43 protein-coding genes and 1 tRNA gene (2 of these 44 cut by a window edge) are annotated in these 57,671 nt (G+C 58.7%); 30 read left to right on the top strand and 14 right to left on the bottom strand.

What is annotated here, in order from left to right; all coding sequences use genetic code 11:
- Together bamA and N655_RS0104300 are read left to right on the top strand one after the other, a co-directional pair.
- On the top strand, positions 1-306 hold the end of the coding sequence (bamA, locus tag N655_RS0104295; RefSeq protein WP_349509465.1) for an outer membrane protein assembly factor BamA. It extends 2,568 nt beyond the left edge of the window; the window shows 306 of its 2,874 coding nt (coding positions 2,569-2,874); its start codon lies beyond the left edge, outside the window; the stop codon is at positions 304-306.
- Between the two features lie 351 nt (positions 307-657).
- A complete protein-coding gene (locus tag N655_RS0104300) occupies positions 658-1,320 on the top strand; it encodes an OmpH/Skp family outer membrane protein (RefSeq protein WP_026442002.1) in 663 nt (220 codons plus the stop codon).
- A gap of 361 nt (positions 1,321-1,681) precedes the next feature.
- On the opposite strand, the gene lepA is transcribed toward N655_RS0104300, so the two are convergent.
- Together lepA and N655_RS0104320 are read right to left on the bottom strand one after the other, a co-directional pair.
- Positions 1,682-3,490, bottom strand: a complete 1,809-nt coding sequence (gene lepA / locus N655_RS0104315) for a translation elongation factor 4 (protein WP_026442004.1) — start codon at positions 3,488-3,490, stop codon at positions 1,682-1,684.
- A gap of 135 nt (positions 3,491-3,625) precedes the next feature.
- On the bottom strand, positions 3,626-5,743 hold the full coding sequence (locus N655_RS0104320; protein ID WP_026442005.1) for a molybdopterin-containing oxidoreductase family protein: 2,118 nt from the start codon (positions 5,741-5,743) through the stop codon (positions 3,626-3,628).
- Between the two features lie 83 nt (positions 5,744-5,826).
- Here N655_RS0104320 and N655_RS0104325 point away from each other — a divergent pair, with 83 nt between their 5' ends.
- Positions 5,827-6,690 (top strand): hypothetical protein, encoded by an 864-nt coding sequence (locus N655_RS0104325; protein ID WP_026442006.1) that lies wholly within the window; start codon positions 5,827-5,829, stop codon positions 6,688-6,690.
- 19 nt (positions 6,691-6,709) lie between these two features.
- Here N655_RS0104325 and N655_RS0104330 read toward each other — a convergent pair whose 3' ends face one another.
- Both N655_RS0104330 and N655_RS0104335 read right to left on the bottom strand, forming a co-directional pair.
- Complete coding sequence (locus N655_RS0104330) at positions 6,710-7,168, bottom strand: hypothetical protein (RefSeq protein WP_026442007.1); 459 nt, start codon at positions 7,166-7,168, stop codon at positions 6,710-6,712.
- 135 nt (positions 7,169-7,303) lie between these two features.
- Positions 7,304-7,918, bottom strand: a complete 615-nt coding sequence (locus tag N655_RS0104335) for a hypothetical protein (RefSeq protein ID WP_026442008.1) — start codon at positions 7,916-7,918, stop codon at positions 7,304-7,306.
- Positions 7,919-8,044: 126 nt separating this feature from the next.
- On the opposite strand from N655_RS0104335, the gene N655_RS0104340 reads away from it, so the two are divergent.
- From N655_RS0104340 to mutL, 5 genes are all read left to right on the top strand, one after another.
- A complete protein-coding gene (locus N655_RS0104340; RefSeq protein ID WP_026442009.1) occupies positions 8,045-10,453 on the top strand; it encodes an ABC transporter permease in 2,409 nt (802 codons plus the stop codon).
- Positions 10,454-10,501: 48 nt separating this feature from the next.
- Positions 10,502-10,981, top strand: a complete 480-nt coding sequence (locus N655_RS17240; protein ID WP_049961243.1) for a thioredoxin family protein — start codon at positions 10,502-10,504, stop codon at positions 10,979-10,981.
- Positions 10,982-11,051: 70 nt separating this feature from the next.
- Positions 11,052-11,933: a YihY/virulence factor BrkB family protein gene (locus tag N655_RS17245; RefSeq protein WP_049961244.1), complete on the top strand. Its 882-nt coding sequence runs from the start codon at positions 11,052-11,054 to the stop codon at positions 11,931-11,933.
- 90 nt (positions 11,934-12,023) lie between these two features.
- Positions 12,024-13,583 carry a pyruvate kinase gene (pyk, locus tag N655_RS0104355; protein ID WP_026442010.1) on the top strand — a complete coding sequence of 520 codons (1,560 nt, stop codon included), beginning with the start codon at positions 12,024-12,026 and terminating at the stop codon, positions 13,581-13,583.
- Between the two features lie 123 nt (positions 13,584-13,706).
- On the top strand, positions 13,707-15,629 hold the full coding sequence (gene mutL / locus N655_RS0104360; RefSeq protein ID WP_026442011.1) for a DNA mismatch repair endonuclease MutL: 1,923 nt from the start codon (positions 13,707-13,709) through the stop codon (positions 15,627-15,629).
- A gap of 1 nt (position 15,630) precedes the next feature.
- On the opposite strand, the gene N655_RS0104365 is transcribed toward mutL, so the two are convergent.
- Positions 15,631-16,554, bottom strand: coding sequence for a VOC family protein (locus tag N655_RS0104365; RefSeq protein ID WP_026442012.1), 924 nt, complete (start codon positions 16,552-16,554; stop codon positions 15,631-15,633).
- A 117-nt stretch (positions 16,555-16,671) separates the two neighbouring features.
- On the opposite strand from N655_RS0104365, the gene N655_RS0104370 reads away from it, so the two are divergent.
- Entirely contained in the window at positions 16,672-17,247 is a 576-nt protein-coding gene (locus tag N655_RS0104370; protein WP_026442013.1) for a CDP-alcohol phosphatidyltransferase family protein, read from the top strand.
- A 28-nt stretch (positions 17,248-17,275) separates the two neighbouring features.
- Here N655_RS0104370 and N655_RS20735 read toward each other — a convergent pair whose 3' ends face one another.
- Positions 17,276-17,428: a hypothetical protein gene (locus tag N655_RS20735; protein ID WP_202900313.1), complete on the bottom strand. Its 153-nt coding sequence runs from the start codon at positions 17,426-17,428 to the stop codon at positions 17,276-17,278.
- Positions 17,429-17,709: 281 nt separating this feature from the next.
- Between N655_RS20735 and N655_RS0104380 the strand changes: the two genes are divergently transcribed.
- The 9 genes from N655_RS0104380 (at position 17,710) to iscX (ending at position 24,254) form a co-directional block, all read left to right on the top strand.
- Positions 17,710-18,186, top strand: coding sequence for an RrF2 family transcriptional regulator (locus N655_RS0104380; RefSeq protein WP_026442014.1), 477 nt, complete (start codon positions 17,710-17,712; stop codon positions 18,184-18,186).
- Between the two features lie 15 nt (positions 18,187-18,201).
- Positions 18,202-19,458: an IscS subfamily cysteine desulfurase gene (locus N655_RS0104385; protein WP_026442015.1), complete on the top strand. Its 1,257-nt coding sequence runs from the start codon at positions 18,202-18,204 to the stop codon at positions 19,456-19,458.
- Between the two features lie 108 nt (positions 19,459-19,566).
- Positions 19,567-19,986 (top strand): Fe-S cluster assembly scaffold IscU, encoded by a 420-nt coding sequence (gene iscU, locus N655_RS0104390; RefSeq protein ID WP_026442016.1) that lies wholly within the window; start codon positions 19,567-19,569, stop codon positions 19,984-19,986.
- A gap of 14 nt (positions 19,987-20,000) precedes the next feature.
- The gene (locus tag N655_RS0104395) at positions 20,001-20,372 is read left to right on the top strand and encodes a HesB/IscA family protein (RefSeq protein WP_026442017.1); all 372 of its coding nucleotides are present in this window, start codon (positions 20,001-20,003) and stop codon (positions 20,370-20,372) included.
- Positions 20,373-20,406: 34 nt separating this feature from the next.
- The gene (gene hscB, locus N655_RS0104400) at positions 20,407-21,117 is read left to right on the top strand and encodes a Fe-S protein assembly co-chaperone HscB (protein WP_081823560.1); all 711 of its coding nucleotides are present in this window, start codon (positions 20,407-20,409) and stop codon (positions 21,115-21,117) included.
- A gap of 132 nt (positions 21,118-21,249) precedes the next feature.
- Positions 21,250-21,657, top strand: a complete 408-nt coding sequence (locus tag N655_RS0104405) for a tautomerase family protein (protein WP_026442019.1) — start codon at positions 21,250-21,252, stop codon at positions 21,655-21,657.
- Positions 21,654-23,597, top strand: a complete 1,944-nt coding sequence (gene hscA, locus N655_RS0104410) for a Fe-S protein assembly chaperone HscA (RefSeq protein WP_026442020.1) — start codon at positions 21,654-21,656, stop codon at positions 23,595-23,597. The genes N655_RS0104405 and hscA overlap by 4 nt, the downstream gene beginning before the upstream one ends.
- Before the next feature lies 1 nt (position 23,598).
- Positions 23,599-24,036: a 2Fe-2S iron-sulfur cluster-binding protein gene (locus tag N655_RS0104415; RefSeq protein WP_026442021.1), complete on the top strand. Its 438-nt coding sequence runs from the start codon at positions 23,599-23,601 to the stop codon at positions 24,034-24,036.
- The gene (gene iscX / locus N655_RS0104420) at positions 24,036-24,254 is read left to right on the top strand and encodes a Fe-S cluster assembly protein IscX (protein WP_026442022.1); all 219 of its coding nucleotides are present in this window, start codon (positions 24,036-24,038) and stop codon (positions 24,252-24,254) included. The genes N655_RS0104415 and iscX overlap by 1 nt, the downstream gene beginning before the upstream one ends.
- Positions 24,255-24,263: 9 nt before the next feature.
- Here the strand turns inward: iscX and N655_RS0104425 are convergent, their stop codons facing one another.
- The 3 genes from N655_RS0104425 to N655_RS17255 are packed head-to-tail and all read right to left on the bottom strand — an operon-like array spanning position 24,264 to position 31,798.
- Positions 24,264-27,404: a multidrug efflux RND transporter permease subunit gene (locus N655_RS0104425; RefSeq protein WP_026442023.1), complete on the bottom strand. Its 3,141-nt coding sequence runs from the start codon at positions 27,402-27,404 to the stop codon at positions 24,264-24,266.
- An 11-nt stretch (positions 27,405-27,415) separates the two neighbouring features.
- Positions 27,416-30,529: an MdtB/MuxB family multidrug efflux RND transporter permease subunit gene (locus N655_RS17250; protein ID WP_044933958.1), complete on the bottom strand. Its 3,114-nt coding sequence runs from the start codon at positions 30,527-30,529 to the stop codon at positions 27,416-27,418.
- Positions 30,530-30,535: 6 nt separating this feature from the next.
- Complete coding sequence (locus N655_RS17255) at positions 30,536-31,798, bottom strand: efflux RND transporter periplasmic adaptor subunit (RefSeq protein ID WP_049961245.1); 1,263 nt, start codon at positions 31,796-31,798, stop codon at positions 30,536-30,538.
- Between the two features lie 253 nt (positions 31,799-32,051).
- On the opposite strand from N655_RS17255, the gene murC reads away from it, so the two are divergent.
- Together murC and hpnI are read left to right on the top strand one after the other, a co-directional pair.
- Positions 32,052-33,410: a UDP-N-acetylmuramate--L-alanine ligase gene (gene murC, locus N655_RS0104440; protein WP_026442024.1), complete on the top strand. Its 1,359-nt coding sequence runs from the start codon at positions 32,052-32,054 to the stop codon at positions 33,408-33,410.
- A gap of 172 nt (positions 33,411-33,582) precedes the next feature.
- Entirely contained in the window at positions 33,583-34,794 is a 1,212-nt protein-coding gene (gene hpnI, locus N655_RS17260) for a bacteriohopanetetrol glucosamine biosynthesis glycosyltransferase HpnI (RefSeq protein ID WP_238324485.1), read from the top strand.
- Positions 34,795-34,820: 26 nt separating this feature from the next.
- Here hpnI and N655_RS0104450 read toward each other — a convergent pair whose 3' ends face one another.
- Positions 34,821-36,782 (bottom strand): ArnT family glycosyltransferase, encoded by a 1,962-nt coding sequence (locus tag N655_RS0104450; RefSeq protein ID WP_026442025.1) that lies wholly within the window; start codon positions 36,780-36,782, stop codon positions 34,821-34,823.
- 110 nt (positions 36,783-36,892) lie between these two features.
- On the opposite strand from N655_RS0104450, the gene N655_RS0104455 reads away from it, so the two are divergent.
- Complete coding sequence (locus tag N655_RS0104455; protein WP_026442026.1) at positions 36,893-37,774, top strand: CHAD domain-containing protein; 882 nt, start codon at positions 36,893-36,895, stop codon at positions 37,772-37,774.
- Here the strand turns inward: N655_RS0104455 and N655_RS0104460 are convergent.
- On the bottom strand, positions 37,771-39,600 hold the full coding sequence (locus N655_RS0104460) for a hypothetical protein (RefSeq protein WP_026442027.1): 1,830 nt from the start codon (positions 39,598-39,600) through the stop codon (positions 37,771-37,773). The genes N655_RS0104455 and N655_RS0104460 overlap by 4 nt on opposite strands.
- 295 nt (positions 39,601-39,895) lie before the next feature.
- Between N655_RS0104460 and N655_RS0104465 the strand changes: the two genes are divergently transcribed.
- From N655_RS0104465 to N655_RS0104505, 9 genes are all read left to right on the top strand, one after another.
- Positions 39,896-41,719, top strand: coding sequence for an ABC transporter ATP-binding protein (locus tag N655_RS0104465; protein ID WP_044933960.1), 1,824 nt, complete (start codon positions 39,896-39,898; stop codon positions 41,717-41,719).
- A gap of 95 nt (positions 41,720-41,814) precedes the next feature.
- Positions 41,815-46,287 (top strand): glucoamylase family protein, encoded by a 4,473-nt coding sequence (locus N655_RS17265; RefSeq protein ID WP_049961246.1) that lies wholly within the window; start codon positions 41,815-41,817, stop codon positions 46,285-46,287.
- 81 nt (positions 46,288-46,368) lie between these two features.
- Entirely contained in the window at positions 46,369-47,592 is a 1,224-nt protein-coding gene (locus N655_RS0104475; RefSeq protein WP_049961247.1) for an MFS transporter, read from the top strand.
- A 59-nt stretch (positions 47,593-47,651) separates the two neighbouring features.
- Complete coding sequence (locus tag N655_RS0104480) at positions 47,652-48,641, top strand: ROK family protein (RefSeq protein WP_049961248.1); 990 nt, start codon at positions 47,652-47,654, stop codon at positions 48,639-48,641.
- 184 nt (positions 48,642-48,825) lie between these two features.
- Positions 48,826-49,905, top strand: coding sequence for a recombinase RecA (gene recA, locus N655_RS0104485; RefSeq protein WP_044935210.1), 1,080 nt, complete (start codon positions 48,826-48,828; stop codon positions 49,903-49,905).
- Positions 49,906-50,039: 134 nt separating this feature from the next.
- Positions 50,040-51,758, top strand: coding sequence for an acyl-CoA carboxylase subunit beta (locus N655_RS0104490; RefSeq protein ID WP_026442032.1), 1,719 nt, complete (start codon positions 50,040-50,042; stop codon positions 51,756-51,758).
- Positions 51,759-51,873: 115 nt separating this feature from the next.
- A tRNA-Leu gene (locus N655_RS0104495) sits at positions 51,874-51,958 on the top strand.
- 35 nt (positions 51,959-51,993) lie between these two features.
- Positions 51,994-52,287, top strand: coding sequence for a preprotein translocase subunit SecG (secG, locus tag N655_RS0104500; protein WP_026442033.1), 294 nt, complete (start codon positions 51,994-51,996; stop codon positions 52,285-52,287).
- 268 nt (positions 52,288-52,555) lie between these two features.
- Complete coding sequence (locus tag N655_RS0104505) at positions 52,556-55,021, top strand: 2-oxoglutarate dehydrogenase E1 component (RefSeq protein WP_349509466.1); 2,466 nt, start codon at positions 52,556-52,558, stop codon at positions 55,019-55,021.
- Between the two features lie 7 nt (positions 55,022-55,028).
- Here N655_RS0104505 and N655_RS17270 read toward each other — a convergent pair whose 3' ends face one another.
- The 3 genes in view from N655_RS17270 to N655_RS0104520 are tightly spaced (each overlapping or abutting the next) and all read right to left on the bottom strand, a layout consistent with a single transcriptional unit that may run on beyond the window.
- Positions 55,029-56,177: a glycosyltransferase gene (locus tag N655_RS17270; protein WP_044933964.1), complete on the bottom strand. Its 1,149-nt coding sequence runs from the start codon at positions 56,175-56,177 to the stop codon at positions 55,029-55,031.
- Positions 56,178-57,305, bottom strand: coding sequence for an acyltransferase family protein (locus N655_RS0104515; RefSeq protein WP_026442035.1), 1,128 nt, complete (start codon positions 57,303-57,305; stop codon positions 56,178-56,180). It lies immediately after the preceding gene.
- Positions 57,302-57,671, bottom strand: partial view of an O-antigen ligase family protein gene (locus N655_RS0104520; protein ID WP_026442036.1) — the 3' end only. The gene runs 935 nt beyond the window's last position; 370 of the gene's 1,305 nt are visible here — the last part of the coding sequence; its start codon lies off the right edge, out of view; the stop codon is at positions 57,302-57,304. Before N655_RS0104520 ends, N655_RS0104515 begins: the two co-directional genes overlap by 4 nt.

The following is a 57,671-nucleotide window of genomic DNA, read 5'->3' on the forward strand; positions in this document are numbered from 1 at the left end:
CAGATCCAGTTTGACCGCTACATCCGTCCAATCCCGGGCACAAATTATGTCCCGCGTGATTCCATCGGGGCGCAGATCTCCGTCATGGTGCCCATCATCAACGCACCCTTCCGCATTTACTACGCCTACAACCCGCTGCGCCTGCACACGCAGTTCAATGGGGAAAACCTGATTACCCGCAGTATGTTCCCCGCTGGCGGCGCCGGCGACTACAGCTACGCCCAGGCCACCCAGCTGTACGGATCAACCTATCAGCTGCGGGAACCGACGAAGACCTTCCGCTTGACCGTAAGTACTACGTTCTAATGCGGTTCAACCCAGGCCCCGTCCCTCGGCGGATGGGGCCTTTTTCATTTGTCTGCAGCATCATCCAGTTCCCTTGTCTCGGCGTGCAACGCCGAGACCCGCGAACTGCAATTATTTTCATGGGATTTCTTCCGGAATTTGACCGTTGCTCCCCGGATTTCTATATAATTCGCTTGAGTTCCTGAAAATGTCCGCTGTCCGTGTTTCTGTCTGTGCCGGCCTTTCGGAGACGAAAGGAAGTGGCACCCTGTATGAAACGCCTCAGCCCGGAAATGCAGGGAGCGAAAAACCATGCTTCCGCACAGAAATGCGGACGAAAACACCCAAGAACCAAAGGAGTTTCTGATTTCCATGAAGCGTTCGTTAGCCCTCGTTTGCATGCTTGCGTCCGGCCTCGGCTTTTCTGCACTGGCCCAGGCAGGCGCTACTGACCCCGCGCCCAGCGCCCCGGCTGCTGTTGCGCCTACAGGCGGCACAAAAATCGCCATCATCGCATTTCAGCCCGCCGTCATGCAGACGAATGAGGGTCAGCGCAATTTTGCGGACCTGCAGAAAAAGTATGAACCGAAGCGCGAGCAACTGAAACAGATGAGCGATGAGATTGATAACCTCAAAAAGCAGCTACAGGCCGCCGGGAACAACCTGAGCGATACTGAGCGCCAGAACCGCCTGCGCACCATTGATGAAAAGGAAAAGGCCTATCAGCGCCTCGGCGAAGATACGCAGAACGACTTCCAGCAGGACCTGCAGAACACCTATCAGCAGATTGCTGAAAAGTTTTACAACGTCCTCCAGGGATATGCGCAACAGAATGGCTATTCGGTGGTAATTGATTCCAGCTCGCAGGCCAGCCCGGTTCTCTGGGCCAGCGAAGCGACCAACATCACCAATGCAGTCATTCAGGCCTATAACCAGAAGTCTGGCGTTCCCGCACCGGCGGCAGGCAGCGCGGCAGCCCCCGCGGCTCCGACACCGCACACCACCCGTCCGGCCGGAGCGGCCCCGAAGAACTAGTAACTTTTCACTCCATTTTTCAAAGCCCCGGTTACTTTCGGGGCTTTTCTGTTTTCCTTTTCCGCACTCCTATCCTGTGGAAAAAATTGTGGAATATCTAGCTGCCTCTTCAAAGCAAATCTTCTGCCCGCTTCTCCGCATTGCTCGGTGGTACAGGATTTCGCCCTAAATGCTTTCTTTTCAATCAAGAAGCAATGAATGCCTGGACTGTTTTCTTGAAGAAGATACAGAAGTGCTTCTCAGGACAAGTCTCCTGCTTTCCACAGGCCAGGTTAAAAGAGTATGAAACCTTCGGAACTGCCCATGGTACCGTGGCCGACGTCGACCGGAGAAAAGTCCGGCCCATTCCGGCGGTCCGGGCCTAGCGGCTCTCTTCCCCTACCTTCAGCACGGCCAGGAAGGCTTCCTGCGGGATGTCCACCTTGCCGATACGCTTCATGCGCTTTTTGCCTTCTTTTTGTTTTTCAAGCAGCTTGCGCTTGCGGGAGATGTCGCCGCCATAGCATTTGGCCAGTACGTTCTTGCGTAGGGCAGAGACGGTTTCACGGGCAATGATCTTTGCCCCGATGGCCGCCTGAATGGCCACCTCGAACTGCTGCCTCGGAATGAGCTCGCGCATTTTGGAGACCAGGGCCCGTCCGCGCTCATAGGCGTGGTCGCGGTGGACGATGATCGAAAGCGCATCCACAGGCTCACCAGAAACCAGGATGTCCATCTTGACCATGGGCGATTCCCAGGTCCCGGAAAGGTGGTAGTCCAGAGAGGCGTATCCGCGAGAAACGGACTTCAACCGATCGTAGAAGTCGAGGACGATTTCGTTCAGCGGCAGCTCGTAGGTGAGCATGACGCGCGTTGGCGAAACGTATTCGAAGTTCTTCTGCCGCCCACGCTTCTCTTCCACCAGCTTCAGGATCCCGCCGACATACTCCTCATTGGTCAGAATGGTTGCGGTAATAATCGGCTCTTCCACCTTCTCGATTTCACTTGGATCGGGCCAGCGCGAAGGGTTGTCCACTTCCAGCAGCGTACCGTCGGTCATCGTGACTTTATAGCGCACGCTCGGGGCCGTGGTGATGAGGTCCAGACTGAACTCCCGCTCCAGCCGCTCCTGAATAATCTCCATGTGCAGCAGACCGAGGAAGCCGCAGCGGAAGCCGAAGCCGAGGGCGGCCGAGCTTTCCGGCTCAAAAAAGAACGACGAGTCATTCAGCCGCAGCTTCTCCAGAGCATCACGCAGCAGCGTGTGCTCGTGCGAATCGACTGTATACAGGCCGGCAAAGACCATCGGCTTGATGTCTTCAAACCCTGGCAGCGGAGAGTCGGCGGGACGGTCCTCTTCCGTGACCGTGTCGCCAATTTTTGTGTCACTGACGTTTTTGATCGTGGCCACAAAAAAGCCGACCTCGCCCGCAGAAAGCTCGTCAATCTCCACCGGCTTTGGCGTCAGTACGCCGAGTGACTCCACGGTAAAGACTTTGTTGTTGGACATCAGGCGGATCTTAGCGCCCTTGCGCAGCGTGCCGTTGACGACCCGGGCCAGCACAATCACACCGCGATACGCGTCAAACCAGGAATCAAAAATCAGGGCCTGAAGCGGTGCCTCGGGGCTGCCCTTGGGCGGAGGCAGGCGGTGCACAATCGCCTCCAGAATCTCGGGCACGCCCTCTCCGGTTTTGGCGCTGACAGGGATCGCATCGTTGCCATCAAGACCAACCGCCTGCTCAATCATTTCCTTTGTGCGCGGAATGTCGGCGCTGGGCAGGTCAATTTTGTTGATGACCGGAATGATCTCCAGTCCATGATTGATGGCCAGATAGGCATTGGCCAGCGTCTGCGCCTCCACACCCTGCGAGGCATCCACCACCAGCAGTGCGCCTTCACAGGAAGCGAGCGAGCGCGAAACCTCATAGGAAAAATCCACGTGTCCAGGCGTATCAATCAGGTTCAGTTGATAGGTCTGTCCGTCTCGGGCCGGATACATCATGCGCACGGCATGGGCCTTGATGGTGATGCCCCGCTCGCGTTCCAGGTCCATGGCGTCGAGCACCTGGGCCTGCATCTCGCGCGCAGAAAGCGCGCCGGTCAGCTCCAGCAGACGGTCTGAGAGCGTGCTCTTGCCATGATCAATGTGCGCAATGATCGCGAAATTGCGGATAAGCTTGCTGTCCATGGGAAAACTAGTAAGGCGGAAGGGCAGGCAGCACACTCGACCACATTCTGCAGAGTGGACATCCTGCTTCTTTCAAAAGACTTTCCAAACCTGTGTCTTTATTATCGCAGAGAAACCAGCCCACCTCTGCCGTAACTATGCTTTCCTTACTTCCACAAGTGTGGAGTAAAACGTGGGTCCACCGCCCAGGTCGGTGAGACGCTGCGAGGTGAGCAGGTTCACATTGTTGCCCTCCGGCGAAAGCTTGTTCCAGTTCAGCCGCCCGGCCACCACACCGCGGGGTACGCTGCTGCTGACGCGGGCCCGCATATGCAATCGTCCGCGCCCATTGAAGATCTCCACCATGTCTCCGTCCCGGATGCCCCGCGTGGCTGCATCTTCCGCATGCATTTCGAGGAAGTTGGTGTAGGCGGCCTCCATCTTTTGGTGTCCGGCAAGGTTGGCAAAGGTCGAGTTCATATAGTTGTCCGCCTTGCGGGGCAGAAACTCCAGCGGGTACTCGGGCCCGGCAGAATGGCGCGATTCCACTGGAGGATGGAAGGTGGGTAGAGGATCGAGTCCTTTCGCCGCCAGCGTTTCAGAGAAGAACTCGATTTTGCCGCTTGGAGTTGGGAAGGGCCCACTGGCAAAAGGAAGAAATGGGCTGGAAAACTTTAACCGCTGGTGGCCGCCGGCCGCATTCAGGGTTTCAGCAGTCATTCCTGCCATCCACGGGTCCTGTTTTTCCGGCTGGTTTACGCGGAGCGCCTGGGCAATCAGGTCCTCGGCCGTGTCGCGGAAGCAGGGTTCGGGAAAGCCCATGCGCTGGGCAAGCTGAGAAAAAAGCCAGACATTCGAACGCGCCTCGCCCAGCGGCTCTATGGCCTGGTTGGAGATCTGCACGTAGTAGTGACCGTAGGCGCCTTGTACGTCCTGGTGTTCCAGAAAAGTGGTCGCAGGCAGCAGGACGTCCGCATAGTCGGCAGTGTCCGTAAAGAACTGCTCATGGACCACAGTAAACAGGTCTTCGCGTTTCATGCCGCGGAGCACCTGCGCCTGGTCTGGAGCAATTGCCGCAGGATTGGAGTTGTAGACGAAAAGGGCCTTGACCGGTGGCGCTTCCAGCTCCGTCAAAGCGTGACCGAGCTGCGTCATGTTGATGACGCGCGCCGGGCGCTGCAGCGGACTGGCCAGCATCAGGTCCGGCCGTTCCAGCGCGGTCCTGTCCCAGGTAAAGGCCCCGCTGGTGGAGAGCTGGAAGCCCCCACCGGGATGCTTCCAGGCACCGGTCAGCGCCGGAAGCATGGCAATCGCACGGGCCGCCGCCCCGCCGTTCTCATTCCGCTGCACGCCGTAGTTCATGCGGATGACCGCGGGAGGCGTGGTTGCGTATTCAATAGCCAGCCGTTCGATGTCCTCGGAGGAAAGGCCAGTCCAGGCGGCGACGCGCCCGGGGGTATAGCTGGCGACATGCTGCTTGAGCGCATCGAACCCATGAGTATTTTCAGCAATGTAAGCGCGGTCTTCGAGTCCTTCCCGCAGAATGACATGCATCATGCCCAGGGCCAGGGCCGTATCGGTCCCAGGATTCACGGCAACGTGCCAGTCCGCCAATCGGGCCGTCCTGGTTTTATAAGGATCAATGACCACCAGTTTTGCGCCCTTACGGCGTGCCTCCTCAATCATGGGCCAAAGATGAATGTTGTTACCGTGAACATTTCCGCCCCACACCAGAATGTAGCGCGCCAGCGAAAACAGCTCCGGGTCGGTGCCCAGCTTGCGTCCGTAAACAGAGACCAGAGCGTCACCACCGGCCGTGGAACAGATCGTGCGGTCCAGTTGCGAGGCCCCCAGGCGATGAAAAAAACGGCGGTCCATCGACCCGTATCCGAGCACGCCGATGGTCCCGGCATAGGAATAGGGCAGCACAGCCTCCGGCCCATACTCTGCGCTGATCTGCCGCAGCTTCTCCGTAATCTGGTCCAGTGCCTCGTCCCAACGGATGCGTTCAAATGCCTCTTTTTCCCGACCAAAAGGCAACGGTCCCTTGGGTACCCCGTTACGGCGGCGCATCGGATAGAGCAACCTGTCCGGCGAATAGACCCGGTCGAGATACCGGGCCACCTTGCCACAAAGAAAACCTCGCGTTACCGGGTGGTCCGGATCCCCCTGGATGCGCACTGCCCGGCCGGCCTCATCAACGGATACGAGGACGCCGCAGGAATCCGGACAGTCATGCGAGCAAACCGCGTGGACAGTCTTTGCAACGGACATAATTCAATTGTAGGACGGTTTTCAGCACGCTTCGAGCAAACCTGCCCTGCAGAAAGGCGCAACATAAAGCTAGGATTGCAACCATGAAGGTTTTTCTTCTGACGCTGGTCCCCCTTTTGCCTGTCCTGGTACTGGCACAATCCGCGCAGGCGCCCATGCCCGACGTTCCCACTCTGCTCAGGGAAGTCGAAGAGCACCAGCATGCGCTCGACCAGGTGCGGGAAAACTACACGTACCATGAGACGACCATCACCCATGAACTGGACAAGAATGGAAAAATAAAGAAGTCCTCCAGCGAAGAGGCCGAAGTCTTCTTTGTAAATACGCATGAAATCAGGCGGAAAATCAAAAAAGACGGAAAGCCGCTCAGCTCCGATGAGCAGCAGAAGGAACAGCAGCGGGTACAGAAAGCAGTCGAGAAGGCCATCCAGGACCCGCCCGGCCAGTCGGCAAATAAAAATCAGGTGTCTGTCAGCCGCCTTTTGCAATTAATGAAAGTGTCCGCCCCTCGCCGGGAACAAATGGATGGACGCAGCGTCCTTGTGTTTGATTTCACTGGTGATCCACACGCCAAGACACACGGCGCTGAAGAGGCCGCGCTCAAAAAGATCTCCGGGACCGTATGGGTGGACGAGCAAGACCGGCAGGTGCGCCGCATGACGGCGACCTTTGATGACAACTTTCATCTGGGCTTTGGATTGTTCTCCGTCGGCAAGGGAAGCAGATTTACCTTTGATCAGAAACTGATCAACAACGAACTATGGCTGCCTACCGGAGCACAGATCCATCTCGTGGCCCACGCGCTTGGCGTTTTGGGCTGGCGTGGCGACGTTCAGATTACAGATGATGACTACCAGAAATTCCACGTCGATGCGTCGCAGCAGTCGGGGGCCACTGTTGTGCACGAAAGCGGCAGAAGGCCGCCGGAAAGGCGGCCTTCAGAATAGATTGATAGATTGGCTGCCGTTATTGCTGGGGCTGTGCCTGGGGCGGGGAGTCCGGCTGCGCCGCTCCGTTCTGCATGCCCTGACGGCGCTGCTGCATCCTCTGTTGCATGGCTTCATACTTCTGCTTCTGCTGGTCGTTCAGCACAGCTTCAATTTTTCCCTTCGTGTCTTCATGGATGCTCTGGACCTTAGACATCTTGTCCTGACGGGAAAGCGTGCTGTCCTGACGCACCTGCTGGATCTGCTGCTGCTGGCTTTCCAGCAGCGGCTTGATCTGTGTCTGCTGGTCTGACGTAAGGCCGAGAGCTTTGGTCAGATGCGCAAGCTGTGCATCCGGATTGCCCATCTGATGGCGCGGGCCATGCATCGGTGGAGCTTCCGTAGGGGCCTGCTGGGAAGCAGCGTCCTGCGCGAACGCAGCGGTCATGCCAAACCCCAACAGACCGGAGAGGGCTAACGTACAAACAAGTTTTCGCATTGTGGATGGTTCCTCCAACACTTAATCAGAACACTGTCTGCCGTGCCGGGTTGCGTGGGCGGCAGTCATTTTCCATTGCAGACAGACGCGCAGCAGCGCAGGAAAGATGACTACGGATGAGGATTTTTCCTTTTCTTAATGTTTCTCGGCCGGCAGGGGCGGCATGACGACAGGCCCGGAGCGCAGACCGCAGGCAAGCAGTCCGGCCGCATGTTCCTGCGGGTGAGGCACATAGGCATAAGCAAAGACGGCGCGGTATTCATGCTCGCCGGGCCATTTGCACAGGGCACACCCAGGGCGATAGGCAAGGGCAGGATATTCCTTCATACTTTCTGCCCATTCATAGGAGGAGTGCGGCCCCACGGTCAGATATTCCGGATGCTGGGGTGGACGCGTCGGCTGATAGGCAAAGACTTCGCCGCGTTCATTGTTCGCATCCACCAGGCTGCCTCCGGAACCGCTGGATGCGCGCCATAGCCACTTCTGCCCCACATGGGCATACCAGTGCGCACTGGTCGGTACAGGCTGGGCCAGGCGAATTTCTGCATTTGTATCGTTTTTGATTACAAATAAAAATCCCGGACCTTTTCCAGGCCCCGCCTCGGCTAGGTAGCTGGCGCTCAGAGTTACATGGGAGCAGAGCGGAACGGCGGTTCCCGGATGGTGCGTGACTGCATTCCCGGCCGAAAGTGCTACGACCACCGGAAGGAAAAGCGATACGCAACGGAAAAACAGTGTGGGCTTCAGCATCTACCTGTTTCCAGACTAACTTGCCAGAGAGGTTTTGAGGAAACCGGTGTCCGCTTCGCATGGTTTGGAACAGATTCCACTACGCCTGCGTAATACACTTTCATTGCCCGACAACAGGCGGCCTCTATGGAAAACTTACTGCAGGACCTTCGCTACGCAGCGCGGCGGCTATGGAAACGTCCGGTGTTTACGGTGACAGCAGTCCTGACGCTCGCCCTGGGGATTGGCGCCAACACCGCCATCTTTACCGTTGTCCATTCTGTCTTGCTGGCCCCTTTGCCCTATCGCGATGCCGGCCGGATCATGGCGCTGGACACATCCTTCACAAACACCGGGAGGATTCACAGCCGTGTGACGGGGCCTGATGCAGTGGATGTAGGCAGGCAGGCACGCAGCCTGGAGGCCGTCAGTCTCTACAATGAAGGCTTGCTGGGCGTGCAGTTGCACGACCATGCCGTGTTTACTCCAGTCACCATCATTGATGCAGACTTTGCGCGCGTCTTCGGACTCGTTCCTGTTGCCGGACGCACTTTCACCGAGCAGGAGATCGGTCGCGCTGCTTTTGTAAGCGCACGGTTTGCCCGCGACCAGTTTGGCAGTGCTCAGGCCGCATTGGGACAAACCGTGCATTTCCAGAACCAGCCCTTGCAGATTACCGGGGTCCTGCCCGCGTCTTTTGATTTTCCCGCCAAGACACAGGTCTGGGTGACTTTCCCCTCCCATCCCGAAACGGAGGACCGCACGGCCTACAATTACAAGGCCGTCGCCAAGCTGCGCGCCGGCGTTTCTGTAGAAGCAGCGCGAGCGGACTTGAAGGCGATTTCGCAACATCTGGCTGCTGCTTATCCAGGCGCAAACAAAAACAAGCAGATGACGGTCGTGCCGCTGCGCGAACAGCTTACAGGTGAGGTCCGTCCTATGCTCGTGCTGCTGCTGGCCGCAGTTGGCATGGTCCTGCTCATCGCCTGCGCCAATGTAACGCATCTGATGCTGGCCCGCTCGATGGACCGCCAGCGCGAGCTTGCAGTTCGCACCGCACTTGGATCTTCGCAATGGAAGATGGGCCAGCTTGTTCTTGCCGAGGGCTTCCTTGTTTCGCTCGCTGGCGCTTTGCTGGGTGTCTTGCTTGCTGTTCCGGTCCTGCACGTCTTGCTTGCCATGGCGCCTGCAGACCTCCCTCGCGCAGCGGAAATCCATCTAAACGGATGGGTGCTGGCCTTCACGCTTGCGCTTTCCGCTCTCGCCACCGTATTGTCCTCTCTGTTCCCAGCGCGCAAGGCCGCAAAAATTGACCCTGCTGAGGCGCTCAAAGCTGACAGCTCGCGCGGGGCCTCTGCAAAAAGTGCGTCGGCCCTTCGCCATGGCCTGGTCGTGGCCGAAGTAGCGGCGACGTTTCTTCTGGCGGTCGGCGCGGCCCTGCTGCTGCGCACCATGATGACGCTCATGGAGCGCGACCTCGGCTATCAGCCGGGCAACCTGCTTGTGGTGAATGCTGAAGCTCCTGGCTTTGACCTGAAGGCGGGCCAGGAAATAGCGCGTCAATACGATGAGATCTTTGCACAGCTGCGGGCTCTGCCAGGGGTCGAAAATGTGGCGGGCATCGATGGGCTTCCCACAGCAAACAGCGGCTCGAATGGCAGCTACAGTGTGAAAGGTGTTCCAACAGACAACGACCACATGCCGTGGGCATTTTTTAACGTTGTCACTCCCGGCTACTTTTCAACCATGAAGATTCCTCTGCTGCGGGGCCGCGACGTCAGCGCTGAGGACACCTTGGGAAGCCAGAGGGTCGCAGTCATCAGCGAATCTGTGGCGAAGCAGAGCTTTGGCAATACTGACCCTGTCGGCAAGCAGATTCAACTGGGTCTTGATCTCGAAAGCCTGCACCAATGGATCACCATTGTCGGCGTTGTGGCCGATGTGCGTCAGGATTCGCCTGCACAACAGCCCGGCCCGGCCATCTATATGCCAATGGCGCAGCATCCATCGCGTGCGCCGGAAATCAATCTCGTTCTGCGGACCAAAGTCCCGCCGCTCACGCTGATGGACCCGGTGCGGACCACAATCCAGCACATCAATCCCGAGATTGCGATGCACTTCACCACAATGGACGCAATGGTCGGCGAGTCGATTGCCGCTGAGCGCTTCCGTACAGCATTGCTTTCTTCCTTTGCCGGAGCCGGATTGTTGCTGGCCATGCTCGGCGTGTATGGCACGATGGCCTATTCGGTGGCCCAGCGCAGATTTGAGATTGGCGTGCGCATGGCCTTCGGCGCAGAGCGCCAGACCGTGCTGCGGATGGTCCTGTGGCACGCAGCGAAACTGTCCTGCTGGGGTATCGTTGTGGGGATGGCTTTGAGTTTTGCTCTGACCCGCCTGATCTCCGGAATGCTGGTCGGGGTCCATGCAATGGACCCGCTGAGTCTGTCTGTCACAGCAGCACTGCTCTTCTTCTCCGCCACCGCGGCTGCCCTGGGCCCGGCCTGGCGGGCCGCCCGGGTAGACCCGATGCGCACCCTGCGTGCGGACCCCTAAAGAAACTGGTCCCTGGGACGGCCTTGTGGCATCCTAAACAACAAAGCCATGCACACTTCTGCCCGCAAAAACTGCCTCGCGCTGATTGCAACCCTCCTTTTCACGTGCCTAGCCGCTTCCGGGCAGGGACGTACCATTTACTCTGACACCGCAGATGCGCACAAGGACATTGCGCAGGCTCTGGCCCAGGCAAGGCGCGAGCACAAGCGCGTCATTCTTGACTTTGGCGGAAACTGGTGCGGAGACTGCCAGGTGCTGGACATTTACCTGCACCAGCAGCCGAACCTGGACCTGCTAAACCGGTACTTCGTCCTTGTCCACATCAACGTGGGCCGCTTTGACCGTAATACCGACATTGCCGAGAAGTATCAGGTGCCGCTCAAGAAGGGTGTGCCGGCCCTGGCCATACTGAGTGCAACGGGCAGACTGCTTTACAGCCAGAAGAACGGCGAGTTTGAAGCCATGCGCCGGATGGACCCGGCGTCCGTCACGCAGTTTCTACAGCAATGGAAGCCCACAAAAAGTTGAGCCACGGGAGCACCTCACCGGTGATATCGCCTCTTTCCCCTATTGGCGACTTGGTATACCCTCGACACGTATGTTGCGGCGGCTGTGGACATCTCTCCGAAGGGCGGCATGGAGCGCATTCAATCACGGCGCCTTTGGAATTGCCAAGGCGGCCGCATACTCCGCCATTCTGAGCCTATTTCCAGCCGTACTAGTAGGCACCACCGTACTGGCCATGGGGCCGGAGAGCGATACGCTGAATGACATCCGCTCGGCCTTTTATGACATTCTGCCGCCGGACACCATGGACCTGGTCCAGGCTTATTTTCAGATCAACCATGCGCGTTCCGTCCGGCTGGTATGGTCGGCGACCCTGGTGACCATCTTTGCCGCCTCCGGTTTTATGCTTTCCCTCATGGAGGGCTTCCGGCGCGCCTACCGGCTCCCGCGTGGCACCTGGAATTTCTGGCGTGAGCGAGCTGTGGCCTTCGGACTGATTCCCATCACTTTGCTGCCCATGCTCTTTGCCACCATGCTCATCGTCTTTGGCCACCAGATTGAGCGCTGGATGATTGACAATGCCGATCATGACTTCCAGACCTACGTTCTTTTCCTGTGGCGGCTGGTGCGCTGGGGAATTGCCATGCTGACCAGCGTGGCGGTGCTGGCAGTCATCTATCACTTTGGCACGCCCCGCACACAGGACTGGCGACGCGTTGTGCCCGGGGCACTGCTGGCCACGGTCACCTGGTTTCTTACCACGCTGCTCTACGGCCTTTACGTCACGCGCTTTGCTGACTACTCCGTTGTCTATGGCTCCTTAAGCGCCGCTGTGGCCACACTGGTCTGGTTGTATATGGTTTCCATGAGCATTCTGGTCGGCGCTGAATTTAATGCGCAAGTCTTTCCTGTCTGCGGCCCGCATGAAGAGTTTGAAAGTTCCATGACAAAAGCGAAGCAAACGATGGTCTGACCCCGTGAATGCGCCATGCGGCAGGTTAGAATAAAGATGATTTCACGCTACAACTCATTTCTTGAGTCGTAACCATTGTTTGGGGGATGGATGAACGTTACATCTGCCGGCCCTTCCGTTTTGCGCCGCGCAAAGATTGTCGGGACACTGGGTCCGGCATCAAACCATGAATCAACTTTCCGCGAACTGGTCCGCGCAGGACTCGATGTTGCCCGCCTGAACTTTTCTCATGGGACCCACCCGGAAAAGCTTAAGCTCATTGAGATGGTGCGCAAGGTGTCGCGCGAGGAAAACAAGCCCATCTGTATTCTGGGCGACCTGCAGGGACCGAAGATCCGCACAGGGCGCCTGAAAAACCGCATTCCCGTACAGTTGAAGGCAGGACAGAAGCTCACCATCACGCCACGCGATGTCCCCGGTACCGCAACCCTCATCAGCACCACCTTTCCCACACTGGCAGAAAATCTTGAACCCGGCGCCCGCATCCTGCTCTCCGATGGCCTGATTGAGCTGCGCGTACTGGATGTTCCGGGCGAAGACGTGGAATGTGAGGTCATCAACGGCGGAATGCTGGGCGAAAATAAAGGCATCAATCTTCCCGGCATTCCGGTGCGCGTCCCCTCGCTGACGGAGAAAGATGAACGCGACCTGGAGTTTGCAGTCAAGAATGGCGTGGACGCCATTGCTGTCTCCTTTGTACGGACGGCGGAAGACATCCGGCTGGTCAAGTACCGGATTGCCGCGCTTGGCACCGATACATGGGTCATCGCCAAGCTGGAAAAACCGCAGGCGATCGACAATCTGGAGAGCATTCTTGAGGTCTCTGACGGCGTCATGGTGGCACGTGGCGACCTGGGGGTGGAAGTCCCCCCGGAAAAGGTCCCGGCCATCCAGAAATATGTCATCCGCTGCGCGGGAGAACATCGCAAGCCAGTCATTACCGCCACGCAGATGCTGGAATCCATGATTGAAAATCCGCGCCCCACCCGGGCCGAAGCCAGCGACGTGGCCAATGCCGTCTACGACGGCACAGACGCGGTGATGCTCTCAGCTGAGAGCGCGGCCGGCAAATATCCGGTCGAGGCCGTGAAAATGATGGCCAAGATCGTGGCTGAAACCGAATCTCAGACGCTGGTGCCGGCCACCCCGGCGCTGCGCCCCAGCCATACCCGGCTTTCCATCGCAGAAACCATCTGCGAGTCGATGGCGCACGCGGCTGAGGACCTGGACATTGCCGGCATCGCCGTATTTACGGAAACCGGCACCACGGCCCGGCAGCTTTCCAAATACCGCCCCAAGGCCCCGATCTATGCCCTCTCCAGCATCGGACCCGTCATCAACCGGATGAACCTACTGTGGGGCGTGCAGCCGGTCCAGTGCTCTAAAGCACACACCACCGAGCAGATGGTCGACATGGCCGAGGAGCTTCTCGAAAAAAACGGCTACGCCCATCCCCAGGACATTGTGGGTATCGTCGCCGGCACACGGACCAAGTCCGGCTCAACCAACTTCCTCCGGTTGCACGTGCTGGGAGACAGAATTACAGAATCCGTCAAAAAGAGTATGCCTGCGGTCAAAAAGACAACCGCAAAAAAGACAACCGCAAAAACACCTGCCAAGGCAAAGAGCAAGGCCAAAAAAGGCCGGTAGCAGGACCCCTCCGCTCCTGCCCGGCCGTATGGGCGGGCCACAGGCGGCCGCTTGGCCGCCTGTGTTCTTTTGCACACAAGCACCGGACTTTTCTTCACTGCTGACCTGCTAAGGTGGAAGGAAATGGGCCGAATCCGCATTCTCACTGACCAGGTGGCCAATCAAATCGCCGCGGGCGAAGTCGTGGACCGTCCTGCGTCGGTCGTAAAAGAGCTGCTGGAAAACGCGCTGGATGCGGGGGCCACGCGCATCCGCGTAGAGGTGGAGGCCGGCGGACGCAGGCTCATCCGCATCTCTGACAATGGCCACGGAATGGGCCGCGACGATGCTCTGCTGGCCTTTGAGCGCCATGCGACTTCCAAAATCCGCTCCAGCGATGACCTGCTCTCGATAGCCACATTAGGGTTTCGCGGCGAAGCGCTGCCCTCAATTGCTTCCATCAGCCGTGTTGTTATGGAAACGCGGGCAGAAGGCGAGGACGCAGGCACCCGGGTGGAGATCGCCGGGGGCAAGGTCCTCCGGGTGGAGGAGGCAAGTGTTCCACGTGGAACACTTTTCATCATCCGCGACCTGTTCTTCAATACTCCGGCGCGGCGTAAATTTCTCAAGTCTGAAACGACAGAACTCTCTCATATCACGGCACTTGTCACGCATTATGCGCTGGCGCACCCGGACAAGCACTTTGAGCTTCATGCAGCCACCCATGCCTTGCTCCTGGCACCGCCCGTCCACCAGCCGGCAGAACGCATCTTCCAGATTTTCGGCAAAGATACCCTGGACCAGCTTCTTCCTTTGGCTGCGGAAAGGCCCTTTGACCGCGCCGGCGTGCCGGAACCGCCTCCCTGGAAGCGGGACGAGGAGTACCAGCCCCCGGATCCGGGCTTTCTGCGCATCCGCGGCTTTGTCTCCAAGCCGGAGCTGCAAAAGCTGAACCGCAATTCCATCTATGTGTTTGTGAACCGCAGGCTTATCCGCGACCGGCTGATTCTGCACGCCGTCAGTGAGGCCTACCGCAACGTCATTCCTCCGGCCTCTTTCCCGGTGGTGCTGCTTTTTCTTGAGATGCCGCCCCACGAAGTGGACGTGAATGTACATCCGGCCAAAACAGAGGTCCGCTTTCGCCAGCAGACCCTGGTGCATGATTTTGTTCGCGATGCCATCCGCAACACTCTGGTCCACTCACGGCCTGCAGCCGGCTTTCTGGCGGCCCTCAACAGCCATCCCCATGCGACGCCTTCGCTGATGCCCAGCGTTTCCCCGCTGCCTGCGCAGTCTGATCCGCCTCCGCAGGCCGAAGATACGACGGCCTTCACGCTGACACCTCCCCAACCGCCGCCGCAGGAGGTGCACCTGCCCTTTGCCGAGCAGGGTCTTCCCTCAGCGGTACCGGATCGCTGCAGCCAGCCGGCAATCGAAATTGCGCAACAGGAGGGCCAAACCGAGGAGGACGCCCCCAGCCTGAACTCTCTGGCCTCGCTAAAGCCGCTGGGCCAACTGCGCGAGTCCTTCATCCTGGCAGTGAACGATGAGGGGCTCTGGATCGTGGACCAGCATGTAGCGCATGAGCGCATCCTGTTTGAGAAGGTCCTACGCGAGCGGGAGGTGGAGCGGGTACAGCGTCAGCAATTGCTCATGCCCCTGCTGGTGGAGATGCAGCCGCATCAGATGGTCCTGTTTGCGCAGATTGCGGATGAGCTGGCGCGCAATGGCTTTGAGGCCGAGCCTTTCGGGCCGCGTACCATCGCCATTAAGGCCGCACCAGTCGGGCTGAGCGGTCAGGAACTGGAGCGCACGCTGATGGAAATTCTGGAGCAGACCGGCCAGGGACCGCAGGCCCAGAACCTGGAGACGCTGCGCACCCGCATCGCTGCTTCGATTGCCTGCCACTCAGCCATCAAAGTGAACATGCCGCTCGATCCGCAGCGGATGGAGTGGCTGCTTGCGGAGCTGGCAAAGACCGCCCACCCCACCAATTGTCCTCATGGCAGGCCCATCGTCCTGCGTTACTCCTGGAAAGACATCCAGAAGGCCTTTCAGCGCATTTGAATCACGGCTGCGGCGATGGATTGGGTGCGGTAAACGGTGAGCAGCAGGGCGGCTGCACATTGGAAAACTCCATGTATTCCAGACGTGTTCCGTCAGGATCGTACACATTGAGCTGCCATTTGCCATCACGCCCAATCTGGGTCCTGGTGTCCGGAGGCACAAGCCGGTTTTCTGCCTTCAGCATGGCATAGGTTTTCGCCATGCTGATGACGCCGATGGAAAAATGGTTCAGCACTCCGAGCTGGCGCTGGGAAACGTCCTGGATCCCTCCGCCCGAGGGCCCGCTGGTGAGCATATATTCCAGCCAGTCATGGCCCTCCGGCGTCTGCTGCGAGACCCAGTCCGTCTTTCCTGGCTGCATGCCGCCATACCAGTAGGGGCGGAAGTCGAGGATGGCGCGATAGAAGGTGTCTTCCTTTTCCCGACTGTGCACCAGCATCCCTACGTGGATGATGTGATGTCCGGCAAGGGCCGGCGCCATCACAGCGCGCGGATGAGTGGGCGGCTGCACAAACTGCACCGTGTTCCCTTCCGGGTCCTTTGTATTGAACCAGCGGCTGCCGTCGCTGGCCCGTTCGACTTTGGCGGGTACCTGGACCCCCTTGGCTTTCAGGTAAAGCCGGAGTTTTTCCGCGTCTGCTGTCTGATACGCCAGATGGTCCAGCCGGTTAGGCGAGCTTTTGTCCCGCAGCGGCAGTACCTCGACAAACTGTGTGCTGTTGACGTAATACCGTACGCCCTGCGGATCTTCCGGGTCGGCCCCCTTCTGGCCGCCTACGAGATCTCCATAGTAGTGTTCGGCTGCAGAGAGGTCGCTGGCATACACCGCGATATGGGAGATCCCGGTAAGCGGCGGGCGCGACGGCGCGGTCTGGGCTGAAACGATTGAGCAGGCAAGAAAGAAGAGTCCGGCTGTGTGTCTCATGACACCGACAGAGTACAGCGCAGCAGGGACAGTTGTCAGTCTCTACTGCTGGGCAGCAACAGGAGTTCGATTTCCTGTAACATCAAAGCTTCAGATTCACTATTTTTTAAAGCAAGAATGAATGCATTCCGTGCCACCCCGAACCAGTTGACCTTTCTGCGCCTTTGCATCATTCCTTTTCTGGTCCTGGCCATTCTGGATGGTTATTACCGCACGGCCTTTGCTCTGTTTCTGGTAGCCGGGATCACCGACGGCCTGGACGGCCTGCTGGCGCGCGTGCTGCACCAGCGCACGGTACTCGGGCAATATCTGGACCCGGTGGCCGACAAGCTGTTGCTGAGCACGCTGTTTCTGGTGCTGCACCATGAAGGGGCCATCTCGCGCAAAGTAACGGTGCTGGTCTTTGCGCGCGACCTGGGAATCCTGGTGATCGCGGCCATCCTCTATGCCGGTATGGGGATGCGGAATTTTCGTCCCAGCCTGTTTGGCAAGGCCAACACACTGGCGCAGATTGTGGCCCTGGTCTCAGTGTTGCTGAGCTGCTTCTATGCCCCGGAGTGGGTGATGCTTGTCAAGCACTGGTCGTTGCAGGCCACCATCGTGCTGACCGTCGTTTCCGGCTTCCACTACGCCTGGCGGGTAGGCCGAAGACTGGGTGCTTCTGCCCCTATGGAGGCAGAACGACGGGCTTAAGGTTTCCGCACGCAGTGCCTTTGCTGTTTTACTCTTCTTCGTCTTCGGCCACCTGTTCCTCGATGGCCATGTCCTGAAATTCCGCTGAGTCGAAGACCTCGCCGCAGTCCTGGCACTCAACGTATTCCACATCCTCTTCGCGCGCAACGACGCGTACTTTGGGGTGTTTGCAGATCGTCATGGGGTATTGGGCGTAAACAGGTGATATCGGCAAAATTTTATCCGGATACGCTCTGTTGTCAAACAGGAATCCCTTCCTCCCTGGATGCGGAAATCTTCTTCACCCCGGGCCTCAGAGGACTTGCGGCAGCGGGAGTGACGCGCCACCCGGAGGAAGGATGGAAGAGTCAATTTCTATTAGAAGATAATTATTATTATTTGCGAACCGCTTGAATCCGGACTCTGGCGGTCGTATACTTGCATCAGAAGAAACGGTCAAAACCCGTATTTTTCTAGCTTTTCATGCTGAGGCTTACCAAAAAGGCGGACTATGCATTGATGGCGCTCAAGTATCTGGCCGAGCACCAGGATGCCAATGCGCTGAGCGCAAAAGACATTGCCGAGGCATATCACATTCCGCACCAGTTGCTGGCGAAGATTCTGCAGAAGCTGGCAAAGGTAGGTCTGGTAAAGTCCCATGCCGGCATGAATGGCGGCTATGCGCTGGCCAAGGACCCGAGGCGGATTTCGGCCTTTGAGGTCATTTTCGCCATCGACGGGCCGCTGTTTATCACCTCGTGCTTTACGCATGAGGGAAACTGCGACCTGACCAACAGCTGCACCATCAAAGAACCACTGGCGCGCGTGAACGAGACCATTTCCAGCGTGCTGAAGAACATCCATATTTCCGATCTGGTGGAAGAAGGCCGCACGCCGATGGCGCGCAGACTGGTGACCATCCGCTCTGCCACCGGAGAAAAGATCTTGCAGGCATTTTGAGGAGAACGAGAGCCAATGAGCACCGCAGTAGAGAACAATCTTTCTGTCCCGGCAGGAGTCAAGCTGCCGATTTACATGGACAACCATGCAACGACACCGCTGGACCCGCGCGTGCTGGATGCCATGATGCCTTATTTCACGGGCAAATTCGGCAATGCGGCCAGCCGCAACCATTCCTTTGGATGGGAGGCCGAAGCAGCGGTGGAAGAGGCCCGGACGCAGATCGCAAAGCTCATTGGTGCAACGGCAAAGGAGATCATCTTTACCTCAGGGGCAACGGAGTCCAACAACCTGGCCATCAAGGGCATCGGCGAGATGTACCGCGAGCGCGGCAACCACATCATTACGCAAGTGACCGAGCACAAGGCCGTTCTGGACACCTGCAAGCGCATGGAAAAGGCCGGCTTCCGCGTGACCTATCTGCCGGTCAAGGCCGATGGGCTGATTGATCTTGAAGACCTGAAGCGGGCAATCGACGACAAGACCATCCTGGTAACCATCATGTTTGCGAACAACGAAATTGGGGTCATCCAGCCGGTAGCTGAAATCGGCAAAATCTGCCGCGAGAAAGGCGTCCTCTTCCACACCGACGCGGTACAGGCGGTGGGCAAGGTCCCGGTGGATGTGAATGCGATGAACATTGATGTGCTCTCGCTTTCCGGACATAAGATTTACGGGCCAAAGGGCGTCGGCGCACTGTATGTGCGGCGGCGCAACCCGCGTGTACAGATTTCTGAACAGATCAACGGCGGCGGGCATGAGCGCGGAATGCGCTCCGGAACACTGAATGTGCCCGGCATTGTGGGTCTGGGCAAGGCCTGCGAGATTGCACAAGCAGAGATGGAAAGCGAAGCGCAGCGCCTGCGTGCCCTGCGTGACAAGCTGAAGGCGAAGCTCGAATCAAAGCTCGACTACATTCACGTCAACGGCTCGATGGAGCACCGTCTTCCCGGCAATCTAAACATGAGCTTTGTTTACGTAGAAGGCGAGTCGCTGCTGATGGGGATCAATGACGTCGCTGTCTCCAGCGGTTCGGCCTGTACCTCGGCCACACTGGAACCATCGTATGTGCTGAAGGCGCTCGGGCTGGGGGACGACGTGGCGCACAGCTCCATCCGTTTCGGCCTGGGCCGGTTTAATACCGAGGCTGAAGTGGACTACGTGGCTGATAAGGTGATTGATGTCGTCCAGAAGCTGCGCGAGCTTTCCCCGCTGTACGAGATGGTGAAGGAAGGCATTGACCTGACCAAGATTGAGTGGCAGGCGCATTGAGAATTGGTGGGCTGCGGTGAGAAGGGGGTTGAAACCTTTCCACTTCAGCGCTGCTCGCCTTCATTGGGCACGACAACAGTTTCACGGTTCATAGGAGGACCATCCAAGATGGCATATAGCGACAAGGTGATTGACCATTACAACAATCCCCGCAACGTCGGGCAGCTTGATAAATCCAGCCCGGATGTGGGCACGGGACTGGTGGGTGCGCCGGAGTGCGGCGATGTGATGCGCCTACAGATTAAAGTCAATCCTGAGACGCAGGTGATTGAAGAGGCCAAGTTCAAGACCTTTGGCTGCGGATCGGCCATCGCCTCTTCTTCCCTGGCAACAGAATGGGTGAAGGGCAAGACCGTTTCCGAGGCCCTGGAAATCAAGAACACTGACATTGTGAAGGAGCTGGCGCTGCCTCCGGTGAAGATCCACTGTTCCGTGCTGGCTGAGGACGCCATCCGCGCAGCCATCAGCGACTGGAAAAAGAAGAACGGCGTGGCGGAAGCGGACAAGCCGGCCACTGCGACCGTGTGACTGGAAGACAGAAAATGAGTACCCAACTTCATGTGCTCGATACGCCCGCGCAAAAGGGCATCCAGGTGACCGAACGCGCGCTGAAGCGTATCCGTATGGCGATGGCCAAGGAAGGCATCTCACCGGCGGAAGGCGGAGTGCGCCTGGGCATCCAGGGTGGCGGGTGCTCCGGGTTGTCCTACAGCTTGCGTTTCGACACCCAGCCACGCGAGCGGGACCGCATCTTTCAATTTGAGGATGTGCGCGTTTTTGTGGACCCGAAGTCTTTCCTCTATCTGAGCGGCATGACTCTTGACTACGAAGAAACGCTGCTGCGGCAGGGCTTTCAGTTCATGAATCCGAATTCAAGCCGGTCCTGCGGATGCGGCTCTTCATTTTCAGCGTAAGATCGGCCGTCCAGGCGGACGGCATACACTTTCCATGCAAACTGCCGAGCAACAATCCGTGAAGACGGCGTGCTGGTCGTGCGGCTCAGAGCGGGCCGCCGGCCTGCCCTTCTGCGATGCCTGTGGTAAGGTGCAGCCCCCGGACCCGGGTCTGACGTATTTTGATGTTTTTGGATTACCGTGGAAGCTGGGCCTGGACCCATCGGCGCTGGAGCGCGCATTTTATAAGCTTAGTCGGAAACTGCATCCTGACGTCTATGCACAGGCCAGCGCACAGGAGCAGCAATGGAGCCTGGAGCAAACATCGCTGCTCAATGACGCCTATCGCACACTCAAAGACCCTGTCACGCGCACCGAGTATCTGCTGCGTCTGGAGGGCGTGGAGATGCAACAGGAGCGGGCCCGGGAAAGCGAAGCAAAGAAGGAGCCGCGCATACCGCCTGATCTGCTGGAAGAGGTCTTTGAACTGAATCTGCAGCTGGAAGAAATGCGCATGAACCAGAAGATGGGCGAAGACGATCCCCAGCTCAGGGGAGATCTGGAAAGGGCCAGAACCCTGTTTGAGGGGCAGCTTGCGGACGCGGACAGGCAGTTGCGCACGTTATGGTCAGAATGGGACGCCGCGCTGGATGCGCAGGACAGGCCCGCACAGACGGAGGCAAAAAACAGAATGGCGTCGCTCCTGGACCGTCGCCGCTATGTGCGCAATCTGGTGCGCGATGTGAATGAAACACTGGGGACCTGAGGCTGGTTCCATCTCCATCGGGACCAGTACCGATGGGGCCCGCGGGAAGGAGAGTTCTTTCACGCTCCCGCTGCGTTCGCTGCCGCCAGTGATGACAGCACAGATTTTTCACAGTCCAGCTAAAGGATTTTCATGCCATTTGTACGTATTTCTGTTACAGACAAGATGCCGATCGAGAAGCGCCAGGAGCTGCCGAAGGTTGTTTATGATGCGATGCGCGCCTCCATCAACATTCCAGAGAGTGATCTGTTTGTTGCGCTGCACGCGCACGGTAAAGGTGAACTGGTGGCCGACCCAAAATTCATGGGAATGCAGCGCACTGCGAACTTCACACTTGTGCACATCACTCTGCGGCGTGGCCGGACAGTGGAGATGAAGCAGAAGCTGTATCGCGAGATTGCGCGACTGGCCGAGGAACGTGCAGGCATCGCTCCGGATGATGTGATGATTGTGCTTTCAGAAAATGGACCAGAGGACTGGTCCTTCGGCAAGGGAGTAGCGCAGTTTGTCGAGGCGCAGAAGCCTGAGGTGTCGGCATGAGCGAAAACAAAGAGCGCATTGTCGGCATTGATCTTGGCACGACCAACTCCCTGGTTGCCTTTATGCAAGGGGAGCAGCCCGTGGTCATCCCCGGTGAGGACGGGTCAAACCTGGTGCCATCGGTGGTTGCTCTGGACACGACTGGCGGCCAGCGCAGGTTTGTTGTGGGCAATGCCGCTCGGGAGCATCTTCTGCGTACCCCGGAGCGCGTCATCTATTCCGCCAAGCGGCTGATGGGGCGCGGCATCGAGGACGTACAGGACGAAGTGAAGCTCTTCCCTTTTCGGCTGTCGGCCGACTTACAGCCCGGAGAGGTCCTGCGCATCCGCTTGGGCGATGAGGAATTTACCCCGCCGGAGATCTCCGCTTACGTGCTGCGTCAGCTAAAGCGAAATGCGGAGCGATACTTTGGCGCTCCGGTCACCAAGGCCGTCATCACCGTTCCAGCCTATTTTAACGACGCGCAGCGGCAGGCGACAAAAGATGCAGGCCGCATGGCTGGACTCGAAGTACTGCGACTGGTGAATGAACCAACGGCCGCGGCGCTTGCCTATGGACTGGACCGCAACAAGGAAGGCTTGGTCGCCGTTTACGATCTGGGCGGTGGGACCTTCGACATCTCTGTCCTCAAGCTGCATGAGGGCATTTTTGAGGTCATCGCGACGAACGGTGATACGCACCTGGGCGGCGATGATATTGACAATCTGCTGATTGCCATTGCCCTTGAGGACATCAAGGGCGAGCTTGGTCTTGACCTCAGCACCCATGCTGAGGCAGTCCAGGCCATTCGCAAGGCCATGATTGAGGCCAAAATTGCGCTTTCATCTTCTGAAGCGGCACGCATCAGCATTGATCTGCCCGGCGGCGAGAAATATCAGCGTGAACTGCCCCGCCCGGCCTTTGAGGAGATCATCCGTCCGGTCATTGAAAAGACCATCGCTCCCTGCAAACAGGCGTTAAGAGACGCAGGCGTCACGCCTGAACAGATTGATGAGGTGGTGCTGGTCGGCGGCTCGACGCGCATTCCCGCCGTGCGTCGGCTGACGGACGAGGTCTTCCATCTCAGTGCGCGCGGGAAAAGGCCCCATACGGACCTGAATCCCGATGAGGTGGTGGCCCTGGGCGCAGCGGTACAAGCCAATATTCTGGCCGGAGGGTCCCAGGCAACTGAGGACATGTTGCTGCTGGATGTGACTCCCCTTTCCCTGGGCATTGAAGCGCTTGGCGGGGTCGTGGCGAAGATCATCCAGCGCAACTCGACCATTCCCGCATCAGCCACCGAGCACTTTACCACAGGGGTCGACGGCCAGACGAATGTGGCCATCCACGTTGTGCAGGGCGAACGCGAACTGGCAAAAGACTGCCGCTCGCTGGCCCGGTTTGACCTGAAGGGCATTCCTCCCATGTCTGCCGGACTTCCGCGCATTGAGGTGAAGTTCCTGATTGACGCCAATGGCATCCTGCACGTCTCAGCACGCGAGCAGCGTTCAGGCAAAGAGGCCGAGATTGAGGTAAAGCCCACCTATGGCCTTACGGATGAGCAGGTCGAAACCATGATCCTCGATTCGTTCGACCATGCGGAGGAGGACTTCTACCAGCGACAGTTGATTGAAGCACGCAATGAGGCCGACACGATTCTGCGGGCGGTAGAGAAGGCCCCGGAAAATCCGGCATGGCAGCAGTTGACCGAGGAAGAGCGCGCACAGATTGCGCTGCTCAAAGAAGAACTCTCTGTCCTGAAGCAAGGCGATGACCTGAAGGCGCTTCGCGCCGGGACCGACGCGCTTGACAAGGCAACACGGCGCTTTGCCGAGCTGATGATGGATGCTGCGGTGTCCAGCGCCATCAAAGGCGAAACGATGGATTCGGCCGGGGAGAAGCTGGGCGAAGGCCCTACGGCGCCGCATCCATTTGCGCCTGCGGAGATAACGAAAGAATAATATGAGCGAAGTAAAGACAAATCACGAAATAGACCTGAGCAAGCCCCCTGCGCCGAACATGGTGCGCGTCACCTTTCTGCCGGAAGGCAGGACCGTCGAATTTGCCTTCGGCACCATGCCCTATGATCACCATGGCAAGCCGATGTCGTTTCTCGATGTCGCAGAAAACTATGGCATCTTTCTTGACCACGCCTGCGGCGGAGCCTGCGCATGTACGACATGCCATGTATGGATCAAGGAAGGTGCTGATGGCCTGAGCGAAGCCGAGGACGATGAACTCGACCGTCTGGACATGGCCGCTGACCTCCAGCTCAACTCACGTCTCGGCTGCCAGTGCGTCATCACCAAACCTGGCAATTATGTCGTCGAGATTCCCAAATGGAACCGCAACTACGTTTCTGAAGGCAAGCCGCTGGCCCTCGCCGAGGAGAAAAAATAATGGCGCGCGAAATTTACTGGACCGATGCTGAAGAGATCGGCATTCAGTTGCAGGAGAAGTACCCTGATCTGGACCCGCTGACCGTCCGTTTTACCGACCTGCATCAATACGTGACCAAGCTTGAAGGCTTCGTCGATGATCCGGCAAAGTCGAACGAAGCGAAGCTCGAAGCCATCCAGATGGCCTGGTACGAAGAGTACAAAGACGCTTCGCAATAAGAGACAGATTCAATCTCCGGGGGCTGCTTCGGGGCGCGTCCGCGTAATCTCTCCCTTTTCAAAGCGCTTGCCAAACCGCTGGACGCGCAGTTGCAGCTTATCGAAGAAGAGGTACACCACCGGCGTGGTGAAGAGCGTCATCATCTGAGAGACGATCAGGCCACCGACAATGGTGATGCCCAGGGGCTGACGGAGTTCCGCTCCTGTTCCCCGCCCCAGCGCCAGCGGAAGCCCGCCGAGAAGGGCTGCCATGGTCGTCATCATGATGGGGCGGAAGCGAAGCAAACAAGCTTCGTAGATGGCCTCATCACTGCTTTTGCCTTCCTGCCGCTCCTGCGCCAGCGCGAAATCAATCATCATAATGGCATTTTTCTTCACAATGCCAATCAGCAGGATGATGCCAATAATGGCAATCACGCTGAGGTCCGTATGTGTAATCAGCAGCGCGAGGATGGCCCCGACACCGGCAGAGGGCAGCGTGGAAAGAATCGTGATGGGGTGGATATAGCTCTCATAAAGTATGCCCAGCACGATGTAAACCGTTGCCAGCGCTGTAAGAATGAGAAACGGCTCACTGGACAGAGACGACTGAAAGGCCTGTGCGGTGCCCTGGAAGCTGCCATGCACACTGCTGGGCATTCCGATGTCGGCCTCGGCATTCTGCAGGGCGGTAACCGCCTGCCCCAGGGAGACGCCGGGCGCGAGATTAAAGCTGAGAGTGACCGCCGGGAACTGTCCCTGGTGGTTGACGGCCAGCGACGTGCGTCCTGGCTCGAACCTTGTGACCGCCGTGAGCGGTACACTCGTTCCATTGCTGGATTTGATGTAGATATTGCTGAGTGCCGCAGGATCACGCTGGTACTGCGGCGCCACTTCCATGACCACGTGGTACTGGTTCAGCGAGGTGTACATGGTGGAGACCTGCCGCTGTCCAAAGGCGTCGTAGAGCACGTTATCAATCAATTCTGGCGAGATTCCCAGGCGCGCGGCCGTATCCCGATCGATGACCAGGTTGGCGGCAAGCCCCTGGTCCTGCTGGTCCGTTGAAGCATCGCGGAGCTCGGGCATGGTGCGCATCTTTTCAAGCAGCCTGGGCGCCCATTCATTCAGCTCCTTGATGTCCTGGTCTTCCAGCGTGTACTGGTATTGCGCATCGCTCATGCGCGCACCCACACTCAGGTCCTGCGCCGCCTGAAGGACCAGCGTGACACCCGGAATGTGCGCCAGCTTTGGGCGCAGGCGGTTGATGATCTGGTCTACGCTCGCGTGGTTGCGTTGTGCAAGCGGCTTCAGAGTCACGAACATGCGGCCGACGTTGGTGGTTGCTCCGCCGCCGCTGCCTCCGGCAAAGGCTACAACCGACTGTACGCCAGGGTCCTGCTGCACGATGGCTGCAAGCTGCGACTGCTTGCGGTTCATGTCCTCAAAGGAGATGTCCTGAGAGGCGCGCGTAATGCCCATCATGCGGCCGGTGTCCTGCTGCGGAAAGAAGCCCTTGGGCACCAGGATGAAGAGATAGATATTCAGAAAGAAAGTAGCAATCGTGATGAGCAGCACCGGCAGCTTGTGTGCGATGACCCAGCGCAGGCCATGATCATACATCTTCAGCATCCCGCTGAAGAACCGCTCGCTCAGAAGGTACATCCGGCCATGCTTCTGCTGATTGTGCGGCTTAAGAAACTTGGCGCACATCATCGGTGTGGTGGTGAGCGAAACAATGAGCGACATGCCGATCGCCACACTGAGCGTCACGGCGAACTCACGGAAGAGTCTGCCCACAATTCCGCCCATGAGCAGAATCGGGATGAAGACGGCGACCAGCGATGTGCTCATGGAGAGCACGGTAAAGCCGATCTCCTTTGAGCCTTTCATCGCCGCTTCATAGGGAGAAAAGCCCATTTCCAGATAGCGCGTGATGTTCTCGATGACGACAATCGCATCGTCCACCACAAAGCCGGTGGAGATGGTCAGCGCCATCAGGGAGAGATTGTCCAGCGAGTATCCCAGCAGATACATCACACCGAAGGTGCCAACCAACGAAAGCGGCACGGCAACACTGGGAATGACGGTGGCCCAGACATTTCTGAGAAAGAGGAAGACCACCATGACCACCAGCGTCACGCTAATCAGCAGCGATATTTCGACATCCAAAACAGAGGCGCGGATCGTGATGGTGCGGTCCAGAACAACATGAAAATCAATGAGGGGAGAAATGGACGCCTTCAACTGCGGGATGGCAGCGTAGACGCGGTCCACCGTATCAATCACATTCGCTCCGGGGACCTTAAAAATAATGACCAGAACGGCGGGCTTTCCATTGGCGATGCCAGAGGTGTGGATATCAGCAACCGAGTCCAGCACCTGGCCGATATCACTCAGCCTGACGGCAGCGCCGGTTGTGGCATTGTAGCCAATGACCAGGGGCGCATACTCGCTGGCCCGCATCAACTGGTCATTGTCCGCAAGGGTAGACATGCGCCCACCGGCCTTCAGATATCCCTTGGCCAGGTTCATGTTCACCTGCCCCAGCGCTGTACGCACGCCCTCCAGACCGATGCCATACGAGCTGAGCTGCATCGGGTTCAGTTCGACGCGGACCGCGGGCTGCGCGCTGCCGCCCACAAAGACCTGCCCCACGCCGGAAATCTGCGAGAGCTTTTGCGCAAGGATCGAGTCGGCCGCATCGTACATCTGTCCCTTGGTAAGCACGTCCGAGGTCAGCGCAATGATCATGATGGGCGCATCCGAAGGATTGATCTTGCGGTAGGTAGGGTTCTCGGGCATGTTCGCCGGCAAGTTGCTGCGGGCCGCATTAATGGCCGCCTGCACGTCGCGCGCCGCGCCGTCAATATTGCGCGAGAGATCAAACTGCAGGTTGACGTTGCTTCCGCCCAAAGAGCTCGAAGAGGTCATCTGCGTCACACCCGCAATGCGCCCGAACTGCCGTTCCAGCGGAGTGGCGATGGCAGCAGCGACGGTTTCCGGGCTGGCGCCGGGCAGTCCTCCATAGACTGAGATGGTGGGAAATTCGATCTCCGGCAGGGACGCCACCGGCAGCAGATTATAGGCCACCGCGCCTGCCAACAGCAGAGCAAGGCTCAGCAGCGTGGTGGCTACTGGCCGTCGGATAAATGGCGCGGACAAATGCATGGCGGTTCTTCTTAATCGGCGTGCACGGCCTGTTCCTCAAGCATCCTCTGCTCGCGGCGGCGTGTGAACCACTGGCTCATCCTGTCGAAATACAGGTACACGACCGGGGTGGTATAGAGGGTGAGCACCTGGGAAAAGATCAGGCCGCCGACGATGGTGATTCCCAGCGGCTGGCGCAGCTCCGCACCCATGCCGCTGCCGAAGGCCAGCGGCAGGCCGCCGAGAAGGGCAGCCATAGTCGTCATCATGATGGGACGAAAACGCAGCAGGCATGCCTGATAGATCGAATCCTCTGGCGATTTGCCTTCCTTGCGCTCGGCCTCCAGCGCAAAATCAATCATCATGATGGCATTTTTCTTCACAATACCAATCAGCAGGATGATGCCAATGATGCCAATCACATTCAGGTCCAGCTTGAAGAGCAGCAGGGCAAGAATGGCGCCGACGCCGGCCGATGGCAGGGTGGAAAGGATCGTGATGGGGTGAATATAGCTCTCGTAGAGCACCCCCAGTACGATGTAGACGGTAATCAGCGCGGCCAGAATCAGCAAAGGTTCATTGGAAAGCGAGGACTGGAAGGCAGCGGCCGTCCCCTGAAAGGCGGCATTGATGCTGGCCGGCATTCCCATGCGCTGTTCCACATTGTGGATGGCCTGCACTGCATCTCCCAGCGAGGCCCCGGGAGCAAGATTGAACGAGATGGTGGCCACGGGAAACTGTCCCAGATGGTTGATGGCCAGCGGCGTATGGGTCTGCGAAATCTTTACAAACGCGCTGAGCGGCACCTGCGTTCCCGTGGAAGAGGGCACATAAATTTTGCTCAGATCGTCGGCCGTGCGCTGGAACTCAGGCTGCACTTCCAGCACCACGTGATACTGGTTCAACTGGGTGAACATGGTTGAGACCTGGCGCTGGCCGAAGGCATCATAAAGCACATTGTCAATGTTCTGAAGAGAGACACCCAGACGAGAAGCGGTATCGCGGTCAATGTCGAGCGTGGTCTGCAATCCGTTGTCCTGCAAATCGCTGGCCACATCGCGCAGCTGCGGCTGCTTCTGCAGCTCGGCCACGATGCGCGGCACCCAGGTACTCAGCTCCCGGCCGTCCACGTCCTCCAGTGTGTACTGATACTGGGTGCGGCTCACGCTGTCAGCCACGGTCAGGTCCTGGAGTGCCTGCAGATAGAGCGTGATGCCTTCCACCTGTGCCAGCTTCGGCTGAAGACGGCGGATGATGTCCATGGCACGGCTTTTGCGCTGGTCGAGCGGCTTCAGATTGATCTGGATCCGTCCGGTATTCATGGTCATGTTCGTGCCGTCCACGCCAATAAAGGAGGAAAGGCTCTCGACGTCAGGGTCCTGAAGAATGACGTGGGCCAATGCCTGTTGGCGGCGCGCCATCTCACGGAAGGAGACCGTCTGCGGAGCCTCGGAAATGCCCAGCAGGACGCCTGTGTCTTCCACCGGGAAAAACCCCTTTGGCACGTAGATATACAAGAGGACAGTGAAGACCAGCGTCGCAATCGTCACCAGCAGCGTTGTGAAGCGGAAACGCAGGACGGTCTGTAGCGTGCTCCCATAAAAGGCGATGACGCGCTCAAAGAACTCTTCCGTTTTGCGATAGAACCAGCCCTGCTTTTCCGGGGGTTTATGGCGCAGGATCTTCGCACACATCATCGGGGTGAGCGTAAGCGAAACCACCGCGGAAACCAAAATGGTAACGGCCAGCGTAATGGCGAATTCACGGAAGAGCCTGCCCACGACATCGCCCATAAAAAGCAAGGGAATGAGCACGGCAATGAGCGAGACGGTCAGAGAGACAATCGTGAATCCGATCTGCTCAGAACCCTTGAGGGCCGCCTCCAGCGGAGAATCTCCCTCTTCAAGGTAGCGGCTGATGTTCTCAATCATGACGATGGCGTCGTCCACGACAAAGCCGGTGGAAATGGTGAGCGCCATGAGCGTCAGATTGTTCAGGCTGTACCCCAGCAGATACATGACGCCGAAGGTGCCAACCAGCGAGAGCGGTACGGCGACACTGGGAATGATTGTGGCCGAGAGGTTGCGCAGAAACAGGAAGATGACCATGACCACCAGCGCGATGGTCAGCATCAACTCAAATTGCACATCTTTCACCGATGCACGGATGGTCACAGTGCGATCAGTCAGCGTGACCACATCAATGGTGGCGGGCAGACTCGCCTTGAGCTGCGGAAGAATTTTTTCGATGCGGTCCACAACGCCGATGATGTTGGCCCCTGGCTGGCGCTGGATGTTGACGATGACGGCCGGGACCTCATTCATCCAGGAAGCACGCAGAGAATTTTCCGCGCCATTGACTACCGTCGCCACGTCCTGCAGCCGCACCGGAGCGCCATTGCGATAAGCAATGACAACAGGATCGTAGGCGGCAGAATCGAGGAGCTGGTCATTGGCGTCAATGGTGTAGGTCTGCCGTGTACCGTTCAGGCTTCCCTTGGCCTGGTTCACATTGTTGGCCGCAACCTGCGTGCGAATGTCCTCCAGGCTCAGCCCGTAGGAGGCAAGCTGGGACGGGTTTGCCTGGATCCGCACCGCCGGCTTTTGTCCGCCTGCAATCGAGACCAGCCCGACGCCGGAAACTTGTGAGATCTTCTGCGCCAGGTTGGTGTCCGCAAGGTCTTCAACCTGCGGCAAAGGCATGGTTTTCGATGTGAGCGCCAGGGTCAGGATCGGCTGGTCAGCTGGATTGACCTTGCTGTAGACCGGAGGATTCGGCAGGTCTGCGGGCAGAAAGCTCTGCGCGGCATTGATTCCTGCCTGGACCTCCTGCTCAGCCACATCAATGTCCTCAGAGAGGGCAAATTGCAGCGTGATGACCGAGCCTCCCTGTGAGCTGGTCGAGGTCATCTGGTTCAGTCCGGGCATCTGCCCAAACTGACGCTCCAGCGGGGCCGTCACCGAGGAAGCCATCACATCCGGGCTGGCCCCGGGATAAAACGTGACCACCTGAATGGTAGGGTAGTCCACCTCCGGCAGCGCAGAGACAGGAAGCTGGCGGTATGCGACAAAACCGGCCAGCAGAATCGCGGCCATCAGCAGCGACGTTGCTACAGGACGGAGAATAAATGGCCGGGAAGGACTCATGGCAGCCTACTGCCCCATCATTCCATTGTTGCCGTTCTCACTTGGCTGCGCCGGAGGGTTGTGGGTCATCGGGCGCGGATCCACTTTGGTGCCCTCACGCAGCTTGTCTGCGCCATCGGTCACAATCTGGTCGCCGGGCTTAAGTCCGCTGGCAAAGATGACAGTCGTCCCCTCGGTCACATCTACCTTGACCGGCTGTATGGCCACGGTCTTGTCCGCTTTGACCACCCAGACAAAATCGCCGTTGGTGCCGTGCTGTACGGCCGCAGCAGGAGCGGTAATTGCATCCGGTCGGTTTTCAAGAATGAGATGGATATTCACGAACTGGTTCGGAAACAGCTGCTCTTTTTCATTCTGGAAGACTGACTTCAGCTTGCCGGTCCCGGTGGTGGTGTCAATCTGGTTGTCGGCCGTAAGCAATTGTCCGCGGGCGATTAAGATCGTGTCAGACCGGTCGTAGGCTTCGGCCTGGAGCGCTTTGGCCCCTGCCATCTTGGTGAAGACCCGTGGCAGCTCATCTTCCGGCAGCGTAAACAAAACGGCGATTGGCTGGAACTGGTTGATGATGATCAGATTGGTGGTGTTGGCCGTCACCACGTTTCCCGGGTCCACCAGTCGAAGACCAATTTTCCCGGTGATGGGCGATGTAATGTGGCAATACTGGACATTGAGCGCGTCTGCGTCAATCGCCGCCTGGTCGGCCTTGATTGCACCCTCATAATTGCCGAAGTTGGCAGCCTGCGCATCCAGCGTCTCCTTGGATACGACCCCCTGGTCATACAGGGCCTTGTAGCGGTTGTATTCGGCCTGTGCATTTTTGAGCTGCGCCTCGTCCTTGACCAGTTGGCCCTTGGCCTGGTCGAGCGTGGCCTGATAAGGGCGCGGATCGATCGTCATCAGTTCTTCGCCCTGATGCACGTCCTGCCCTTCCTTGAAGTTGACACGAACAAGTTCGCCGGTAACGCGGGGCTTCACGGTGACTGAATAGTACGGCGTGACCGTACCCAGCGCGGTGACATAAATCGGCATGGCCTTCTGCTGTACGGTCGCCACCTGTACAGGGATGGCCCGGTTGGCCAGGGCCGCCTGCTGAGCAGCGGCCTGCTGATTGGCCTTGTCATTGGCGGTGATAATACGCCAGATGATGAATCCTACAACGCCCACCACCAGCAGAAAAATGATGGCAGTGCGAACACGATGATGCGAATGCGGTGGGGGGGCCGCGGGCACAGTCCCCGTGCTAGGCTGCGTGGTTTGCGCGGACGGCATATGTTCCGGTAACTTTCCTGATAAAACGTTACACGCAATAAAAAAAGCGGTCTTTATAGCGACGAACCAGCAGCCGGAAAGGTTTCCTGCTGGGACTGCAAATCCATGAAAACAGAACAGCGAACAGGTTTCCTTGGCGGACCGGCGCTGACCAGACCATTGTATGCAAACCCGGCCCTCAGCGTCACCCTGCGGCAGCGGGGACTTTGTTTCATCCGGGCGGCGCCCTGTAAGGTAATAAAAGGCTTACGGCATGTTCGCAAAGGCACAACGAGTACACTTTATTGGTATTGGCGGAATCGGCATGAGCGGCATTGCCGAGATCCTGCTGAATTTGGGTTATGCCGTCTCCGGTTCAGACCTGCGGCGGTCCGCCATCACGGAACGGCTGGCCACGCTTGGGGCCACCGTCTTTGAGGGCCACGCGGCCGCCAATGTCATCGGATCTGGCGTCGTGGTCACCAGCTCAGCCGTGCAGGAGAACAATCCTGAGGTGGCCGAGGCGCGCGCGCGAAAGATTCCCGTCATCCAGCGCGCCGAGATGCTGGCCGAGCTGATGCGCCTGAAATACGGCATCGCCGTGGCCGGGATGCACGGCAAGACCACAACGACCTCGATGATTGCCACGGTGCTGGCCGCTGGCGGCCTGGACCCGACCGTGGTCGTCGGTGGCCGCGTGGATGCTCTCGGCTCGAATGCGCGGCTGGGAAAGTCCCAATATCTGGTAGCAGAAGCCGACGAAAGCGACCGCTCCTTTCTGAAGCTCTCGCCCATTCTGGCTGTTGTGACCAACCTGGACCGCGAGCACATGGACTGCTACCGGGACATGTCCGATGTGGAGGACGCCTTTGTCGCCTTCATGGACCGCGTGCCCTTTTATGGAAGCTGTGCCGCTTGTCTGGATAATCCGCAACTGGCCGCCATTCTGCCTCGGGTGCGGCGGCGGGTCTTTACCTATGGCACGGACCCCCGGGCCGATTTTGTGACCCGAAGGCTGGCCGACAGGCGTTTTGAAGTTGCGGCCAACGGTCAGGTCTTTGGCCCATTTGAACTTCGCGTACCCGGTCACCATAATGTTTTAAATGCCACTGCGGCCGTCGCCATCGCCGCACAGCTTGAGATCAAACCGGAAGCCATGATCGAAGGGCTCAACGGTTTTCGCGGCGTGGACCGCCGCTTTGAGATCAAAGGATGCGAGCGCGGCGTGACCGTCATCGACGATTACGGACACCACCCCACAGAGATCCGGGCAACCCTGCGCGCGGCCCGGGAATGCGGCTATCGCAAAATACACGTCATCTTCCAGCCCCACCGCTACACCCGCACCCGCGACCTGATGCAGGAGTTTCTCACCGCATTTGAAGATGCTGACTCTGTGGAAGTACTTGACATCTATGCCGCCAGCGAAGGGCCGCTGCCCGGCATCACGGCAAAAGCACTGGTCGAGCAGATGAAGCATCCGCAGGCCCACTACGCCGCCGTGCCCGAGGAAGCCGTCCGATGCGCTGCCGCCAGGGCCGGGGAAGGCGATGCCATTCTGACGCTTGGGGCTGGAAATGTTTCGCAACTGGCCCCGGCGGTCCTGGAAAGCCTGGCGGCATCCGGGACCTGAAACAGGTTCAAGCGCAGAACAGGATACTGCTGCGCCTCGGATTCTTCTGGCGGCAGATGAGCAAAGCTATCGGACCGGACCTCTCCCGCCTGGCTTTGCCCTGAGGTCCGAAGCCTCCCATGGAACTTGTTTTCAAAGACATCGGCTGCCCTGCTGCTGTAGGCTGAATATAGTGGTTTCAAGACACATTTTCGATTTTCTGATGGGGCTGGGAATTCTTGGACTCATCAGTTCAACGGTCTTTCAGGGTATGGTCTTTGTCGGGGCCGCGCGTTTCCTCCGGACCCGAAAGAAAGCGCCGGGGCCCTCCGGGTTCTGCCCACCGGTAAGCCTGCTGAAGCCACTGCACGGCGACGAGCCCAATCTTGAGGCCCATCTCGCTACATTTTTCGAGCAGGACTACCCGCACTACGAGATTCTCTTCTGCGCGCGCCATGCCAATGATCCCGGCCTGGCAGCGGCGCGCCGCGTCGCCGCGCGTTACCCGCACATTCCGGCAAAATTTCTCTCTACCGGAGACCGGACCTATATCAACGCAAAAGTCTCGTCCCTTGAAAAGATGGCCGCTGCGGCCGGCACTGACCTTTTCATCATCAGCGACAGCGATGTGCGAGTAGACCGGAACTATGTGCGCGAGGTGGTGGCGCCCTTTGCGTGCGAAGATGTAGGCGTTGTCACCTGCTTGTATCGTGGTGAGGCCAGCGAAGGGCTTTGGTCCAAGCTGGAGGCCGCAGGCATGTCCATTGAGATGACGTCCGGCGTTCTGACCGCCAACATGATGGAAGGCATGAAGTTTGCTCTCGGCCCGACCATGGCCGTCCGCCGCCGCTGTGTGGACGAAATCGGGGGCTTTGGCCGACTTGGCCCTTACTGTTCTGACGATTTTCTGCTGGGCAACTGGGTGGCCGCGCACGGCCATAAAGTGGTCTTGTCAGGCCATGTGATTGATCACGTTGTGCTCAACCTGAGCTTTGAGGCGTCCATCAAGCACCAGATTCGGTGGATGAAGTCCACGCGCTTCTCACGTCCTAAGGGCCATTTTGGCACCGCCCTGACCTTTGCCGTTCCCTTTGGACTCTTGTGCTTCCTTTCCGCAACACACCTGGGGATACCGCATCTCGGCTGGCTGATGCTGGCCTGGAGTATTGCTGCCCGCATGGCAATGGCCGCTGCTGTAGGCTTCTGGGTCGTCAGGGAACGCAACCTTTTGCGGACCACCCTTCTCTACCCTTTGCGCGACCTGATGGGTTTCTTTTTCTGGGCAGCCAGCTACACCAGCAGCCACGTGGTGTGGCGAGGGCAGGTCTACAAACTGGCCAAAGATGGCCTGATGCTGCCTGCATCCGATGGCGCACCGGAACGGGAACCAGCCGTCACGACATGATGCCGCCGCAATGGATGGCCCAGCCTCTACAGCGGCCGGTCTGTGTAGAGCGTCTTGTCTGACAATTCCTGCAGTTTGTAAAGGCGTCCGTGCAGCAGTTCCTCTACATGGCTGTTGGATTCTCCGGGGACAAAGAGAAACTTGCGCGGCCCTGTGCCCCACATGCCAAGCAGGTCTTTGTCCTCCAGGAAGATGTGCGGAACGTCGGGATAGCATGAACCCCAGATCATCGAAGAGCTGCGCCCGTTTACCAGGAATGCCTGCTTCTGCGTATAAAAGATGACTGACGATCCGTCTGCCTGGTCTCCATAGAGAATGAGCTGGTCCCCGGGTGCAGCCAGACGGTTGATGGTGTCCGCCATGGCGCGCGATGAAAGCATCGGCTCAAAGCGCACAAAAGCCAGATGGGCGGCGATGAGGAATACGGCCGCAGTAAAAGCGACCGAGACGGTGGCTTCCAGGGCGTGTCCGCGTTTGCGCAGAAACCACGCAATCAGCGGGCCGACCAGCAATGCGGCAGCGGCCAGCGCTGCGGGCAGGCGAAGTGCAGCAAAGGAAGGCCCGGTGAGGTCAAACAGGTGCGAGGTGGCAAGGGAGTAGTCCCCTACGCCGCGATGTGCCAGCAGGGTGCCGATGTCAGGCACATAGGGCAAATTGCGGCTGCTCCAGAGTCCGGCGGCCAGCGCTGCGGCGGCCGCGGCGCCGACCACAGCAAAGGCCGCGTGCGCGCCGATGAGCCATTTGCTGCGGTTATGGATCCAGCGTCCGGCCTCAGGTGCCTCTTCGATGGAGGCCAGGGCACCGGCGGTCAACACCAAAAGTGGAAAATAGGCCGGCCAGGTGTAATATTCCTGGTTGGTTGAGATCGAAAAGAACACGAGAATAAAAGCGGCATAAAGCAGCAGCAGCAGTCCGGTGCGGGCCCGGAAGCGCACCTTTGCGGCCATGCTGGCGGCCTCGTATGCGGTACTCCTTGGATCCAAAAAGTGCAAGGTATTGGAGGCGTCGTAGCGCACATCGGCCCAGGCGAGGCGGCGATTGCGCCAGGCGCGGCGCAGGACCACAGGAAAGTAGAGGCTCCAGGGGAAAAGCCAGGCCAGTTGGCCAATCCAGAACACCCAGAAGGGCTGCTTGTTGTAGTCGTGCGGATAGCGCTTGCCCAGGAAGCGCAGAAAATGCTCGTTGATGAAATAAAAATAGAAAAAGCCGTGTACGTGTCCGGGCGTGGGGACATTGCCGACAGGATTCCCTTGGTCCGGATTGCGAAGGCCCGCCAGAATGTGCCACGGCGCGGCAATGGCCAGAAAGAGCAGGAAACCGGACAAAAGACGAAGTTGCCGCCACTTGCGCCATTCACCCGTGATGATGAGGTACGGAAGGACCGCGGCCACAAAAAAGACCGGCGCAATCAGCCCTTTGGCAAGGACAGCAATCGCCAGGGAAACATACATCAGATAAATACGCGCAGGGCGACGGTCTTCAAGCCCGGTCAGAAAACAGTAAAGGGCCAGCGCAATAAAAAACGTCAGGATGGATTCAGGAATAAAGAAGCGGGTCCACAGAAAGACCCCCAGGCTGGTCAGCATTCCTAGCGCAGCGTAAAAAGCGGCGCGGTCTCCATAGGCACGTCGTGCCCAAAGCCACGCGAGAATGGCGCAGGCCAGCACTCCGAGCGTTTCCGGAAGATGCGTGGCGAATACGTTATAGCCAAAGAGATGGTAGTCCACCGCCACCATCCAGTAGGGCAGCGGTGGCTTTTCAAGATAACGCACTCCGTTCACATACAGCGTGACCCAGTCGCCGCTTTTTGCCATGTGCTGCGCAGCATTGGCATGGGTCGCGTCGGCGTCGTCCAGCAGAGAGGGCGAAAATAGCGCGGCAAAATGCACCGCAATGAAGACCAGAAGAAGCAGCGTCCAGCTTTTGGCCGGAGAAGAAAGAAGCGCAGGTTTGCGAGGATGGTTTCCAGGCAAAATTGATTCAGCCATGATGGTCCCGAATCTTTAGAATAGCAGCGGTCCTCGTGTAATTTACCGCAGAGGACGCAGAAGAGGCCCCAACCGTGTCCGCTCAACCATCTGCGCACACCACAAGTGCAATGCTGCATCTGCGGCCGCTCATCGCCACGCTGCGCAGCAATCTGCAAAAGTGCGCTGATGATCCGGCCTTGGACCCTGTGCATGATCTACGCACCGGGACCCGTCGCGTTCAGGCACTGGTGGAGGCGTTGCTGCGCGAGCAAAGCGACGCTGCACTGCAGCAAGCTGCTGACCGCTGGCTCCGGCTGCTTAAGAAACTGCGGCGGGCCGCGGCGCCGGTACGCGATCTGGATGTGCACCGCAAGCTGCTGCATTCCCTGCTCCAGCAACCGGCCAGTCCGGCCCTGGATGCTAGGATTGCGCGGCAGGCCCATACCCTGGACGCCTGGCTGCACCATGCCCGGCAGCACCATGCAGCCAGACTGAAGAAGAAGGCGGCCAGATGGATGAAGAAATTTGATGAGGAAGCTGCTTCTTTTCTGGCGGCATGCAACCACTCTGCGCAGACACGCCGCCGGCCCCAAAACACCGCAGCACTCGCACTGGAAGCATTTGCACGATTGACAGAGCAGATGCCCCATCTCCATGCTGAAAATCTGCACGATTTCCGCAAAGGTGCAAAGAAGTGCCGCTATCTCGCCGAATCCGCAGAAGAGGATGCTCAGGCACAGATGACGGCAAAAGCGCTCAGAAAACTACAAGACGAGATTGGCAAATGGCATGACTGGCTGGTGCTGGCAGAAGAAGCGCAGAGCGCACTGGATGGGGAGGGCCATGAGCTGCAGCGCTGGCTTGAAGAACAGCGGGACCGCCATTTTCTTCAGGCCATGAAGGCCGTGCAACGACTGCGCGGAAAGCTGCTGGGAGAATACCTGGCGATGGCGCACCAAAAGAAAAGGGCATCCCGGGGTCCGGGATGCCCTGTCGGGGAGGCAGGTTAAGGCATGTAGTAACGGAACGAGGTTTCGATCACGTTGTCATTGCCTTTAGGAATGCCGCCTGTGCCGGACCATCCATAGCGCTCAAAGTAGCTGTACTGAATGGCCTGACGGAAGCGACCTTTGGGCCCTTTGTAAAAGTCATACCAATAGCCGAGAGTGAACTCCTGGATGTCTTTGGTCGGGCTTCCGCAGGCGCTCGAAGTCGGCTGATAACCAGGCTGGGGTGAAGTTCCGGGGACCTTTTCGACTCCACAACCGGAATCATTGATAAAGGGCGAGCCGTAACCCACGGTCCCTGCGCCGGAGGCAAAGTAGCGGCGGTAGGCATAGTCTCCACCATAGTTGAAGTAGACATCAAGTCGGGGAGAAGCATGGAAGACCGCAGTGCTGAGGGCCGAGAAGCCATGCAGCAGAGCAAGCTGTCCGTCTGGACGCACTGTGGTGTCCGGCAGAGTCGAGGAGCCATAGCGGCCTACGCCGTCGCCCCACAGCCCGCTGATTCCCAGATCAAAGTATTTGCTGGCAGGAACATAGAAGCTGCCGCCAATGCCGCCGCCGACAGTCGCGTCATTGTACGCCCCTGCTCCGGAGGTGGAACTGGGATAGACGCGGTTGCGGAAGAAACGCGAGATGCCAAAGAGTTCGTAGTGTCCAAAACCCTTGGGCTCAAATACGACCTTGGCCAGCAGGTCCGGGGCCAGGTTGTAGGAATAAGTGGTCAGTGGCCCTGTGGCCCCGCCCGTGGCTGAGGTGCCCCCTGCACCGTTGTACAAACCGCCGCCGTTTCCTGTCTGCCCAACCAGATAATTCGTCGGGCACGAGACGCCGGTCCCTGTTGCCTGGCAGCTTGGGGTCAGCGTCTGTGCATTTTCAACAGAGATACCGGCCCAGAGCTGCTTGTCCATGAAGCTTTTGACCACGCGGGCCCCGTACTGGCGTGCCCACACAAAGCCGACGTTATACTGCGGATCGATGGTCTGCGGCAACAGCTCGGTACGATTGATAATCCCCTGTTTGTTCTGCGTCGCCAGGGACCACTGCTGTCCGGCCGTAAAGATCCATCCGTTGCTGGACTCTGCCTGCGCCCACAACTGACGCTGACGCAATACATAGCTGTTGCTCTGGTTGTTATTGGAGGTGACGCCGGTCCCCAGCCAGTCCATCTCATAGTAGCCGCGCAGGGCCCAGGTATCGAGCTTGCCCTCGGCCAGCAGCGCCAGGCGTGACTGACGGCCAGTGCCGAAGAACTCGCTCATGGCGGCATTGTCCGAACCCTCATAGGGGATCGAGTTGAACGGAGTGTTGATGTCCGCACCCAGCGCACGGTTGCGATAGACCGTCGCGGCTTCAATAAAGCTGCCCTGCGGAGAGATCGTGATCCCCTTGTAATGGAGCGCGTCCGGGTTCTCGATCTGCTTTTTCACCTGCGTTTGCTGCTCCTGCACGGTGGTCACAATGGACTGCGTATTGGTCTTCAGGTCAGAAACAGAACTCTGCAGCGTATTGACTGCCTGCGTGTTTTCGCTCACAGCAGCCTGCTGGGCCTGGGCGGCCTGTTCAGCCTGGGCAGCGGCGGCCTGCGCCTGGGCTGCGGCATCCTGCGCCTGCTTCAGTTGAGCATCACGGTCGGCAAGTTGCTGCTTCAATTGCTCAATCTGGGAGTTCATCTCCTGCCGCAGCGACTCGATCTGCGATTCCACCGAGGGCCTGGCCGGAGCAGCCTTCTTCGCCCGGTGGGCCTTGCTGGGAGCGGCAGTCTGGGCATGCCCTGCAATCAGTGCTGAAGCAAGCGCCATGCCTGCCAGCACCTTCAGATGTGTTCTCATTTGGCCTCTCTTCACAACGTTCGGTCCTTACACCCCACCTCCCCTGACGCACATGCGCGCACGCCTGATGAGCGATAAGGAAAGGCCGGAGTTCCTCTTCAGCTTCCCAACACGGTGTTAAAGAAAAGAGAATGGAGTGTGAATAGACTGCGAAAACCAGCCGGTACCAAGGCCTTTGGCCCTTTTCTGTAAATTTTGTGTTAAACAACGTTCCGACAACGATTTGCATCGAAACACATGTTTCCTCTCAGGATGCAATCAAACTACAACGCTGAAGCAGGGACCTGATTTGCCCATGGAGCAGAAAGAGAAGCAAAGACTGGAACATGCCTGGGGCGACCGGCTCCGCGCGCTCAGGAATGTGCCCCATGTGCTGAAGATCCTTTGGGAATCAGGGCCCTCTGTTGTCGCATGGGGACTGGTCCTGCGCGTCTTTGTCGCGCTGATGCCCTGGGCCATTGCCCGCGTGGCCGCCTGGATCATGAATGGCGTCGAGCGCTCCCTTCGCCACCAGGGGCTGCCCGAACGCTTCTGGTGGGTGGTCGGACTCGAAGTCACCCTCGCCGTCCTCACCGGAATTCTGACCCGGACCATTGATTTCTTTGACTCGCTGCTGGCCGACCGTTATACCCATCACGTCAGCATTGAAGTCATGCGGCAGGCCGCCCAGCTTGACCTGACCACATACGAAGACCCGCTCTACTACGACCGGCTGGAACGCGCCCGTGTGCAGGCCACTGACCGGCTGGTGCTCATCCAGCAACTGGGCCGTCTCTTTCAGCAGGCCATCACCACCCTCATCTTTACCGCCACGCTTCTGTATTATTCGCCGTGGCTGCTTCTGCTGCTCGCCCTGGGCGTGCTGCCCTCGTTCCTGGGCGAGACGCATTATGCCTTTCTTGGATACGCCAAGAACTACCGCCAGACGCCTCTCAAACGGCTGATGGACTACCTCCGGCAGGTTGGCGGCAGCAAGGAAGCGGCAAAAGAGCTGAAGCTCTTTAATCTGAACGAGTATCTGACCAACCGCTTCGCCGGACTTGCTGAGCAGATTTACAAGGAAAACATCGCCCTCTCGCGCAAAAAACTCATTGGCGGCGGACTGCTCGGCATCCTCAGCACCCTGGGCTACTATGGCTCCTATGCCTATGTCATCTGGCGCGCCGTGCACGGATATTACAGCATCGGAATCTTCTACTTCATCACCAACGCCATTGTGCAGGCCAGCTCCAACCTGCAACAGGTCTTCTCGACGGCTTCAGGAATTGCCGACCAGGCCCTCTTCCTTACCGACCTGATTGGCTTCTTTGAGATGAAACCCACGGTGAGGTCCAAGCCGGGCGCCCTGCCGGCCCCGCGCCCTATCCGGACCGGGTTTGAGTTCCGCAACGTCTCCTTTGCTTACCCGGGCACCGAGCGCAAGGTCCTCAAGAACTTTAATTTCACGCTGCGCCCGGGCGAACGCATTGCTCTGATTGGCGAAAACGGCCAGGGCAAGACCACGGTGGTCAAGCTGATCACACGCCTTTACGACCCCACCGAAGGCCAAATCCTGCTGGATGGCGTTGACCTGCGGGAATATTCGCTGGAAGACCTGCACAAAGAAATCGGCGTCATCTTCCAGGACTTCATGCGCTACGAAATGACGGCGCGGGAAAATATCTCGATTGGACGAGTGGAAGTTCCGCACACACAGGCAGAAATCGAGAGCGCCGCGCAGAAGAGCCTGGCCGCCGGCGTCATTGCCCGGTTGCAACATGGATACGACCAGGTGCTTGGACGCCGCTTTGAGGGAGGGGTGGACCTTTCCGGAGGCGAATGGCAGAAGATCGCGCTCGCCCGCGCCTATCTGCGCGATGCGCAGCTTCTGATTCTCGACGAACCGACCGCCGCCCTGGACGCCCGCAGTGAGCTGGAGGTCTTTGAGCGCTTTGCAGAGCTGACCGAGGGCAAAATGGCGCTGCTGATTTCACACCGCTTCTCCACCGTCCGCATGGCCGACCGCATCGTGGTGCTGGAGGGTGGCAGACTGGTTGAGGAAGGGAACCATCAGCAGCTGATGGCGCTGGGCGGACGCTACGCAGAAATGTTTGAAATGCAGGCAGCAAGCTACCGGTAATTCTGAAAGAAGTTCGATTCCGGCCACAAAGTCGTCCCGCATGATGACCCCGGGGCCGGAGAAAGCCACATCGTAGAAAGCAGTTACAGGAACGAATGGCAGAAGACATTACATCCGACCTTCACACAACGCAAACTTTCCCCGGACTACGCGAGGCCGCGCATAACGCCGTGCAGAGCTGGCAGGTGACCCATCGGCCCCAGGGCAAAGGTGGTTTTACACGGCGCATGGAGGCCGCGCGCGATTCCCTTGAGCTTTTATTTGCCAACCTGGAAGCCTACAAACCAGGGCCAGACGCAGGACCGGACCCGCTGCTTGAAATCCGCGAAAATCCTCGTCTCTTCCGGGCCGTGATCCTGGAGGCCTTTTCCCTTCGCCGCAAAGTGGAGCATCTGCCGCGCATCGTCACACCTACCGGTGAAGAGCCCCGCGCTGCCGCCGTGGCGGCGGCATTTCTGGATGCTGCGCATTTTTCCTGGTCGGCCGAGGCACTGCTTGTTTTCCTCGATGAAATCCAGAAGGGCGACGCGCTCGGTCTGGAAGAACTTTGGACGCTTCCCACCATGTTCAAGCTGCTGCTGCTTGAGTGGGTCCTCTCGCAGGCAAGCGCCCGCCTCCAGGCCCCCGGCCCAGGCGTGACAGGCCCCGCCGACATGCTGCGCGCCCGCATCCAGACACTCCGGGACATTGGTTTTGCCGACTGGGCGTCCCTGATTGAGCAGTCCGTTGTTTTTGAACCGGTCCTGCAGCAAGACCCCGCACAGGCCTATGCCTGTATGGATTTCGACAGCCGCGAGCAATACCGCAAGCGTGTGGCCGAAATCGCCCGTTTTGCAGAGGCCACTGAGCTGGAGGTCGCCCGCTGCGCGCTGGAGATGGCCCGGGAAGCGCAACAGCAGCAGATCCCAGACCCGCGCCTGCACCTGCGCCGCTCACACATCGGTTATTACCTTATCGACAAGGGATTCCGTGACCTGGCCCGGCGCGTCCATTACAGCCCGCCTTTCCTGGAGCAGTTACGGATCCGCTTGCAGCGCAATGCGGACGATTTTTATATCGGCTCCATCGAAGTGCTGACGGTCCTGCTGATTGCGGCCATTCTGCTTCCTCTGGTGCCCACTTATCCCATCTTCGGCGGACTTGCGGTCGCTTTCGTTCTCATGCTGCTGCCGGTCACCCAGGGCGCGGTGGATTTAGTCAACAACACAGTGACCCTGCTCTTTAAGGCGCGTGCCCTGCCCAAGCTGGACTTCAGCGCAGGCATTCCCGCCGAGTATGCCACGCTGGTGGCCGTTCCAACCCTGCTCCTCAACGAAAAGCAGACCCGCGAACTGGTGCAGGACCTTGAGGTGCGTTTCCTCGCCAACCAGGACCCTCATCTGCATTTCGCCCTGCTGACGGACCTGCCTGACTCGATTACACGTCCGCGCGAAAATGACACCGACCCGCTGGTAGACCTTGCCGTTTCACTGATTCGCGACCTGAACGAACGCTACAAATCGCCCAAGCATGGATCTTTTTTCCTGCTCCACCGCCATCGCCTCTTTAATGCCAAACAGGGCGTCTGGATGGGATGGGAGCGCAAGCGGGGCAAGCTGCTGGACCTGAATAAATTTCTCCTGGGCACCTTTGACGCCTTTCCGGTCAAGGCAGGCAATCTGGAAGTACTGAAGCAGGTGCGGTATATCATCACGCTCGATTCCGACACACAGCTTCCGCGCGGATCGGCCCATGCCATGGTGGGGGCCATGGCGCATCCGCTGAACCGCGCCATCATTGATCCCGAGCGACGCATCGTGACAGATGGTTATGGCATTTTACAGCCGCGTGTGGGGGTCAGCGTGCATTCCGCATCGCGGTCCCGCCTGGCCTCAATTTATTCCGGCCAGACTGGTTTTGATATCTATACCCGCGCCATTTCTGACGTGTATCAGGACCTCTACGGCGAAGGCATCTTCACCGGGAAAGGCATCTATGAAGCCGCCACACTGCACGCGGTCCTGGACCGCCGTTTTCCTCGCAATGCGCTGCTCAGCCATGACCTGATTGAAGGCGCATACGCACGCGCGGGCCTGGCCACCGACATCGAAGTCATTGACGATTATCCTTCGCACTACTCGGCTTATACGCGGCGGAAGCACCGCTGGGTGCGGGGCGACTGGCAAATTGTGCAGTGGCTCTTTTCCCGCGTTCCGGACGAGTCCGGACGCTATGTGCGCAATCCCATTTCGACCATTTCGCGCTGGAAGATCTTCGACAATCTGCGCCGTTCCTTAGTCGAGCCGATGACGATGGTGCTGCTGGTCGCCGGGTGGATGGGGCTTCCGGGCGGTCCTCTTTACTGGACCCTGGTGACTCTGCTTCTACTCTTCCTGCCCCCCTTCGTGCAGCTGCTCTTTAGCGCGGCGCGCGCGCTCGCCAGCGAACAGCAGGGGGCCCTGCGCGAGGCCTTCCTCGGCTTCCTGCAAAGTGCCTTCATTGCCCTGCTGAACCTCATCTTCCTGCCCCACCAGACCCTGCTTACCGTGGACGCCATCGTCCGCTCCCTGGTGCGGCGCTTTATCACAGGCCAGCGGCTGCTTGAATGGGAAACAGCGGCCGAGGCAGAAACAGCGGCAAAGCGCACGACACCCGTAGACCGTTATCTTGCTCTGATCCCTCTGTTTACGATCCTGCTGGCGGTCATCATTCTGGCCGTCTCTCCTCTCGCGCTGCTGGTGGCTGCACCCATTCTGCTGTTATGGGGCTTTTCCGGCGGCATCACTTACTGGCTCAATCAGCCTCCGCGCGATGAAGCCCGCCGGTTGTCAAAGAGCAATGAGGCCTTTCTGCTCGAACAGGCGCTGCGCATCTGGCGCTACTTTTATCAATTTGGCGGGGAAAGCCATCACTTCCTCATCCCCGACAATGTGGAAGAGGATGGGCTTTATGAGGCCGCCCGGGTGTCGCCTACCAACCTTGGGCTGCTGCTGAATGCACGGCAGGCCGCTGTCGAATTTGGTTTTCTTACAGTACCGGAATTTGCCGCACTCACTCATTCGAGCTTTGCCACCATGGCGAAGCTGGAAAAACACCGCGGACATCTGCTGAACTGGTACGACACACGCACCCTCAGGCCCTTTGAGCCTGCTTTTGTCTCGACCGTAGACAATGGCAACCTGGTGGCCTCCCTGTACACGCTGCGCGGAGGGGCGCTCTCTGTGCTCAAGACGCCTTTGGTCTCCTCCCGGCTGTTCCAGGGCCTGCATACCTTTTCCACCCTGCTGCAGAAGGAGACCTCTGGCCTGGAGAAGGGCCATGCTGCGCCTCCCGGGCCCTCCGCAGCCGCCGAAGCATGGATTGCCTGGATCATGCAGGCAGACCCCGAAGCCTGGAGCAAGCTGCCGATCAAGGAAAAAGGCGATCCCTGGTGGGCCGCAGAGATGCAGGTACGGATTCGCGCCGCGCAGACGATCGTGGAAGACTACATGCCTTGGCTGCTGCCCGAATTCGCCCCACTGCGCTCTGTTGCTCAACTGGGCCTGCGCGAGGACACCATCTTTCCTGCGTTGGAAGACGCAGCCGCCTTTGCCGACCAGCTCATCTCCCGTCTGGGGCGGGCCTGGGCTACCGATGAAGAGGCTGACAGCAACCTCTTTCTTGGGGAAAAGCTGCGCACGCTTCTGCCTGCCGCCCGCGAACGTCTGCGCGGGCTCGAACAAAGCATTCGGGCCATCGCCGAGGAGTCTTCCCGACTGATTGATGAGATGGACTTCTCCTTTCTGCTGCAAAAAGGCAGAATGCTGCTTTCCATCGGCTATGATGTGGCCGCGCAGAAAGTCCATACTGCCTGTTATGACCTTCTGGCCTCGGAAGCGCGCATCGCGTCCTTTGTCGCCATTGCAAAAGGAGATGTGCCGCAGCAGGTCTGGTTCAAAATGGCCCGCATGCATACCATGGCCTATGGCCGCATGGTGTTGCTCTCCTGGACCGGGACCATGTTTGAATACCTCATGCCAGCGCTCTGGATGCGCAGCTATCCTGACACCCTGGTCTCACGCAGCCTGTGTGCCGCCGTCAAGGTACAACAGGCATTCGGACGCGAACATCGTATTCCCTGGGGCATCTCCGAATCCGGCTATGCCGACAAGACAGAGGACGGGCACTATCACTATCAGGCATTCGGCATTCCGCAGCTTGCCCTGAAATACGACGCCACGGCCGGACCGGTGGTCTCTCCCTATTCCACCTTCCTTGCTCTGGGAGTGGACCCGGCCGAGTCCATCCGCAACCTGCACCGCATGGCCAGCCAGGGATGGGTGGGTGCCTTTGGTTTTTATGAAGCCGCCGACTACATCCATTCCAGAAAAAACCCGCAGCTGGCGCGGGAATGGATGGCGCACCATCAGGGAATGTCTCTGCTCGCACTGCTGAACCTGCTGCACGAGGATGCAGCCAAGCAGTGGTTCCACGCGAACCCGGAGCTCCAGGCCACCGAGCTGCTACTGCACGAAAAACCCATCAGCGAAGCGGCGTTGAAGCACGAATACCAGCAATTCTCGCCGCGGAAGCTGAAAAAGGCCGGTTGACGAGACGCAGGACCCTGTCGTTCCCGGACGGAGAAGCTACCACGCATTCTTTGCACTTTCTTTCATCGAATACACTGAAGATTGGAAGACACAGAGACCATCGTTCCGGAAGCACCGGTTGAGCTGCACCCCCGGCACCGCAGCCTGTTGCCATTTTTGGGCGTTGCCTGCGGTGTGAGCGTTTCCAATATTTACTACAACCAGCCGCTGCTGCTGGAGATGTCCCGCAGCCTGCATGTGGAGCACGGCAGCATGGGCTCGGTCGCCGTGGCCACCCAGGTCGGCTACTCCCTCGGCATCCTCGCCTTTGTCCCGCTGGGCGACGTGGTGGAAAGGCGCGGCCTGATGGTCCGTCTTTTTGCAGGAATTGCCTGCTCGGCGCTGCTCTGCGCCTTTGCGCCGACCCTCGCGGTCCTGATTGCGGCCAGTGTCGCCATTGGACTGATGGCAGCGGTCACACACGTGATTGTCCCCATCGCCCCGGAGCTGGCCAGCGATGAGGAGCGCGGACGTGCCGTGGGCACGGTGATGACTGGCCTCCTGCTTGGGGTGTTGCTCGCCCGGACCGTTTCCGGCTGGATCGCCTCTTTTCTGGGATGGAGGACGGTCTTCTTCTTTGCCGCCGCGGCCAGCCTGACCTTTGTTCTGCTGATGGTGCGCCGACTGCCGAAGCTGCCTCCCCATACACCACTGCCCTATCGCGATGCGCTGCGCTCGCTGTGGACCTTGTGCCGCACACAGCCCCTGCTGCGTGAATCGGCAATGCTGGGAGGCCTGGCCTTCGGCGCTTTCAGCGCCTTCTGGACGACCCTGGTCTTCCTGCTTGGTTCGCACCACTATCGCCTGGGCGCAGGCGTGGCCGGCAGCTTTGGTGTACTGGGTGCTACGGGAGCACTGATTGCTCCGGTGGCTGGACGGGTAGCAGACCGGCATGGCTCGCGCGCCGTCGTCACTCTAGGGCTTAGCCTGCTGGCCGTCGGGTTCTGCATCCTCTGGCTCTTTGGCTACCACATCGCCGGACTCGTGGTTGGAGTGGTCGTGCTTGATCTGGGGATGCAGGCCAGCCAGATCGCCAACCAGACCCGCATCTTCGGCCTGGAGCCCGGAGCGCGGGGCCGCATCAACACCATCTATATGACGGTGTACTTCCTGGGAGGATCGCTCGGCTCTTTGTTTTCCACCATTGCCTGGGCACACTGGGAATGGAGCGGCGTCTGCGCCCTCGGCCTCATCATGCTGGCCCTGGCCGCCCTGCTTCATGCCACCGGTGTGCGCACCCAGCCGCCAGTCCCGCTTCCTGCCTGAGGTTGTCGTTCCCGGGGAACCATGCCGGGCTTTCCTGCGTATCTCTCGATAACGTTATCATGTACACTATGGCTGGCATGAACACCTTCTCCATCGGCGTGGACCTGGGCGGCACCAGTCTGCGGGTTGCAGCTTTTACTCAGGACTGGGAACGTCTCAGCGCCATTTCCATGCCCACCCGGGTGGATGCCGGCCCAGAAGCCGTGCTGCAGGATATGGTCTCCGCCATCCGACAGCTTGTGGCGGAACATCAATCTGGTCGGGAATGGGTTGGTACCGGAGTTGGATGTCCGGGGCCCCTTGAGCTTCCCTCAGGACGGCTGCTGACTCCGCCGAACCTGCCCGGCTTTGAGGGGCTGGAACTGAAGACTGAACTGGAGCGGAGGCTGGGATCTCCAGTCCTTGTGGAGTGTGATGCCAATGCCGCTGCACTGGCTGAGTGCCATGCCGGCGCCGGAAAGGCATTCGGGACCCAGTCGCTCTGCATGTTGACTCTGGGCACAGGCGTGGGAAGCGGCATCATTCTGGACGGACATGTCTGGCATGGCTTTGCCGGAATGGCTGGCGAGGCGGGACATGTACCTGTATACCTGGACGGGTTGCCCTGTGGATGCGGCAGCCGGGGTTGCCTGGAACAGTATGCCTCAGCCACTGCCATTGCCCGGGCCGGAAGAAGCCTGGCCGTGGCTGGCCCGCACCATGGACAAGACCCGGTAACAGCACGCAGTCTGGCCGAAAGCGCCTGGGCGGGCGATGCGGAATCTGAAGAAATTTATCGAAAGGTAGGACAGGCACTGGGCATCGGGCTGGCCAGCCTGGTCAGCACCCTGAATCTTCCTTTGTATGTGGTAGGAGGAGGAGTCGCGGCGGCCTGGGACCTCTTTTCGCCCGCCATGTTCGCCGCGATGGAGGCCCATAGCTATATCTATCGTTTGACAAAGCCTGCAGATCCCAGCATTCCTGAGAAAGGACGTACGACAGTGGTCCCGGCCCGGCTGGGGCCAGATTCGGGCCTTCTGGGGGCCGCCATGCTGCCCTTTTTTGCATAAAAAACCTGCCTCGTGGTGGACTTGGCCCGCAACCGCACGTTACTATAGTTTTTGATTTTTGTTCGCCCGGGCCGCCCCGCGGAGTTTCAGTGCTAGAATTGCCTCAACTTCATACAGAATTTGGGCAGAATTGGCGCATTTTCCCTGCGAAAAGGCGCAAAACACAGGGCATGGGAGAAGGATTGTGGCAGCAGATGACCGTACCCGCGCAGTAGAACTGGCGCTTTCACAGATTGAGAAACAGTTTGGCAAGGGCTCAATTATGCGCCTTGGCAGCAAGGAGGCCGTGGCGCCTGTCTCCACCATCTCTACCGGCTCGATCTCCTTTGACGCAGCACTCGGTGTGGGTGGAGTGCCCCGGGGACGCGTGATTGAGATTTTTGGTCCGGAATCCTCAGGAAAAACTACGGTCACGCTCCAGATCATTGCTGAAGCACAGAAGCAAGGCGGGATGGCGGCCTTTGTGGATGCTGAACACGCACTGGATCCGGTCTATGCGAAAAAGCTGGGCGTGGATGTGGACAACCTGCTTGTCTCGCAGCCCGATTACGGGGAGCAGGCGCTGGAAATCACCGAGGCGCTGGTCCGCTCCGGTGCCATTGACGTCCTCGTAGTGGACTCGGTCGCAGCTCTGGTCCCCAAGGCCGAACTGGACGGCGAGATGGGCGACTCGCATGTGGGACTTCAGGCGCGTCTGATGTCGCAGGCGTTGCGCAAACTCACGGGCACGGTCTCCAAATCACGGACCTGCCTGATCTTCATCAACCAGATCCGCGAAAAGATCGGGGTGATGTTCGGCAATCCGGAAACGACGACCGGAGGCCGCGCGCTCAAGTTTTACTCCTCTGTACGCATTGATATCCGGCGTATCTCCGCGGTCAAAGAGGGGGAAAACGTTGTCGGCGCACGGACCAAGGTCAAGATTGTAAAGAACAAGGTGGCCGCACCCTTCCGCGAGGCCGAGTTCGACATTCTTTATGGCGAAGGCATCTCGCGTGAAGGCGATGTTCTGGACCTGGCGGTAGCAAACAATATCGTCGAAAAGTCCGGCGCATGGTATAGCTATGCGGGCGAACGCATCGGTCAGGGCCGGGAAAATGTACGCCAGTACCTGAAAGACAACAAAGAAACCTTTGCCCGCATTGACGCTGAACTGCGCCAGAAGCTTAAGATAGCCGCACCCGCTCCGGCAGAAGTCCCACCCGTCCCGGTAAACGGTGCAACCGCCGCGCAGGAAGCGGTACGGGGCGCGAGACGGCAGTGATTTTCTGGACAGTCGATTTCAGAGGCAGGCGTCTACAGCCTGCCTTTTCTGTTTTCGCAGAAGTTTTCTTGCCGCCCATCCACTCATGATCGAAGCTGGACGTTCTTAAAATCTGATATCCTTGGCCGTTTCCTATGTCTGCACCGGATGAAGCCAAGCTGAACAACGTTCTTACGTCAACACTCGACCCTGGCAGTCCACGGGCCAGGAGCCATACTGCGGCCATGACGGCCCTGGTGGCCAGCATTCGCGCGCAGGAAGCGCAGATCCGCGAAGGTGGAGGCGCAAAGGCCATCGAGGCGCAGCACGCCAAAAAGCGCCTGACAGCGCGGGAACGCATTGCGCTGCTGCTCGATCCTGGAACCGACCTGTTCGAACTGGGGCTGTTTGCCGCCTTCGGCATGTATGAAGAGTGGGGCGGTGCCCCGGCGGCCGGCGTGATCACGGGACTGGGGCGGGTGGCCGGGCGTCTGTGCATGATTATCGCCAATGACGCGACGGTCAAAGCCGGGGCCTTTTTCCCCATGACGGCAAAGAAGGTCATCCGCGCGCAGACCATCGCGATGGAAAACCGCATCCCCACTCTGTATCTGGTGGATTCCGCGGGTGTCTTTTTGCCCCTGCAGGAAGATGTCTTTCCGGACCAGGACGACTTTGGACGCATCTTCCGCAACAATGCAGTGATGTCGGCGATGGGCATTCCGCAGATGACGGCCATCATGGGCATGTGCGTGGCCGGAGGCGCGTATCTTCCGGTGATGACGGACCATGTGCTGATGACCGAAGGCAGCGGACTCTTCCTGGCCGGCCCTGCGCTGGTGCAGGCAGCCATCGGACAGAAGTATTCCGCCGAGGAGCTGGGCGGAGCGGCCATGCACGCACAGATCTCCGGCACAGTGGACTACAAAGAACCCAATGACCACCTGTGTATTGCGCGGCTGCGCTCGCTTGTCTCCAGAGTCGGCCAAAGGCCGGGCGCTCCCTTTGCCCGCGCGCCGTTTGACCCGGAAAGGGATGCGCCCCGATATCCGGCCTCGGACCTGTATGCGCTGCTTGATCCTGATCCGGCAAAAGGCTCGGCCAGCGGCTATGACATGCATGAAGTCATCGCCCGCCTCGTAGACCGCAGTGCATTCGACGAATACCGGCCCGAGTATGGGCGCACGCTTCTGTGCGGCTATGCGCACATCGGGGGGACGGCCGTAGGCATTGTCGCCAACCAGAAGACCTCCCAGCCGCAGACCAGCCATACCGGGGAAAAGCGGATGGAATTTGGTGGCGTCATCTATTCTGAAAGCGCGGACAAGGCGGCGCGCTTCATCATGGACTGCAATCAGAACCTTGTGCCGCTGATTTTTCTCCACGATGTCAATGGCTTTATGGTGGGACGCGATGCGGAATGGAGCGGCATTATCCGTTCGGGAGCAAAGATGGTCAGCGCTGTTTCCAACTCGGTGGTCCCCAAGATCAGCGTCATCCTGGGCGGATCGTATGGAGCAGGCAATTACGCCATGTGCGGAAAGGCCTATGATCCACGCTTTATTTTTGCCTGGCCCACGGCACGCTATGCGGTGATGAGCGGCAGCTCGGCCGCCCAGACCCTGGTGGAAATCAAACTGCGACAACTGGAGCGCGAGGGCAAAAAACTCAGCGAGAAGGAAAAAGAAGAGCTGCTGGCTTCCATCAAGGCCACCTATGAGGAGCAGACCGACTGCCGCTACGCCGCTGCCCGCCTCTGGGTGGATGCAATCCTTGATCCGGCAAAGACACGCGAGGCCCTGATGCTGGCGCTTGAGGCGGCTTCTTTGAATCCCGATGCTCCCGTATTTCGCGCCGGAGTTTTGCAGACCTGACCCGGACCAACCCAAGACCTGAGGCCCGCTCCGGAGGATTTGGAATAGAATCCGGAAAGCGGGTACAATAACTGAGGGAAGCAGGCAGCTTCCTGTCTCTAAAGAGCTTTGCCGTGCGGAAGTGGTGAAATTGGCAGACACACCATCTTGAGGGGGTGGCGCCGAAAGGCATGGGGGTTCAAGTCCCCCCTTCCGCACCAAATGTTCCGTCGCCCCTGAGGTCCTGAAAGCAACTATGTTCTATCTTGTTTTAGCCATCCATGTCCTGGTCTGTATTTTCCTGGTCATCGTCATTCTGCTCCAGCAGGGCAAGAGCGCTGATCTTGCCGGCGCATTTGGCGGCCAGGGCTCGCAGACGGCCTTCGGTCCGCGGGGGGCGGCCAATGTGCTGACGCGCATTACCACCTGGTGTGCAGTGATTTTTATGCTGACTTCCATTGGATTGACGATCCTGATGCAGAAGCGCACCGGTGGACATTCGGTCCTGGAAGGAACAGGGACCACGCAGTCTACTCCGGCAAAGAAATAGTCTTTTTGCGGGCTGCATTTTGAAAGGCAGGTCCTCTGGGCCTGCCTTTTCCGTTCCATGATGGGCATTAAAAATAAAAATGGGTACCTTCGTTGGCTCTTGAGCCGCCCCGGTCTTCTCTTCAAACCAGTAAAATAAAAGAGATGATGAAATCTCTGGCCGCTTTCCGGGCAAATCTTCCCCGACAATCTGAATTTCCGGGCCGGGATTTCCGGATCCGACATTTATGAGTGCTACTAAGCTGGAACCCGTACCTTCTGAAGTTGACTTGAACCATAAACACCGCGAAGAAGTCTTTGATGCCTTCCGGCGCTGGGGACACCTCCAGGCGCAGCTTGACCCTCTCGGACAATACCTCACCCCCGAACCTGTTCCCGATCTTGATTACGAAGGTGAAGATGCAGAAGAGGCCCGCCGCTGCTACTGCGGAACGATTGCCGCCGAATTCATGCATATTCCTTACCGCGAGCGCCGGCAGTGGATCGCCGAGCGTATGGAATCAGAAGCGGCAAAGCCAGACCAGAAGCGCATTCTGGACCTGCTGCTCAAGGCCGATATTTTTGAGCAGGTGATTCAATCGCGCTACCTGGGGACCAAACGCTTCTCTCTGGAAGGCGTGACTGCGCTGATTCCGTTTCTGGATGAACTGCTGAACCGCTCAGCCGAACTTGGTGCAGAAAAGGCCGTCATGGGAATGAGCCATCGTGGACGCCTCAGTGTGATGGTCAACACTTTCGGCAAGTCCCCGGCAGATATTTTTTCAAAATTTGAAGATGTAGATCCCAGAAGCATCCTTGGCGGGGGAGACGTGAAGTATCACGTAGGCGCCACGGGCGTCTTTCGCGCACGGGACGGCAAGGCCCTGGCGCTGCACCTGGTCTCAAATCCCAGCCATCTGGAGGCTGTGGACCCAGTTGTGATGGGCCGTGCCCGCGCCAAACAGGCCCGTTACGGGGCCGAGGGCGTGGACCGGGTGCTTCCGATTGCCATCCACGGCGATGCTGCCTTTGCCGGACAGGGCATCTGGGCCGAAACACTGAACCTGTCCAATGTACAAGGCTTCTCTGTGGGCGGCAGCATCCACATCATCGTAAACAATCTGCTTGGCTTTACTGCTGAGCCGGAAGAGTCAAATTCTTCGCGCTACTCGTCGGACATCGCCAAGCGTCTGCCCATCCCCATCTTCCACGTCAACGCGGAAGATCCGGATGCGGTGGTGCGGGTGGCTGCGTTGGCCGCCGAATATCGGTATACCTTCAAGAGCGATGTTGTGATTGACCTGATCGGGTATCGCCGTCACGGACACAGCGAAGTGGACGATCCCACGATCACACAACCTCTTCGCTACGCAAAGATCAAAGACCATCCTCCACTCTATGAAATCTATGCCAGAAAGCTGGGGGCCGATGTCAGTGCCCGCGTGAAGGAGCTACAGACCGAATTTGCTGAAGCGCAGCGCACCGCCACAAAGATGAAGAAAATGCCCGTGCTGGCCGTGCTGCCGGACTACTGGTCGCAGTTTAAGGGCGGCAAATATCAACCAGAGTACGAGGTCGAAACGGGGCTGAGCGCACAGGAGATCGGAGAAATCACAGAAGCCCTCACCAAAACACCGGATGGATTTCATGTGCATCCCAAGATCCAGAAGCTTCTGGAACAGCGCCGGAAGATGGGCGAGGGGAAACTGCCGTTCGATTACGGGATGGCAGAGGCCGTCGCGATTGGCTCATTGTTGAAGGCCGGGGTCCCCGTCCGCCTCAGCGGTCAGGACAGCCAGCGTGGCACCTTTAACCAGCGTCATAGCGTGCTGATTGATGTCGAAAACGAACAGAGCTATCTACCGCTCAACCATCTCACAGAAAACCAGGCGAAGTTTGAGGTCTACAATTCGGTGCTCTCTGAGGCTGCGGTGCTGGGCTATGAATATGGCTACAGCCGTGACTATCCGGAAGCGCTGGTGATGTGGGAGGCGCAATTTGGCGATTTTGCCAATGGTGCGCAGATCATCATTGATCAATTCATCTCTTCCGGCGAAGACAAATGGGGGCTGCTGGCCGGCGTGGTTGTGCTGTTGCCGCACGGCTACGAAGGCCAGGGGCCGGAGCACTCCAGCGCACGCATGGAGCGCTATCTGCAACTGGCCGCGCATGACAATATGCAGATCTGCCAGCCCTCCACGGCTGCGCAATATTTCCATCTGCTGCGGCGGCAGGCCTTGCGCAAATGGCGCAAGCCTTTGATTGTCTTTACGCCAAAGAGTATGCTGCGCCATCCGGATGCGGTCTCCCCGATCGAGGACCTGACCCGGCCGCACTTCCAGAATGTGCTGCCGGAAACCAAGATCACCGATGCAAAGCGCCTGCTCATCTGTACCGGAAAAATCGGTCACGAGCTGCGGGTCGAGCGCGAAAAGCGCAAAGACAGCACCACGGGCATTATCTTTGTTGAGCAGCTCTATCCCTGGCCCGAGGCAGAACTGGAGACCGCCATCAAGGCCCACCCCGACGCCCATGAAGTCATCTGGGTGCAGGAAGAGCCGGAGAACATGGGAGCACTCTCTTTCGTGATGCCCCGCTTGAAGCGTCTGGCGCGCGACCGTCAGGTGCTGAGCATCAAGCGCTCCGCCGCCGCCAGTCCCGCCACTGGATCGGCCAAGGCCCATGAGATGGAGCAGAAAACGCTGATTGAGCTTGCTTTGGGACCGGGACTCCGGGAAAAGGCCGGCCAGCGATAGTGCTTCCTCAGGAGAGTGCCTGTGCCGATTGAGACAGGCACTCATCGTATTTTTCTTCGAGGATGCGCGTCTGCCGCGCGAGATCGAAATGCTCCTCGATGTATCGCCTTCCCTGCACATGTGCACATTGCCAAAGCGCGTCATCGAGAACAAAGCGCACGATGGTTTCTGCCAGTTCGGCGATCTCGCGCTCGGGCGGCATGAAACCTCTGAGCCTCTTTGGCAGCGCTTCCAGCACTGCATCCGTTGCGAATGTCACGACAGGAAGGCCCGCCGCCTGCGCCTCACACAAAACCGTTGGCAGGCCCTCCTGGTCGCCATCAGAGGCACAGATGCTGGGGGCCACCAGTACACGGGCCCGGCGCATCCATTGCTTCACCTGCTGATGCGGCTGATGGCCATGGAAAATAACATTTCCTCTGAATGCGACGGCCATCTGCTCCAGCACTTTACGCAGTGGACCGTCCCCCAAAATGACGAGCCTGGCCCCGGGAACCTGCCTGAGGACCAGCGGCATGGCGCGAAGCAGATCGGCGCATCCTTTTTTCTCAACCAGCCTGCCCACAAACAGGATTGTGCTCCTCTCTCGTCCTTCTGCCGAGGTCGCCGGCCGATCCACGGCAACCCCCACCGGATGCACAAACAGCTTATCCGGCGGAAATCCGCGCAGAAGCGCCTGCCGACGCACATTGCTGGAAACGCAGAAGAACAGGCTTGCATACTGCCATAGCTCCATGCGCCTGCGCAGATATGTCCGTCCTGCGGGCCAGCGGCGCAGCGCAGCGTCATGGCAGCCAATGTCATAGCCATGCAGTGTAACCAGCAAAGGAAGACGCCAGCGCCGGGCCATAGGCAGGATGGCGCAGGCATCGACGGCAAAGTGCGCATGGACCAAGCTCGGCCGCTGCCATGCGATCTCTTCCTCCAGCCGGCCGGAGCGTCCTGTCTGGAAAAAGAGGCGCCGCAGCAGCTTTTCGCGCAGCCGCTCAGAAGCAGAAACGGTCGCGACGGCGTATGGCGCCAGATCAAGACCAGAGAAGACCCGTCTTACTCCGGCAAATACGGGCACATATCGGCTGAGTGCCGCTGCCTGGGCCAGAACAAAGGTCTCTGACCCAGGCAGCAGCTCGTTGCGATAGATGAGGACCTTTCGCATTTATCGATTCCCCGAGCGCACAAATGCATGACGCCGTTTAAAGCGCAGGAACGGGGCCTCATAAAAGCGATACGACGCTGAGGCCAATCCGATGGTCAGAGCCAGGGCGGCCGTTTTGTTCACAACCAGCAGCCATGCTGTCTCCCCGTGCGTAAGGCGCTTCTGTGCCTCATCGACCAACAGGAAAGCCGTTTCATGAAACATGTAAAGTCCGAAAGAGATCCTTCCTAAAAACAACACCCAGCGTGGAAAAAGCCACCGGCCTGCTTCCAGCACTGCGAGAAACAGGCAAAGACATCCGACCTCCACCAGCATGTATCCGAAAAGGAACTGTAAAGCAGACGGATGTGCTTGCGGCCTTTTGATGCGGAATGCAAAAGCGGCCGTCCACCAGGCGACCAGACCTGCCAGCGCCAGCGCCAGCCGCATTTCTGGTCTCCATTCCGGAGTTCTGCCTTGCAGCGCAAGCGCCAGCAACGCGCCGCAGGCAAAGTATTGAAACTGCACCAGGCTGTTCAGCCAAACTGTGTTGTACGCAAATGGTCCGCCGGAGACAACCAGGACGGTCATCCAGGAGATCGGCAGGAGCACTAAGGAGGCGGCGCCATAAGCGCTTCTGTTTCCAAGCCTTCCTAGCACAGGCCAGACCAGATAAAACTGCTCTTCCACAGAAATGCTCCACAGGGCGCGCAAAGGCGTGCGGACCCAGGGATGCAGCGCAATGTACCAGTTTCCCGCCATCAGGAAATAGGCAGCAATCCTCCCTGTTTCCATGCGCAGGGAGTGAAGGAAGAGGCCCCCGACTGCGTACCCTGCGGTGATTCCGTAATACAGCGGCCAGATGCGCAGAACACGCCGGAGATAGAATGCGCGCACATGGACCCGCCCAAACTGCGCCTGCTCGCGACACAGCAGCTCTGTGATGAGATACGCGCTCAGAAAAAAGAAGAGGCATACGCCAAAGTTGCCGGCATCTTTGATTCCGGCAATCAGCGGCACTCGTGTCCAGGCCTCCGGCACCGCATGGCAGAAGTAGACACACAGAAAGGCAAATAGACGCAGGGCGTCCAGCTCTGCAAGATAGAAGCCGGTTGCTGGCTTGCTGAGGACAGATGTTGCGGTGCTCATCCTGCCGGGGCCATCCGCACATGGAGTCGTGAGAAGAACTTTTGCCTTTGCTTCAGGAGGCGCTCTTCGGACGCAAGGATCTCAATATTGGCCAGGGCCGCTACATAGAGCACCCAGAACATGCCGTTGAAGGTGAGCAGCGTATTTTCATCCAGGTCATAGAGAAAGACCAGGACCAGCACAAAAAGCATCCATGCACACTCCTGCAGACGGCGCCGCAGCAGCAACGGCCACAGCTTTTTCCAGCCGCGGAGGTAACTGAGGAGAAAGAAGAACAGTCCGGGCAAGCCCAGCTCCAGCCATATCTCAAGAAAACCATTGTGCGCATGAAACAGCACGAACCGCAGGGCAAGAATGACGTAAAAA

Origin of the sequence: Pseudacidobacterium ailaaui (assembly GCF_000688455.1) — a bacterium.
GTDB classification, from domain to species: Bacteria; Acidobacteriota; Terriglobia; order Terriglobales; family Acidobacteriaceae; genus Pseudacidobacterium; species Pseudacidobacterium ailaaui.

Excerpts from the sequence above, each read along its gene's own strand:
- N655_RS0104300 (WP_026442002.1), top strand. The coding sequence starts at position 658 with ATGAAGCGTTCGTTAGCCCTCGTTTGCATGCTTGCGTCCGGCCTCGGC.
- lepA (WP_026442004.1), bottom strand. The coding sequence starts at position 3,490 with ATGGACAGCAAGCTTATCCGCAATTTCGCGATCATTGCGCACATTGAT.
- N655_RS0104320 (WP_026442005.1), bottom strand. The coding sequence starts at position 5,743 with ATGTCCGTTGCAAAGACTGTCCACGCGGTTTGCTCGCATGACTGTCCG.
- N655_RS0104325 (WP_026442006.1), top strand. The coding sequence starts at position 5,827 with ATGAAGGTTTTTCTTCTGACGCTGGTCCCCCTTTTGCCTGTCCTGGTA.
- N655_RS0104330 (WP_026442007.1), bottom strand. The coding sequence starts at position 7,168 with ATGCGAAAACTTGTTTGTACGTTAGCCCTCTCCGGTCTGTTGGGGTTT.
- N655_RS0104335 (WP_026442008.1), bottom strand. The coding sequence starts at position 7,918 with ATGCTGAAGCCCACACTGTTTTTCCGTTGCGTATCGCTTTTCCTTCCG.
- N655_RS0104340 (WP_026442009.1), top strand. The coding sequence starts at position 8,045 with ATGGAAAACTTACTGCAGGACCTTCGCTACGCAGCGCGGCGGCTATGG.
- N655_RS17240 (WP_049961243.1), top strand. The coding sequence starts at position 10,502 with ATGCACACTTCTGCCCGCAAAAACTGCCTCGCGCTGATTGCAACCCTC.
- N655_RS17245 (WP_049961244.1), top strand. The coding sequence starts at position 11,052 with ATGTTGCGGCGGCTGTGGACATCTCTCCGAAGGGCGGCATGGAGCGCA.
- pyk (WP_026442010.1), top strand. The coding sequence starts at position 12,024 with ATGAACGTTACATCTGCCGGCCCTTCCGTTTTGCGCCGCGCAAAGATT.
- mutL (WP_026442011.1), top strand. The coding sequence starts at position 13,707 with ATGGGCCGAATCCGCATTCTCACTGACCAGGTGGCCAATCAAATCGCC.
- N655_RS0104365 (WP_026442012.1), bottom strand. The coding sequence starts at position 16,554 with ATGAGACACACAGCCGGACTCTTCTTTCTTGCCTGCTCAATCGTTTCA.
- N655_RS0104370 (WP_026442013.1), top strand. The coding sequence starts at position 16,672 with ATGAATGCATTCCGTGCCACCCCGAACCAGTTGACCTTTCTGCGCCTT.
- N655_RS20735 (WP_202900313.1), bottom strand. The coding sequence starts at position 17,428 with ATGACGATCTGCAAACACCCCAAAGTACGCGTCGTTGCGCGCGAAGAG.
- N655_RS0104380 (WP_026442014.1), top strand. The coding sequence starts at position 17,710 with ATGCTGAGGCTTACCAAAAAGGCGGACTATGCATTGATGGCGCTCAAG.
- N655_RS0104385 (WP_026442015.1), top strand. The coding sequence starts at position 18,202 with ATGAGCACCGCAGTAGAGAACAATCTTTCTGTCCCGGCAGGAGTCAAG.
- iscU (WP_026442016.1), top strand. The coding sequence starts at position 19,567 with ATGGCATATAGCGACAAGGTGATTGACCATTACAACAATCCCCGCAAC.
- N655_RS0104395 (WP_026442017.1), top strand. The coding sequence starts at position 20,001 with ATGAGTACCCAACTTCATGTGCTCGATACGCCCGCGCAAAAGGGCATC.
- hscB (WP_081823560.1), top strand. The coding sequence starts at position 20,407 with ATGCAAACTGCCGAGCAACAATCCGTGAAGACGGCGTGCTGGTCGTGC.
- N655_RS0104405 (WP_026442019.1), top strand. The coding sequence starts at position 21,250 with ATGCCATTTGTACGTATTTCTGTTACAGACAAGATGCCGATCGAGAAG.
- hscA (WP_026442020.1), top strand. The coding sequence starts at position 21,654 with ATGAGCGAAAACAAAGAGCGCATTGTCGGCATTGATCTTGGCACGACC.
- N655_RS0104415 (WP_026442021.1), top strand. The coding sequence starts at position 23,599 with ATGAGCGAAGTAAAGACAAATCACGAAATAGACCTGAGCAAGCCCCCT.
- iscX (WP_026442022.1), top strand. The coding sequence starts at position 24,036 with ATGGCGCGCGAAATTTACTGGACCGATGCTGAAGAGATCGGCATTCAG.
- N655_RS0104425 (WP_026442023.1), bottom strand. The coding sequence starts at position 27,404 with ATGCATTTGTCCGCGCCATTTATCCGACGGCCAGTAGCCACCACGCTG.
- N655_RS17250 (WP_044933958.1), bottom strand. The coding sequence starts at position 30,529 with ATGAGTCCTTCCCGGCCATTTATTCTCCGTCCTGTAGCAACGTCGCTG.
- N655_RS17255 (WP_049961245.1), bottom strand. The coding sequence starts at position 31,798 with ATGCCGTCCGCGCAAACCACGCAGCCTAGCACGGGGACTGTGCCCGCG.
- murC (WP_026442024.1), top strand. The coding sequence starts at position 32,052 with ATGTTCGCAAAGGCACAACGAGTACACTTTATTGGTATTGGCGGAATC.
- N655_RS0104450 (WP_026442025.1), bottom strand. The coding sequence starts at position 36,782 with ATGGCTGAATCAATTTTGCCTGGAAACCATCCTCGCAAACCTGCGCTT.
- N655_RS0104455 (WP_026442026.1), top strand. The coding sequence starts at position 36,893 with ATGCTGCATCTGCGGCCGCTCATCGCCACGCTGCGCAGCAATCTGCAA.
- N655_RS0104460 (WP_026442027.1), bottom strand. The coding sequence starts at position 39,600 with ATGAGAACACATCTGAAGGTGCTGGCAGGCATGGCGCTTGCTTCAGCA.
- N655_RS0104465 (WP_044933960.1), top strand. The coding sequence starts at position 39,896 with ATGGAGCAGAAAGAGAAGCAAAGACTGGAACATGCCTGGGGCGACCGG.
- N655_RS17265 (WP_049961246.1), top strand. The coding sequence starts at position 41,815 with ATGGCAGAAGACATTACATCCGACCTTCACACAACGCAAACTTTCCCC.
- N655_RS0104480 (WP_049961248.1), top strand. The coding sequence starts at position 47,652 with ATGTACACTATGGCTGGCATGAACACCTTCTCCATCGGCGTGGACCTG.
- N655_RS0104490 (WP_026442032.1), top strand. The coding sequence starts at position 50,040 with ATGTCTGCACCGGATGAAGCCAAGCTGAACAACGTTCTTACGTCAACA.
- secG (WP_026442033.1), top strand. The coding sequence starts at position 51,994 with ATGTTCTATCTTGTTTTAGCCATCCATGTCCTGGTCTGTATTTTCCTG.
- N655_RS17270 (WP_044933964.1), bottom strand. The coding sequence starts at position 56,177 with ATGCGAAAGGTCCTCATCTATCGCAACGAGCTGCTGCCTGGGTCAGAG.
- N655_RS0104515 (WP_026442035.1), bottom strand. The coding sequence starts at position 57,305 with ATGAGCACCGCAACATCTGTCCTCAGCAAGCCAGCAACCGGCTTCTAT.